Source organism: Gardnerella vaginalis (assembly GCF_040427915.1).
GTDB classification, from domain to species: Bacteria; Actinomycetota; Actinomycetes; order Actinomycetales; family Bifidobacteriaceae; genus Bifidobacterium; species Bifidobacterium vaginale_C.
Window position 1 is genome coordinate 1,384,113 of the sequence record NZ_JBETXJ010000002.1, and the last position, 57,671, is coordinate 1,441,783.

Annotated in this window: 46 protein-coding genes and 2 tRNA genes (2 of these 48 cut by a window edge); 18 read left to right on the top strand and 30 right to left on the bottom strand. The window is 37.8% G+C overall.

The window, feature by feature from the left end:
- From ABVC65_RS05620 to ABVC65_RS05645, 6 genes are all read right to left on the bottom strand, one after another.
- Positions 1-454: the 5' portion of a CDP-alcohol phosphatidyltransferase family protein gene (locus tag ABVC65_RS05620; protein ID WP_353582793.1), read on the bottom strand. The gene continues 209 nt to the left of window position 1, outside the view; the window shows 454 of its 663 coding nt (coding positions 1-454); its start codon is at positions 452-454; its stop codon lies off the left edge, out of view.
- A 106-nt stretch (positions 455-560) separates the two neighbouring features.
- Positions 561-631 (bottom strand) — tRNA-Gln (locus tag ABVC65_RS05625).
- Positions 632-707: 76 nt separating this feature from the next.
- Positions 708-1,730 carry a ribose-phosphate diphosphokinase gene (locus ABVC65_RS05630; RefSeq protein ID WP_032836384.1) on the bottom strand — a complete coding sequence of 341 codons (1,023 nt, stop codon included), beginning with the start codon at positions 1,728-1,730 and terminating at the stop codon, positions 708-710.
- Positions 1,731-1,856: 126 nt separating this feature from the next.
- Entirely contained in the window at positions 1,857-2,693 is an 837-nt protein-coding gene (gene nadD / locus ABVC65_RS05635) for a nicotinate-nucleotide adenylyltransferase (protein WP_014554566.1), read from the bottom strand.
- 49 nt (positions 2,694-2,742) lie between these two features.
- On the bottom strand, positions 2,743-3,318 hold the full coding sequence (locus ABVC65_RS05640; protein ID WP_019261283.1) for a hypothetical protein: 576 nt from the start codon (positions 3,316-3,318) through the stop codon (positions 2,743-2,745).
- 49 nt (positions 3,319-3,367) lie between these two features.
- Complete coding sequence (locus tag ABVC65_RS05645) at positions 3,368-4,717, bottom strand: glutamate-5-semialdehyde dehydrogenase (RefSeq protein ID WP_435528279.1); 1,350 nt, start codon at positions 4,715-4,717, stop codon at positions 3,368-3,370.
- 81 nt (positions 4,718-4,798) lie between these two features.
- Between ABVC65_RS05645 and thrC the strand changes: the two genes are divergently transcribed.
- Positions 4,799-6,316: a threonine synthase gene (gene thrC / locus ABVC65_RS05650; RefSeq protein WP_353582795.1), complete on the top strand. Its 1,518-nt coding sequence runs from the start codon at positions 4,799-4,801 to the stop codon at positions 6,314-6,316.
- A 10-nt stretch (positions 6,317-6,326) separates the two neighbouring features.
- On the opposite strand, the gene ABVC65_RS05655 is transcribed toward thrC, so the two are convergent.
- The 7 genes from ABVC65_RS05655 to ABVC65_RS05685 all read right to left on the bottom strand — a co-directional run bounded on the left by ABVC65_RS05655 (position 6,327) and on the right by ABVC65_RS05685 (position 13,152).
- Positions 6,327-7,052 carry a regulatory protein RecX gene (locus ABVC65_RS05655; RefSeq protein ID WP_353582796.1) on the bottom strand — a complete coding sequence of 242 codons (726 nt, stop codon included), beginning with the start codon at positions 7,050-7,052 and terminating at the stop codon, positions 6,327-6,329.
- An 86-nt stretch (positions 7,053-7,138) separates the two neighbouring features.
- Positions 7,139-8,293, bottom strand: coding sequence for a recombinase RecA (gene recA, locus ABVC65_RS05660; RefSeq protein WP_004113623.1), 1,155 nt, complete (start codon positions 8,291-8,293; stop codon positions 7,139-7,141).
- A gap of 213 nt (positions 8,294-8,506) precedes the next feature.
- The gene (locus tag ABVC65_RS05665) at positions 8,507-8,740 is read right to left on the bottom strand and encodes a DUF3046 domain-containing protein (protein ID WP_004113620.1); all 234 of its coding nucleotides are present in this window, start codon (positions 8,738-8,740) and stop codon (positions 8,507-8,509) included.
- Complete coding sequence (locus ABVC65_RS05670; protein ID WP_353582797.1) at positions 8,727-9,443, bottom strand: CinA family protein; 717 nt, start codon at positions 9,441-9,443, stop codon at positions 8,727-8,729. Before ABVC65_RS05670 ends, ABVC65_RS05665 begins: the two co-directional genes overlap by 14 nt.
- Before the next feature lie 5 nt (positions 9,444-9,448).
- The gene (gene pgsA, locus ABVC65_RS05675) at positions 9,449-10,063 is read right to left on the bottom strand and encodes a CDP-diacylglycerol--glycerol-3-phosphate 3-phosphatidyltransferase (protein ID WP_020761484.1); all 615 of its coding nucleotides are present in this window, start codon (positions 10,061-10,063) and stop codon (positions 9,449-9,451) included.
- 63 nt (positions 10,064-10,126) lie between these two features.
- Positions 10,127-12,880 (bottom strand): FtsK/SpoIIIE family DNA translocase, encoded by a 2,754-nt coding sequence (locus ABVC65_RS05680; RefSeq protein WP_353582798.1) that lies wholly within the window; start codon positions 12,878-12,880, stop codon positions 10,127-10,129.
- 196 nt (positions 12,881-13,076) lie between these two features.
- Positions 13,077-13,152, bottom strand: a tRNA-His gene (locus tag ABVC65_RS05685).
- 133 nt (positions 13,153-13,285) lie between these two features.
- Between ABVC65_RS05685 and purT the strand changes: the two genes are divergently transcribed.
- The 6 genes from purT to purD all read left to right on the top strand — a co-directional run bounded on the left by purT (position 13,286) and on the right by purD (position 23,435).
- Entirely contained in the window at positions 13,286-14,623 is a 1,338-nt protein-coding gene (purT, locus tag ABVC65_RS05690) for a formate-dependent phosphoribosylglycinamide formyltransferase (RefSeq protein ID WP_353582799.1), read from the top strand.
- Positions 14,624-14,795: 172 nt separating this feature from the next.
- Positions 14,796-15,578, top strand: coding sequence for a phosphoribosylaminoimidazolesuccinocarboxamide synthase (purC, locus tag ABVC65_RS05695; RefSeq protein WP_353582800.1), 783 nt, complete (start codon positions 14,796-14,798; stop codon positions 15,576-15,578).
- A 137-nt stretch (positions 15,579-15,715) separates the two neighbouring features.
- Positions 15,716-19,477, top strand: coding sequence for a phosphoribosylformylglycinamidine synthase (locus ABVC65_RS05700; protein ID WP_353582801.1), 3,762 nt, complete (start codon positions 15,716-15,718; stop codon positions 19,475-19,477).
- 66 nt (positions 19,478-19,543) lie between these two features.
- Entirely contained in the window at positions 19,544-21,019 is a 1,476-nt protein-coding gene (gene purF / locus ABVC65_RS05705; protein ID WP_353582802.1) for an amidophosphoribosyltransferase, read from the top strand.
- Between the two features lie 42 nt (positions 21,020-21,061).
- The gene (purM, locus tag ABVC65_RS05710) at positions 21,062-22,096 is read left to right on the top strand and encodes a phosphoribosylformylglycinamidine cyclo-ligase (RefSeq protein WP_353582803.1); all 1,035 of its coding nucleotides are present in this window, start codon (positions 21,062-21,064) and stop codon (positions 22,094-22,096) included.
- Positions 22,097-22,160: 64 nt separating this feature from the next.
- A complete protein-coding gene (purD, locus tag ABVC65_RS05715; protein ID WP_353582804.1) occupies positions 22,161-23,435 on the top strand; it encodes a phosphoribosylamine--glycine ligase in 1,275 nt (424 codons plus the stop codon).
- Positions 23,436-23,460: 25 nt separating this feature from the next.
- Here the strand turns inward: purD and ABVC65_RS05720 are convergent, their stop codons facing one another.
- Complete coding sequence (locus ABVC65_RS05720; RefSeq protein WP_353582805.1) at positions 23,461-25,494, bottom strand: LTA synthase family protein; 2,034 nt, start codon at positions 25,492-25,494, stop codon at positions 23,461-23,463.
- A 267-nt stretch (positions 25,495-25,761) separates the two neighbouring features.
- Here ABVC65_RS05720 and ABVC65_RS05725 point away from each other — a divergent pair, with 267 nt between their 5' ends.
- Entirely contained in the window at positions 25,762-27,138 is a 1,377-nt protein-coding gene (locus ABVC65_RS05725) for an alpha/beta hydrolase-fold protein (RefSeq protein WP_353582806.1), read from the top strand.
- Between the two features lie 3 nt (positions 27,139-27,141).
- Positions 27,142-29,850 carry a bifunctional lysylphosphatidylglycerol flippase/synthetase MprF gene (locus ABVC65_RS05730; protein ID WP_353582807.1) on the top strand — a complete coding sequence of 903 codons (2,709 nt, stop codon included), beginning with the start codon at positions 27,142-27,144 and terminating at the stop codon, positions 29,848-29,850.
- Positions 29,851-29,939: 89 nt separating this feature from the next.
- On the opposite strand, the gene ABVC65_RS05735 is transcribed toward ABVC65_RS05730, so the two are convergent.
- The 9 genes from ABVC65_RS05735 to lepA all read right to left on the bottom strand — a co-directional run bounded on the left by ABVC65_RS05735 (position 29,940) and on the right by lepA (position 39,886).
- Positions 29,940-30,344: a Fur family transcriptional regulator gene (locus ABVC65_RS05735; protein ID WP_004113597.1), complete on the bottom strand. Its 405-nt coding sequence runs from the start codon at positions 30,342-30,344 to the stop codon at positions 29,940-29,942.
- A gap of 92 nt (positions 30,345-30,436) precedes the next feature.
- The gene (gene purK / locus ABVC65_RS05740) at positions 30,437-31,609 is read right to left on the bottom strand and encodes a 5-(carboxyamino)imidazole ribonucleotide synthase (protein WP_103013205.1); all 1,173 of its coding nucleotides are present in this window, start codon (positions 31,607-31,609) and stop codon (positions 30,437-30,439) included.
- Positions 31,593-32,057: a 5-(carboxyamino)imidazole ribonucleotide mutase gene (purE, locus tag ABVC65_RS05745; RefSeq protein WP_217430555.1), complete on the bottom strand. Its 465-nt coding sequence runs from the start codon at positions 32,055-32,057 to the stop codon at positions 31,593-31,595. The genes purK and purE overlap by 17 nt, the downstream gene beginning before the upstream one ends.
- Positions 32,058-32,207: 150 nt before the next feature.
- On the bottom strand, positions 32,208-32,846 hold the full coding sequence (locus ABVC65_RS05750; protein ID WP_353582808.1) for an ABC transporter ATP-binding protein: 639 nt from the start codon (positions 32,844-32,846) through the stop codon (positions 32,208-32,210).
- A gap of 158 nt (positions 32,847-33,004) precedes the next feature.
- Positions 33,005-34,345 carry an ABC transporter permease gene (locus ABVC65_RS05755; RefSeq protein WP_353582809.1) on the bottom strand — a complete coding sequence of 447 codons (1,341 nt, stop codon included), beginning with the start codon at positions 34,343-34,345 and terminating at the stop codon, positions 33,005-33,007.
- An 8-nt stretch (positions 34,346-34,353) separates the two neighbouring features.
- Positions 34,354-35,724 (bottom strand): ABC transporter permease, encoded by a 1,371-nt coding sequence (locus ABVC65_RS05760; protein WP_353582810.1) that lies wholly within the window; start codon positions 35,722-35,724, stop codon positions 34,354-34,356.
- A gap of 461 nt (positions 35,725-36,185) precedes the next feature.
- Positions 36,186-36,641: a tripartite tricarboxylate transporter TctB family protein gene (locus ABVC65_RS05765; protein ID WP_353582811.1), complete on the bottom strand. Its 456-nt coding sequence runs from the start codon at positions 36,639-36,641 to the stop codon at positions 36,186-36,188.
- Positions 36,642-36,686: 45 nt separating this feature from the next.
- On the bottom strand, positions 36,687-37,952 hold the full coding sequence (gene hemW / locus ABVC65_RS05770; RefSeq protein ID WP_353582927.1) for a radical SAM family heme chaperone HemW: 1,266 nt from the start codon (positions 37,950-37,952) through the stop codon (positions 36,687-36,689).
- Positions 37,953-38,005: 53 nt separating this feature from the next.
- A complete protein-coding gene (gene lepA / locus ABVC65_RS05775; protein ID WP_004120758.1) occupies positions 38,006-39,886 on the bottom strand; it encodes a translation elongation factor 4 in 1,881 nt (626 codons plus the stop codon).
- Positions 39,887-40,136: 250 nt separating this feature from the next.
- On the opposite strand from lepA, the gene rpsT reads away from it, so the two are divergent.
- Positions 40,137-40,397 carry a 30S ribosomal protein S20 gene (gene rpsT, locus ABVC65_RS05780; RefSeq protein WP_004113577.1) on the top strand — a complete coding sequence of 87 codons (261 nt, stop codon included), beginning with the start codon at positions 40,137-40,139 and terminating at the stop codon, positions 40,395-40,397.
- Positions 40,398-40,541: 144 nt separating this feature from the next.
- Here the strand turns inward: rpsT and ABVC65_RS05785 are convergent, their stop codons facing one another.
- From ABVC65_RS05785 to ABVC65_RS05795, 3 genes are all read right to left on the bottom strand, one after another.
- Positions 40,542-41,270: a GntR family transcriptional regulator gene (locus ABVC65_RS05785; RefSeq protein ID WP_353582812.1), complete on the bottom strand. Its 729-nt coding sequence runs from the start codon at positions 41,268-41,270 to the stop codon at positions 40,542-40,544.
- A 300-nt stretch (positions 41,271-41,570) separates the two neighbouring features.
- Positions 41,571-42,956 carry a PTS ascorbate transporter subunit IIC gene (locus ABVC65_RS05790; RefSeq protein ID WP_004120773.1) on the bottom strand — a complete coding sequence of 462 codons (1,386 nt, stop codon included), beginning with the start codon at positions 42,954-42,956 and terminating at the stop codon, positions 41,571-41,573.
- A gap of 389 nt (positions 42,957-43,345) precedes the next feature.
- Entirely contained in the window at positions 43,346-44,539 is a 1,194-nt protein-coding gene (locus tag ABVC65_RS05795) for an SLC13 family permease (RefSeq protein WP_004120774.1), read from the bottom strand.
- A 277-nt stretch (positions 44,540-44,816) separates the two neighbouring features.
- On the opposite strand from ABVC65_RS05795, the gene ABVC65_RS05800 reads away from it, so the two are divergent.
- A complete protein-coding gene (locus ABVC65_RS05800) occupies positions 44,817-46,532 on the top strand; it encodes an acetolactate synthase large subunit (protein ID WP_004120775.1) in 1,716 nt (571 codons plus the stop codon).
- 161 nt (positions 46,533-46,693) lie between these two features.
- On the opposite strand, the gene ABVC65_RS05805 is transcribed toward ABVC65_RS05800, so the two are convergent.
- Positions 46,694-47,650, bottom strand: coding sequence for an ROK family protein (locus ABVC65_RS05805; RefSeq protein ID WP_353582813.1), 957 nt, complete (start codon positions 47,648-47,650; stop codon positions 46,694-46,696).
- A gap of 277 nt (positions 47,651-47,927) precedes the next feature.
- Between ABVC65_RS05805 and ABVC65_RS05810 the strand changes: the two genes are divergently transcribed.
- Together ABVC65_RS05810 and ABVC65_RS05815 are read left to right on the top strand one after the other, a co-directional pair.
- Positions 47,928-49,067: an ROK family protein gene (locus ABVC65_RS05810; RefSeq protein ID WP_353582814.1), complete on the top strand. Its 1,140-nt coding sequence runs from the start codon at positions 47,928-47,930 to the stop codon at positions 49,065-49,067.
- Positions 49,068-49,133: 66 nt separating this feature from the next.
- Positions 49,134-51,077 carry a beta-N-acetylhexosaminidase gene (locus tag ABVC65_RS05815; protein WP_353582815.1) on the top strand — a complete coding sequence of 648 codons (1,944 nt, stop codon included), beginning with the start codon at positions 49,134-49,136 and terminating at the stop codon, positions 51,075-51,077.
- A 137-nt stretch (positions 51,078-51,214) separates the two neighbouring features.
- Here ABVC65_RS05815 and ABVC65_RS05820 read toward each other — a convergent pair whose 3' ends face one another.
- Together ABVC65_RS05820 and ABVC65_RS05825 are read right to left on the bottom strand one after the other, a co-directional pair.
- Positions 51,215-52,180 carry a nucleoside hydrolase gene (locus tag ABVC65_RS05820; protein WP_353582816.1) on the bottom strand — a complete coding sequence of 322 codons (966 nt, stop codon included), beginning with the start codon at positions 52,178-52,180 and terminating at the stop codon, positions 51,215-51,217.
- 17 nt (positions 52,181-52,197) lie between these two features.
- Positions 52,198-53,376 (bottom strand): MFS transporter, encoded by a 1,179-nt coding sequence (locus ABVC65_RS05825; RefSeq protein WP_353582817.1) that lies wholly within the window; start codon positions 53,374-53,376, stop codon positions 52,198-52,200.
- 136 nt (positions 53,377-53,512) lie between these two features.
- Between ABVC65_RS05825 and ABVC65_RS05830 the strand changes: the two genes are divergently transcribed.
- The 5 genes from ABVC65_RS05830 to ABVC65_RS05850 all read left to right on the top strand — a co-directional run bounded on the left by ABVC65_RS05830 (position 53,513) and on the right by ABVC65_RS05850 (position 57,433).
- Entirely contained in the window at positions 53,513-54,214 is a 702-nt protein-coding gene (locus ABVC65_RS05830; RefSeq protein ID WP_192382148.1) for a Crp/Fnr family transcriptional regulator, read from the top strand.
- A 79-nt stretch (positions 54,215-54,293) separates the two neighbouring features.
- Positions 54,294-54,905, top strand: a complete 612-nt coding sequence (locus tag ABVC65_RS05835) for an ECF transporter S component (RefSeq protein ID WP_353582818.1) — start codon at positions 54,294-54,296, stop codon at positions 54,903-54,905.
- A 54-nt stretch (positions 54,906-54,959) separates the two neighbouring features.
- Complete coding sequence (locus ABVC65_RS05840) at positions 54,960-55,766, top strand: energy-coupling factor transporter transmembrane component T (protein WP_353582819.1); 807 nt, start codon at positions 54,960-54,962, stop codon at positions 55,764-55,766.
- Positions 55,750-56,604, top strand: a complete 855-nt coding sequence (locus ABVC65_RS05845; RefSeq protein WP_353582820.1) for an energy-coupling factor ABC transporter ATP-binding protein — start codon at positions 55,750-55,752, stop codon at positions 56,602-56,604. Before ABVC65_RS05840 ends, ABVC65_RS05845 begins: the two co-directional genes overlap by 17 nt.
- Positions 56,588-57,433, top strand: coding sequence for an energy-coupling factor ABC transporter ATP-binding protein (locus tag ABVC65_RS05850; protein ID WP_353582821.1), 846 nt, complete (start codon positions 56,588-56,590; stop codon positions 57,431-57,433). The genes ABVC65_RS05845 and ABVC65_RS05850 overlap by 17 nt, the downstream gene beginning before the upstream one ends.
- Positions 57,434-57,479: 46 nt before the next feature.
- Here ABVC65_RS05850 and ABVC65_RS05855 read toward each other — a convergent pair whose 3' ends face one another.
- Positions 57,480-57,671: the end of an alpha-mannosidase gene (locus ABVC65_RS05855; protein ID WP_353582822.1), read on the bottom strand. It continues 2,934 nt past the right edge of the window; the window shows 192 of its 3,126 coding nt (coding positions 2,935-3,126); the start codon falls outside the window, past its right edge; it ends in the stop codon at positions 57,480-57,482.

The window sequence follows — 57,671 nt, forward strand, 5'->3', positions numbered from 1 at the left end:
CTCTTGCTCTAGCATATGACGTTACAAAAGCAGCCATAATTGCTATTAGCGAACAAAGCAATCCGCAATATTTTATAAAACCATTAACATATTCTGGCAAATATAAACATATGTTGATATTTTTAGCACGATATAAGCAAATACAAACACACAAAAATAGAGACCAATCAGCGATTCTATCTAAAGTAGAATCCAAAAACGCACCAAATTTCGTTCCACCATTCTGATTAGTTAAAGCAGCGACTGAACCATCCAAAGCATCTGCAAGGACAAAAATCGTAAGCAAAATTGTACCGAATAAAAGCCAGCCAGTCATAGAAACAAAAATTGAGGTTGCTACAACAGCCAAAGCACCGAAAACAGTAATGCCATTTGCTGTACAGCCAAATTTTACAAGCAGCTTAGCAATAGGCGCAATAACACGCTTGAATCCACCTCTTAAAGATTCCAACATATCTAATAAAACGCCTTCCTAGATTAAACAAGCTACTCATACACACACTATCAACAAACTATGCTAATAAAAAACGCCGCTTAAAACTAAGCGGCGCAATTTCTAGCTCCCTCACCTGGATTCGAACCAAGACAAAGGGTTCCAAAGACCCGTGTGCTGCCATTACACCATGAGGGAACGGCGGAAAAAACCGCCAAGTCACTATTATGCCATAACAATTGACATCGTCAAGTTTGGCGTGGCGAAATAGGATTTATGCAAACAAGAACCCCTTGCCATGATGCTCTGGATAAGTGTCAAACAGCTTTGCAACAGACCCATCTTCAAACACAGCTTTAATAGCACTTGCCAAAAGTGGGGCAATTGAAAGAACAGTTAACCCATCCCAACGCTTTTCTTCTGGAATTGGAACAGTATCCGTTAACACAACTTCTCTAGCGCCGCAATTCTTTAAACGCTCAACTGCAGGACCAGAAAGCACGCCGTGAGTTGCAACAACCGTAACAGACTTTGCACCAGCGTCCTTAAGAACATTACAAGCGCCTGCGATTGTTCCAGCAGTGTCAATTAAATCATCAACCATAACACAATCACGCCCAGCAACATCACCAACAACACGATTTGCTACAGCCTGATTTGGACGAGTAATATCTCTAGTCTTATGAACAAAAGCCAATGGGCCTCCGCCTAAACGTTGCGCCCACTGTTCTGCAACTCGGATTCGACCTGCGTCTGGCGAAACAACGGTAACGTTTCCTAAATCTTCGCTGAAACGATCTCGAACGTAATCAACCAGCACTGGCATAGCAATCAAATGGTCTACAGGACCATCAAAGAATCCCTGCGATTGTGCCGCATGCAAGTCAACGCTCATGATTCGATCTGCGCCTGCTGTTTTAAGCAAATCAAACATCAAGCGGCAAGAAATAGGCTCACGACCGCGATGCTTTTTGTCTTGTCTAGAATATCCAAGCAACGGGCACACAGCGGTAATAGAACGAGCAGACGCGCGCTTTAATGCGTCGATCATAATTAACTGTTCCATAATGGACTTGTTAACAGGATCACTATGACTTTGCAACACAAACACGTCTGTTCCTCGCACAGACTGAGTGTAACGAACATACATCTCGCCATTGGCAAAATCATATGCTGTTGTTTCCAATACTTCTATACCAAGCTGATTTGCAACATCTCGAGCAAGCTTCGGATGCGCGCGACCAGTTACGAGAACAAGGTTTTTATCTGGCTTTCCTTCAAGGACGATGCTCACCATATCTCCAAACGCTAGTTCACTAACAGCCCACAAAAAACGGACTGTGATTAATACTATCTATTTGCGCAGACTATAATCATTAAGCCGTTTCATACACAACAAATCATTGCAAAAGATTCCAAATAATCACAAATCGCGTCTGTATAAACCATGCTTAACAATGTATTGAACAACTCCGTCTGGAACCAAATACCATACAGGTTCCCCGTGCTCAGCTCGCTTACGAACATCAGTAGAAGAAATTGCTAGTGCTGGGATTTCCAAAATGTCAACTGGGAAACGATGACTGTGACAATTAATCATATCGTCACAAGAATCCGCTGAATACACATGAGCCTCAATTTGAGTAAACTTTTCTGGACTAGAATACCCAGGACGAGTAACAGCCACAAATCTAGCCAAATTCCACAGTTCTCTAGCATCTTTCCATTGCATAATCTCCGCAATGGCATCCGCGCCTGTAATAAAGAAAAGTTCAGCATCTGGATGCTGAGATCGAATATCGCGAAGCGTATCAATCGTATAAGTAACACCTGGTCTATCAATATCCACTCTGGAAACTGTGAACTTAGGATTAGAAGCAGTTGCAATCACAGTCATCAAATATCGATCTTCTGCGTTAGTAACCTTCTTATCAAGTTTAAAAACAGGCTTTCCTGTAGGAACAAAAATAACTTCGTCTAGATCATAAACCCATGCAACTTCAGAAGCTGCTACCAAGTGGCCGTTGTGAATAGGGTCAAAAGTGCCGCCCATGATCCCTATTCGTTGGCGCTGATGAACATTACCTCTAGCAGATTGACGGTGTTTAGCAACACCTGCCACAACAGGCGGCGCAGCCTCAGTGCCATTAAAAGACCCTTGGAACAAGTCAGACATTCTGCGCTCTTCAGAAAAATCTTTTACTTCTGACTTAATACTATTTTGGGAATCAACTTTAGAGTTGTTTAGATTATTTTGCATTAATTCATTTCCACATTTTGTTCAAAATACACAAAATCAAGCATCATGATTATTTTGCACCATCAAGCAAATCAGCAGCATCATCTGCCTTAGCTTCATCGATAACACTAGAGGCAACGTTCGCCTTATCGGGATTAATATTGCCCATTTCCTCATTCCACTCATCTTGAACAACCCGTTTAATCTCCTCAAATGTTGGAAGAGGAAAATCAGGCTGGAAAATACTTCTAATCTTTGCAACAGATTCTGTAATCTTAATAAGAATATCTGCCATATTATCTACTTCACCGCAACGCTCAAGATTACTGAATTGAGATATATTATCTTCCATTTTTCTCAAATTCTGATTAATCTCATCTAAAGCAGCATTATCCTGAGGCTTGAAAACAGTACGATTATCCCTATCTGGCCAACCCATTAATATTGCATCAGCATATTCAAGAGAAGATCTTTGAGATGCAGACGCAATACCATCTTCAATTTGCACTAAAAACACATAGCGAACTATGGATAAACGCTCAGCGGAAATATCTAAAGCATCTAAAACATTAAAATCAGACACACCATATGATTCGCTTTTCGCGTATACATTATCTGATTTAGTTGATTCCTGTGTATTTGGCATACTCATAACCTTACTCTTAATACCTTATTATCTGTCACAATTTATAACATCAAGCTCTTATTTGACCATCTCCATAACCAATCCACTTTGTGGTTGTCATTTCTCTCAAACCCATCGGGCCCCTGGCATGTAATTTTTGAGTGGAAATGCCAAGCTCAGCTCCGAAACCAAATTCGCCGCCGTCCGTAAATCTTGTTGAAGCATTTACCATAACAACAGCTGAGTCTACAGATGACACAAAATTATTGATTGTTAAATAATCTTCAGCAATAATCGTCTCAGTATGCCCCGTTGAATACTTTGTAATATGATCCGCAGCATCCTCAACATCTTTTACAATCTTTACTCCTATTTGCAAAGACAAATATTCACGATTCCAATCATCATCATTTGCATGTTCTAACTGCAAACCATTGATATTTGAATCAAATAGAATATTGTAGGATTTTTCATCAGCATGAATCAAAACATTATGTTTAGCTAACTCTCTTGCAATTCTTGGCAGAAAATCTTTAGCAATATCTTGATTTACAAGCAATTTTTCTGCAGCATTACAAACTCCAACTCTTTGAGTTTTTGCATTTACAATAATTGGTATCGCTTTTTCAAAATCTGCTGTTTTATCCACGTAAATGTGAACATTTCCAGCTCCAGTTTCTATAACTGGAACTGTTGATTCTTTAACAACTGCAGCGATTAGATTTGCACTTCCCCTAGGAACAAGAACATCAATATGACCATGAGCATGCATCATTGACGTTGCTCCACTTCTTCCAAGATCATCAACAGATTCTATAAGATTTCCACTTACACCAAAATCTTTTAAGACTTGCTTGATTACAGAAATTGTCGCATGGTTCGTACGCTCAGCTGCACTACCGCCTCTTAAAATTACAGCATTTGAAGATTTTATGCACAAAGATGCAACGTCAACAGTCACATTTGGTCTAGCTTCGTAAATAATTCCCATTACGCCTATTGGCACTCTTACTTGAGAAAGCCTAAGACCATTTTCTAGCGTGTATCCACGAACAACTTCTCCAACAGGATCTTGTAATTGCGCTATTTTTCTAATACTTTTTGCAGATTGAAATATTCTTTCTTCATCAAATTTAAGTCTGTCTAGTTTTCCAGCATCCATACCATTTTTTTGAGCTTTTTCTAAGTCTTGCTTATTTGCTTCTTCAATAAATTCTAAATTATTTTCAATAGAATCAGCAATAGCATTTAGAAGATTATTTTTAAAATTGGTATTAGCTTTAGCAAATTCACGCTGTGCTATTCGCGAAGCATCCGCTCTAGAAAAAACAATAGAATCTATAGAGTCCCCATAATCTTTAGACATATTGCTTTGTGCATTACTATGCGTTTCATCTAACTTTGTATCAAGATTAATCATATTGAACATATTAGCAATAGCAGTACTTAGGCTCCACCTCTTCAGGTAACATGTATACCAATTAGCACGAATGGAGGAATCATGGCAGAAAACACTACGAATACAGTTATGTTTCACAGCACTAGGTCAAACTCTAAAACCTATACCTCGAAGCAAGCTATTCGTAGAGGAATAGCAGATGATGGTGGCTTGTTTGTTACGGATTGCCTTGGTGAAACTCGTTACGATATTTCTAATCTTTCTGGGAAAACTTATAAACAGATTGCTAAAGACGTTCTTCAAATTCTCCTTCCAGATTTTACGTCTAGCGAGCTTGATGATTGCGTAGAGAAGGCTTATGGAAGTCAGTGGGAAGATACTGAGATTACTCCTTTAAAGGCTCTTGGTAATAATAATGATTTTGTTCTAGAGCTTTTCCACGGTCCTACCTGTGCTTTTAAAGATGTTGCTTTGCAGATTTTGCCACAATTCATTAGTCGCACAAAAGATGTATCTGATTCTAATCAAAACGTTATGATTCTTACCGCCACTTCGGGAGATACAGGAAAAGCTGCGCTAGCTGGGTTTGCGGATGTTGAGGCCACTTCTATTGTCACTTTTTACCCAGAAGGTAAAGTAAGTAAAATTCAAGAATTGCAAATGACAACTCAAAGTGGAAATAACGTAAAAGTATGCGCTGTTAGAGGAAATTTTGACGATGCGCAAAGCGGCGTTAAACAAATATTTACTAACAATTCAATTAATGAAACGGTTGAAAACAATAATCACGCACTGCTTTCTTCTGCTAATTCGATTAATATTGGCAGACTTATTCCTCAAGTTGTTTACTACTTCTACGCTTATTCTAAGCTTGTTGAACAAGGCGTTATTGAACTTGGCAATGAAGTGGAATTTTGTGTCCCTACTGGCAATTTTGGAAATATTCTTGCTGGATATTATGCGAAAATTCTTGGTCTTCCTGTAAAACACTTAATCGTAGCGAGCAACAGCAACAATGTTTTGTTTGACTTTTTGGTCAGTGGAACATATAACAAGATTCGACCATTTAACCAAACAATTGCACCGTCTATGGATATTCTTGTTTCTTCTAATTTAGAACGCATGCTTTACTACATGTGCGATAAAGATACACGACTGTTGCAAATGCTTATGAATGATTTACAACAATGGGGCGCTTTTGAAATACCAGAAGACGTGCTTTCTAAAATTCGAGAACTTTTTGGATGCGGATGGGCAAACGAGGATCAAATTCGCAATTCCATACAAGAATGCTGGAATAAGCATAATTATGTTATTGATCCACATACTGCTTGCGGATACTTTGTTATGAATCATATTCCTCATGATTCTAATGTTCCGCGTGTTCTTTTGAGCACAGCAAGCCCGTATAAGTTCCCTAGGGTTGTTTGCGAATCTTTAGGCTTAAATGTTGAAGGATTAGATGATTTTGCTTGCATGGATTTGTTAGAAAGCAAAACTTCTACAAAAGCTCCTAAAATGCTTAGCGAACTTAAAAATAAAACAGCTAGATTCAACGATGTTATTAACATCGAAGATATGCCAGATTATGTTCTTAAGTGCGCTAACGAAATTTGCTAAAGATTTTGGTTTAAGACTTAAACAAAGCATAATATACTTCGTTTAGTGTGTTTAAATCATGACCTTTTCTAGCTCCTGCAGAAAAGAATCTACGTCTTTTTACATTATCGTCTAGGCTTTTAAGTTTTAGCGATAATTTTCTGCCTAATTCCCATGCAGCTTCTTCAAAAACACCGTCTTCTCTAGCTTCTTGCAATGTTGAACAGGCCACAGTGGAAGAAACGCCCTTTTTTTGTAGCTCAATGCGAGTCGCACGTTCTCCCAACAATCTAGATACACATGAGCGTATAACGGATCTAGCATATTGTTTATCGTCAACCAAATGTAATTCTTCCAAACGAATTATTACGGATTCAACAATATTCTCTTTATAACCCTTATTTATAAGCCTATTCTTTAAATCATCGGAAGATCTAGCTGAATAATCTAGCATTCGTAAAGCAGATTCTCTACAATCGTCGAAATCAGAGGCTTTTTTAGCATCTACTTTTTTAGCAGGCTTTCTGCCATTAAATGAATTATACTTCTTAAAAGCGTAATAAGAGTTTTCTTCACAATAATCTTCATGATTATTATCCAAGCTATCAAATGACTTATCATAAGCATCACTAACGCCAACTGTTGTTAAATCACAACCATTAACTTCAGATTCTTCTGCTTTTTCACACTCATTTTCTGCAGAATAATAAGAATCAACAGGTTTATGATTGCGAAGAAAACTCTCTACACTAATCATCTTCTATTCTTTTCACTGAATCTCAGCCAATATGATGTGAATCAGCTAAACTCAACTTTGTTTTAATAATTTTATTTAATATAGTTTTATTTGACATCACTGCCTTTTGAAGTGTTTGTTTTACTATCAGCACTTGAAGATGATACTGACTGAGAATTGTCATCTTCATCTTCTACCTCAACGAATTGATCTTCTGGCTTCATTAGCCCAAACGCTACTTTTACTTTATCGCTAATCTCTTCTGTAATAGCAGGATTATCTTTAAGGAATTGGCGAACGTTCTCCCTACCTTGCCCAAGTTGTTCACCTTCGTAAGTGAACCAAGAACCAGATTTTTTAATAACATCGCACTGTACAGCCATATCGATTACAGAACCTTCAGTTGATATCCCTTCTCCGTAAAGAACATCAAACTCTGCTGTTTTAAAAGGCGGAGCCATTTTATTCTTTACAATCTTTACCTTAGTACGATTTCCAACAGCCTCTTCACCATTTTTGATAGTAGAAACTCGTCTAATATCCATTCGAACAGATGAATAGAATTTAAGAGCTTTACCACCAGTAGTTGTTTCTGGATTACCGAAGAATACACCAATTTTTTCACGAAGCTGATTAATAAATATTGCTGTTGTTCCAGCTTGAGACAATGCACCAGTCATTTTTCTTAAAGCTTGGCTCATTAAGCGCGCTTGTAAACCAACATGGCTATCTCCCATGTCTCCATCAATTTCCGCTTTTGGAACAAGAGCTGCTACAGAATCAACTACTATAACATCTAAAGCACCAGAACGAATTAGCATGTCGGCAATCTCTAATGCTTGTTCACCATTATCTGGCTGAGAAACAATAAGAGAATCTGTGTCAACACCCAATTTACGCGCATAAACTGGATCTAAAGCATGCTCAGCATCAATAAATGCAGCAATACCACCATTCTTTTGAGCATTAGCAACAATATGCAAAGCTAATGTTGTTTTACCAGAAGATTCAGGACCATAAACTTCCACAATACGCCCACGAGGAACGCCACCAATCCCTAGAGCCATATCTAGAGCTATTGAGCCAGTAGGGATAACCTCCACGTCTTGTAGTGGCTTATCACCCAATCGCATTGCGGAACCTTTACCATATTGTTTTTCAACATTGGCAAGAGCTGTTTCCAACGCTGCTTTTCTACGAGGATCTGCCTTGTCGGCATCAATAAGACGATCCACTGCACCTTTTTTTGCTTGTTGTGCCATATCTGCTACTCCTTTCGCATGCCGATGTATTGATTGACGTTAATGCAATACATAATGACTATGCAAGCGTTTTAGAGCAATGTGGTTAAAGGTTTTACTCAATAACACAATAGGCACTTATCACGCTGCAAGAAGCCCAACAATTGACATTATACACCACAAACGAACATTTGTTCGACAAGCGTGTTGTTCTTGAAAACTAGGCGAAAATATCTATTTTGCAGGCATTGGTGGAGCATTATGATCTTTACCCCACCTCTTACTATCAGGAATATTCATGTGATCACATAAAACATTCCAGACAATTCTTGGCTCTACTCCAGCATCAATCGCCTCACGAGCACTCATACCATTAAGTTTTTGCAGCTCCTGATCTTTTGCGATACTCCTGCCAAACTCCCTGCCAAATACCTCTTCAAGAAGCTCCCAGAATTCACGCTCGCGCATCAAAAATCCAATCTTCAAAAATTATGGAATGCAGAATTTTTATTAACGCATAAACGACACCGTTTCGAACTTCTTCACGATTACCAGAAATATTTAATTGAGCAGAAATCAACAATCCTAAATCACAAGAATAAAAATCACATTTCTTCAAAGAGAAATTACTAATTTTTCCACATTTACAATCAAAAACGCGATTTTCTATTCTATTAAACTTGCAAGAAATCGCATCAGAGTCAAGCGAAGAGCAAGATTTATCGGTAATAGTTGGAACAAAAACACCAATATACGCCAATCCAGCTGGTTTACCAGCATCAGAGCCAGGTCCAGCAACACCAGTAGTTGACAATCCAATAATAGGAAAATCAGGATTGTCAACATCTTTTTGTTGCTCAAAACGCTTATAACACCAACCAGATCCACTGTATAATCTTGCTGCACCAAACGCCATTTGCTTTGCTACTCGCGCATCTACAGCACCACACGATTTTAATAAATCGCAATCCACACCAAGTATCTTAGATTTTTCACGAATATCGTAAGTAACAGCAGATCCAAGAAAAACTCTAGAAGCGCCAGGAATCTTTACAAACGAATCTGAAAGAAGACCCCCAGTCAGAGACTCAGCACATGCGATATGCAAAGAATGTTTATCGCAAAAATCAAGAATCTCACTAGCTAAAACACTGACAGAGTCACTACACATATCTATCAGTGCTTCAAAGCGTCGTTCACATAAAGAATACCAGAGTAAGTAGCAAAGCCTATCGCAATTCCAATCAAACCGTAAGAAATGGAGTAATAGCAAATCACCCAAAGTGGAATATCATTTACGCAGAAAATAGGAACAATAGGAACGAGAAGCATTGCAATACCAATTGACTGAGAAAGTGTCTTAAACTTTCCAGCAGAAGATGCTGCAATCACTTTACCGCCCTTATTTATAACATAGAATCGTAAAATAGTTATGCCAATTTCACGAATAACAAACAAAGCAGTAATCCACCAATATAGTTCTCCAAAAGCTGACGCAATAATAAGCGCGGAAAGCATAAGAAGCTTATCTGCTATAGGATCTAGTAATTTACCAAGCTCAGTTACCTGATTGTATTTTCTAGCCATCCAACCATCTAATTTATCTGTAGAAGCTGCAATTACAAACAAAACAAACACTGACCAACGTATCGCAGTAGAAGCATAACCCCAAGGACCTGCAACCAAATATAAGATTATAAATAGAATGGAAAGAATAATCCTTATGTATGTCACTACATTAGGAGCATAATCCCAACCTTCAAGTAATTTAGACTTACTGTTTTTCAACATTTATAAATACCTCCATAAAGCTACACAAATATGGTATAGCAAACGCAAAACTTAATTCAACTTTTACAAAGAATCACTTTCACCGCGAATAAATGCTAAAACTTTAGGCAAATCTTGAGGTTGCACAAGAACCTCACGTGCCTTAGATCCTTCGGATGGACCAACAACGCCACGCGACTCAAGCAAATCCATTAACCTACCAGCTTTAGAAAAGCCAACACGCAATTTTCTTTGAAGCATCGAAGTGGATCCAAACTGAGCACCTACTACAAGCTCTGCAGCCTGAAGCAGCTCATCCATATCGTCGCCAATATCGCTAGTTTTAAGCTTGCTTTGAGCTTGAGCATCCGCTTTTTGAGCCATTTGTTCAATATCTTCACGATACTTTGGCTTGCGCTGAGTGCGAACATACTCCACAGCCCTGCGGATTTCAGATTCACTCACCCACGAGCCCTGCACACGCTGAGGCTTAGCAGCACCCATTGGAAGGAACAAAGCGTCACCTTGACCAATCAAAGTTTCTGCACCAACAGTATCGAGAATAACTCTTGAATCAGTTGCAGATGAAGTAGCAAAAGCCAATCGAGAAGGAATATTTGCTTTAATCAAGCCTGTTACAACGTCAACAGACGGACGCTGAGTAGCAAGAACCAAATGCACTCCTGCAGCTCGAGCAAGCTGAGTAATACGCTGAATAGAACTTTCAACATCGTTCTTAGCAACCATCATCAAATCAGCCATCTCGTCTACAACCACAAGCAAATACGGGTATGGAGCAACTTTTCGATTAGAACCAGCCGGAGCATGAACTTTTCCTTCGCGCACAGCCTTGTTGAAATCTTTAACATGGCGGAAGCCGAAGAATTGCAAGTCGTCGTAGCGCGCATCCATCTCTTTAACAACCCACTCGAGAGCCTGTGCAGCCTTCTTAGGATCCGTAATAATCGGCGTGAGCAAATGCGGAATGCCAGAGTATGCAGAAAGCTCTACTCTCTTAGGATCTACCAAAATCATACGAACCTGTTCAGGTGTTGCTCGCATGATAATAGAAGTGAGCATCGAGTTAATAAAACTCGACTTACCAGATCCTGTAGCACCAGCAACAAGCAAATGCGGCATTTTATCAAGAGCTGCCGTTACGAAATGACCCTCAACATCCTTACCAACACCTGTAAGCATAGGGTTTGAATCTTGTCGCGCTTTATCAGACCTAAGAACATCTCCCAGATTTACAATCTCTCTATCTACATTCGGAATCTCAATACCAATTGCAGACTTGCCTGGAATTGGAGAGAGAATACGCACATCAGTGCTTGCTACAGCATACGCAATATTCTTTTGAAGATTCGTTACCTTCTCTACTTTTACTCCAGATCCTAACTCAACTTCATATTGAGTTACAGAAGGACCTCTTAAGAAACCAATAACCTTCGCATCTACCTCAAATTGTTCAAAGGTAGACGTTAAAGCTCGAATCACACGATCATTCGCTGGTGTTCTTGTTGCATGAGGCTTTCCATGAACAAGTATGTTCAAATCTGGTAGCATATAAGGTTCATCTTCATAAACATTAGAATCACTATGATTTGAATCGTATATATCTTTGCCAGCAGCGCTATCACTATTATTTTCTTGCGATGACCTATACTTATCTAATTGCTGAGCAGGCATCTTTCCCCAAGGATCAGAAGAATATTGCTCGCTGGAGCTTATAGGAGCTTTAGGGAATTCATCAATATATAATTCTGGAGATGTTTTCCAAGAATTAGAATTCGCAGAAGAACCATTTGAAGATACAAACCTAGGAGACTCACTATTATGTGATTTATCAACCGTATTTTCATAACCTTGCGATTGATTATTAAAATCACCATCATGACTATTCGTGCGATCAGCATTATTTGATTCGAAATTACTACCGCCATCTTTTGAAGATGCACAGAGAAAAGCATCATCTCCAGCATACTCATCTAAAAGCTCATTATTACTGTCTTTTTTCTTAGCGCCAAATAGTGAATTCCATAATTTAGAAATTAACGAATTATGCAAAGACCTGCGAGACTTTTCAGATTTGTCAGAATCATTATGAGTTGGCACTCCATCAGCAAATTCAAGTGTTTTATCATCATCCTTAGAATCATTATCGTATGAATCTTCATCAGAATTATCGTCTTTACTATCTTTACTATCTTTAGAAAAAGCAGAAAATATAAACTGCGTTATGTCTGTAACATGCAATTTTAAAATCATCAAAAGCGAAAAAATTGCGATAATAACAAAAATCACTAGAGCAAAAGTCCTAGATAATCCCCAAGCTAAAGGAGAACCAAGAGAAAAACCTAATAATCCACCAGATTTTTGCAAATCTTCTATGTGAAAATGTTGATTTTTACTAGCAAATAAAATATCTAAAATAGAACATATAGACCACAAAATAAGAACAAAACCACCTATAACACGTGGGTTACCTGATTTTGATCCACTATTTCTCATTAGTCTAATTGCTACAGCAAATAACCAAACTGGTAAAACAATGCTCATAACTCCAAAAACTGCAGATGCTGCGAAGTGAAAAGCAACGCCTATAAAACCACTAACTCTAAACCATTCCGATGCGCAGAAAAGAATAGCAAGAATAATCATTACAAAGCACAATCCATCTCTGCGGTATGCTTCGTCGTATTCTCCCACACCAAAAAGCGAACGTACTACTTTACCAACAAGTCGCGGAACAAAAAGCAGCGCGGATTCCCAAAAAGGTTCATCATAAGATACATTTGATGACGACTTTGATGACTTACCGCCCCTGCCTGCCATATATAAGCTCCTTAAACATAAATTTATGAAACATAACAAATTATGCAACCCACATTATTCTACCCCAACGTGTACTAATATACGGGCATAAACGTGTACTGATAAATTAAAAAATCTAATTGCAAAAAGAATGATACTCAAAGTAAAAAAATAATCTAGCATAAAAAAAAAATTCGGCTGAAACCAGCCGAAAAAGTGGGGTGGCTAACGCGGCTTGAACGCGCGACCTTCTGAACCACAATCAGATGCTCTACCAACTGAGCTATAGCCACCATTATGGCGCGAAACCCTTCGGGAATCGCACAACAGAGGAATACTATACACGATTTTTTAAATTTATGCTAGTCCATCTTCATTCGGCGCGTCGCACGACAATTCGACATTGCGTAATGTAAGAATATAGTTATGAGTTTTTCGCAAAAATCAGATTCAAATAATGAATTAAATGAAAGCGTTACGAACGAGCGAATTTTTGGTATTTTTGATTCAAAGTTACATACAACAAAAGTTCTTCTTCTTGGCTCTGGAGAACTTGGCAAAGAGATTGCTATAGAACTTATCAGGCTTGGCATAAGAGTATGCGCGGCAGATAGCTATGCGAACGCTCCAGCAATGCAAGTAGCTCAAGAAAATCGCGTTCTAGATATGAGCGACTCTAAAGAGTTACAAGACTTAATAAACGATATAAACCCAGACATAATAATTCCTGAAATTGAAGCAATATCAACTCAAATACTAAAAAATGTTGTAAAGAGTAAGAAAATTCAAGTTGTTCCAAGCTCTGACATTACTGCAATTGCTATGGACCGCGAAGCTTTGCGAAAAATTTCACACGAAAAACTAGGATTGCCAACAACACCATATCGATTTGCTTCTAACTATGAAGAATTAGAAAAAGGAGCAAAAATCGTAGGATACCCATGCGTCGTAAAACCGATTATGAGCTCATCCGGTCACGGTCAATCAATAGTAAAAAATCCTGAAAACCTACAAAATGCTTGGGTAGAAGCACAAAATGGAAGAAGATCTAAGCATAAGAGTCAGAACGCACAAAACGCTGATATATCTCGCGTAATTGTTGAAGCTTTAGCACCATTAGACTACGAGCTAACAGTACTAACTGTAAGCTCCAGCGCTGGAATAACAACATGCGAACCCATTGCACAATTTCAAAAAAATGGCGATTACAGGCAATCATGGCAACCAGCAAATATACCAGAAAACGTTCGAATCAACGCTCAAAATATTGCTAAACAAGCCGTTGAAGGTCTATCTCAAATAGCAAGAGAAAACGGAGAAACTGGGTGGGGCGTTTATGGAGTTGAACTCTTTGTTCTTAAAAACGGTGATTTACTTTTCAACGAACTATCCCCTCGTCCGCACGATACTGGTATGGTTACAATGATTTCACAGTATTACAGCGAGTTTGCTCTGCATGTTTTAGCGATTTTAGGTGTTCCTATTACTCAAAAGCATACTGCTCTTTGCTTAAAAAATAATGAAGTCGCTTTAAGCCATGCACTTGTTGTAGAAGGTAATGGAAAAATTGGATTTACGAATGTAGCAAAATCATTAAACACTGAAGATTGCGCAAGATGTGATATACGCATCTTTGGAAAGCCAGAAGTTCACGGCTCAAGACGCTTAGGTGTTATTTTGACAGTATCAAACAGTGTAAGTGATGCAAAATCTTGCGCGACACGCATTGCTAGCGAATTACACACTGTAGAACTACCGTATTAAAACATTGAAAAATCAAGGTTTTTACTGGTTTAAGACATTAAAAAATTAAAAAATAATCCAAAAAAATTGTAGGTAACAATTGTTAGTCTGAACGTGCTGACAAGGTTGGATAAACCTTCAAACAATGTTGGTTTTCGCCTACAGCCATAGATGCAACAAGAGAGGCACGTCAATGGAAAAACTTGACAAGTTGTATGAGGGCAAAGCAAAGAAATTGTATGCCACTGATAACAATAATGTGTTGTGGGTGGAATACATGAATCAGGCAACAGCTGGTAACGGCCTTAAAAAAGCTCAAATTGCTGGCAAAGGCAGCTTAAACAATCAAATAACTTCTTTACTATTCCATCTTCTTGAAGCGCGTGGCGTGAAAAGCCACTTCCTAGGGCGCATTTCTAACACTGAGCAACTTGTAAAACGTATGAAAATGTTCCCATTAGAAATAATAATGCGAAATACTGCTGCTGGTTCTTTTGCAAAACGTTATGCTGTAAAAGAAGGCACTCCTTTAAAGAAACCATTATTGGAATTCTGCGTTAAATCCGACGAACTTGGCGATCCATTTATTAATCCTGAGGGCGTTGTAGCTCTTGGATTAGCAACCGATGAAGAGCTGGCAGAAATTACTCGCCAAGCTCATGCTGTTAATAATGCATTGCTTGATGTTTTCTCTAAGATTGACGTACAGCTTGTTGACTTCAAGATTGAAGAAGGCGTTGACTCTAAGGGAAACATTCTGCTTGCTGACGAAATAACGCCAGATACTTGCAGACTTTGGGATAAGCGCAATACAAATAATTCTGAAGTAAGCCACTTAGATAAAGATTTATTCAGACGAGATTTAGGAGATATAATTCCAGCCTACGAGGAGATATTCTCAAGGCTTAAATCTCTTGCCCAAAGCGAAGGCGTAAACTTCGACGAAATAAATCCAAATAATTATGTTGAAGAATGATTTTTAATGTGGCTCGCATCTTTCGAGGTGCGAGCCACGCGCGTTCTTAAAGCAAAACTAAACAAAATTGAAAAAGAAAACTGAAAAAACAAAACAACCAAAATAGCCAAAACGTACAATTACAAGGCAGGTTTACCGTGGTATTTCGCGTTTATGTTGAAAAGCAATCTGGTTTCGATGTTAAAGCACAGCATCTTAATCACGAGCTTAAAGAAATTCTAGGAATAGATTCTTTAAAATCAACGCGCATAATAAACAGGTATGATGTTGAAGGAATATCAGAAGATCTATTCAACACTGCTATCAAAACAGTTTTTAGCGAACCACCAGTCGATAACACCTATGATTATCTGCCCATAAGCACAAGCGAACATGTTTTTGCTATGGAATTTCTTCCAGGACAATTTGATCAGCGAGCAGAATCTGCAAGTGAATGTATACAGCTTATAAGCCAAGGAGAGCGACCAAGGGTAAGAACCGCACAAATCTTGGCTTTTAAAGGTGATTTGTCTAAAAAAGATTTAGACGCAATTAAACACTACATAATTAATCCAGTTGAAGCGCGCGAAGCATCTTTAGATAAAGTCAATACTTTGCAAACAGAAACAGTTATTCCAGCAAATGTGGAAGTTATCAACGGATTCAACGATTTAGACGAACAAGGTTTAGAAAAGTTCATAGAAGATCGCGCGCTCGCAATGGACTTGGAAGACGCAAAATTCTGCCAGAACTATTTTAAAAACGAAAATCGAAATCCAACTATTACAGAAATCAAAGTAATAGACACATATTGGTCTGATCATTGCCGCCATACAACTTTTGGCACGCATCTTACAAACATAAAAATAGACGATGAGCAGGTACAAGCCGCATTTAATCGTTATCTTGAAATGCGAGAAGAACTTAAGCGCACAAATAAGCCGATTTGCCTTATGGATATGGCAACTATTGGCGCAAAGTATTTGAAGCATAATGGGATTCTTAAGAATCTAGACGAATCCGAAGAAATCAACGCTTGTACAGTAAAAATAAAAGTTGACGTAAACGGTCACGATGAAGATTGGCTGTTCCTATTTAAAAACGAAACACATAATCATCCTACAGAAATCGAGCCTTTTGGTGGTGCTGCAACATGCATTGGCGGATGCATTCGCGACCCTCTTTCGGGGCGCTCTTACGTATATCAGGCAATGAGAGTAACTGGCGCTGCAGATCCTAGAACACCAATAGCCCAAACTCTTGAAGGAAAATTGCCTCAAAGAAAAATCGTAACGTCGGCAGCTGCAGGCTACTCTTCTTACGGAAATCAAATTGGACTTGCAACAGGCGAAGTACACGAGATTTACCACCCAGGATATGTTGCAAAACGAATGGAAGTGGGTGCGGTTGTAGCCGCTACCCCAGCAGACCATGTTCGAAGAGAAACACCTGAGCCAGGAGACGTGATTATTCTTCTAGGTGGACGAACTGGAAGAGACGGAATTGGTGGAGCAACTGGTGCTTCTAAAGCTCAAGACACTGATAGCATTGAGGAATGCGGAGCAGAAGTTCAAAAAGGAAATGCTCCTATTGAACGCAAGTTACAACGACTTTTCCGCCGCAAAGATGCATGTAGACTTATTAAGCGTTGCAACGATTTTGGTGCTGGAGGCGTAAGCGTTGCTACAGGTGAAATTGCAGATGGCTTGATTATTGATTTAGATAAAGTGTCTAAAAAGTATGAAGGTCTTGATGGCACAGAGCTTGCGATTTCTGAATCTCAAGAGCGAATGGCTGTTGATGTTGCTGCAAGCGATGCCGACGAATTTTTGTCCTATGCACGTCAAGAAAATTTGGAAGCGCAAATTGTAGCCATAGTCACAGAAGAAGCACGAATGAAAATGACTTGGCGAGGAAAAACAATTGTGGATATGAGCCGTGAATTCCTAGCTTCTAATGGCGCTCCAAAAGAGCAAAATATTCACGTTGAAAGTGGCGAAAACTATACTTCAAAATGGCAAGATATAAGTGGCGAATACGCTAATAAATCTTTTGGCGAGCGCATGAAAAATCTTGTTTCCAACATAAATATTTGCTCAAACAAAGGTCTTAGTGAAATGTTCGACTCCACTATTGGAGCTGAAACAGTTCTTATGCCTTTTGGAGGCAGACGTCAGCTTACTCCTGCACAAGCAATGGTTGCAAAATTGCCAGTTTTTGGAGAAACAAACACAGCTTCTGCAATGTCTTGGGGTTTTAACCCATATATTATGGAAAAGAATCAATTTACTGGAGCTTACTTAGCTGTTGTTGAATCTTTGGCAAAGCTCATAGCCAGCGGTTTTACTATAGAAAATGCTTATTTAAGTTTGCAAGAATATTTTGGAAAGCCTCATAATGTTCCAGAACGTTGGGGAAAACCAATGGCAGCTATTCTTGGAGCTTTAAGCGCACAAATTGACTTTGGTGTAGGCGCTATTGGCGGCAAGGATTCTATGAGCGGAAGCTTTGAAAATCTTGATGTTCCACCAACACTTATTTCTTTTGCTGTTTCTACAGGAGACGCGAGAAACGTTGTTTCGCCAGAATTCAAAAAAGTCAATAGTCGAATTTTAAGAATATTACCTAAATATAAGGAAGATGGAATCACGCCTAAATCTCAAAGCTTCTTAGAGGCGATTAGGATTGTGGAAAATCTTACCTCAAATAAGCATGCGCTTTCCGTTAGCACTCCTGGATTTGGTGCTAGTGCGGAAATCTTATTTAAGATGACTTTGGGAAATCATATTGGGTTAAAGCTTAATAATGCGATTAGCAAGAATGATTTGTTTAAGCCAGCATATGGGTCGTTCTATGTGGAACTTAAAGATGATTCTGAACTTACGTATGCAAATTCAGATCTTGTAAGCGTAGATGTAGTAGGCGAAACTTGTAATGAGTTCGAGTTTTGCGTAGAAAACGAGAAACTTAATTTAGCTAGTTTGCAAGAAGATTGGGAAAATACTTTAGAAGATATATTCCCGTATCGAGGGAAGGGAGACTCAGTTCCTGCTATAAACTCTAGTGAACTGAAGTATTCTCATAACCACATGCGTTCTCATAGAAAAACTCCGATTAGTCACCCTCGCGTAATCATTCCAGTTTTCCCTGGTAACAATTGCGAATACGACACTCAAGCTGCTTTTGAAAAAGCTGGAGCAAAATGCAAAACGCTTATAATCAACAACTTAAGCGCTGATGATATTGCTCAATCTGCAAAAGATCTTGTTGATGAGATTAATAAAAGCCAAATTGTTATGATTCCAGGCGGATTCTCTGGAGGTGATGAACCAGACGGTTCAGCCAAGTTTATAGCAGCTTTCTTTAGGAATCCTGCTGTTAGTGACGCTGTTCGCGATTTGCTCAATAATCGCGATGGCTTAATGCTTGGTATTTGCAATGGTTTCCAAGCTCTTATTAAACTAGGGCTTGTCCCGTTTGGAGATATTGTTCCAATTGATTCAGAATGCCCAACTTTAACTTTTAACACTATCGGAAGGCATCAAAGCAAGATTGTTAGAACTCGTGTTTCTTCTAATCTTTCTCCATGGCTTTCAAACTGCAAAATTGGCGATGTTCATAGCGTAGCAATATCGCATGGCGAAGGTCGATTCGTAGCCCAGCCAGAAGTTATGGATGCGCTTATACAAAACGGTCAAATCGCAACACAATACGTTGATAGCAATGGAGTTCCAAGCATGAATCTTAAAGTGAATCCGAACGGTTCACTTATGGCTGTAGAAGGAATCACTAGCCCAGATGGCAGAGTGTTTGGAAAAATGGGACATTGCGAACGCAGCGGAAACGGTTTGTACGTGAATATTCCAGATTTTAGAACACAAAACATTTTTAGCGCTGGAGTCGAATATTTCACTGCATAATGTGATTTTTGTAGCAAGTTTATAGGAAAATCTTGATTAAGAATCTAAAACAACAGGGGGTGTTTGATGTCTGCAGAGCTTGAAGACATTCATGAAGAGTGTGGCGTTTTTGGCGTTTGGGGTCATTCAGATGCTGCTAGATTAACATATTTTGGATTACATGCACTGCAACACCGAGGTCAAGAAGGCGCTGGAATCGTATCAAACGATAATGGTCATCTTAAAGGTTACAGAAACTTAGGTCTTTTAACTCAGGTTTTTGCAAACGAAGATATTATGAAGAAACTTACTGGAAACAGCGCAATTGGGCACGTTCGTTATGCTACTGCTGGTTCGGGAAGTGTTGAAAACATTCAGCCTTTTCTTTTTTGCTTCCATGATGGAGATGTTGCTTTAGGACATAATGGCAATCTTACTAATTGCACAACTCTTAGAAATAAGCTTGAAGATGAGGGAGCAATCTTCCACTCAAATTCGGATACTGAAGTGTTAATGCATCTTATTAGAAGATCAAATAAAACTTCTTTTATGGATAAGCTTAAAGATGCTTTGCAAATAGTTCATGGTGGTTTTGCCTATTTGCTTCTAACTGAAAAGGAACTTATTGGTGTAACAGACCCGAATGGTTTTAGACCTCTTTCTTTAGGAAGAATGAGTAATGGAGCTTATGTACTCGCATCTGAAACTTGCGCATTAGATATTGTTAGAGCAGAGTTTATTAGAGATATTGAGCCTGGTGAAATAATTGTTATTAATGATAATGGTTACACGATTGACCGTTATGCTGAGAACGTTCAGCATGCTGTGTGTTCCATGGAGTTTATTTATTTTGCACGCCCTGATTCCGATATTTATGGAATTAATGTTCATTCTGCGCGCAAACGCATGGGAGCGCGATTAGCTAAGGAATCTCCTGTAGATGCAGATATGGTGATTGGCGTGCCTAATTCTTCTCTTTCTGCAGCAGCAGGTTATGCAGAGGCTAGTGGTATTCCTAATGAAATGGGATTGATTAAAAACCAGTATGTTGCTAGAACTTTTATTCAACCAACTCAGGAGCTTCGTGAGCAGGGAGTTCGCATGAAGCTCTCCGCTGTTAGAGGCGTAGTTAAGAATAAGCGTGTAATTGTTATTGACGATTCTATAGTGCGCGGAACAACATCTAAAAGAATTGTTCGTCTTCTTAGAGAAGCTGGTGCTAAAGAAGTTCATATGAGAATTTCTTCACCTCCACTTAAATACCCTTGCTTCTATGGTATTGATATTCAAACCACTAAAGAGCTTATTGCTGCAAAGCATTCTGTTGAGCAGATTCGACAATATATTGAAGCAGATTCTTTAGCCTTCTTATCTTTAGATGGATTAGTTGAATCAATCGGTTTAAATAAGCCAGCGCCTTATGGTGGGTTATGCGTAGCGTATTTTAACGGCGACTACCCTACTGCTTTAGACGATTATAGGGATGAGTTCCTCACATCTCTTTCTAAAGAAGATAAAGAAGTTTTAGAAAATATTAAAAAGAATAGTAAATACAATTTTTAAGTAAAACTTAACTAATATTAAACAAGCAGAAAGGATTTTCCAATGCCACACGCATATGAAGAGGCTGGCGTAAGCGTAGAAGCAGGATACGAAGTAGTACGTCGTATTAAATCGCATGTGAATCGCACGAAGCGCCCAGGCGTTGTAGGTGGCATCGGCGGATTTGGCGGCTTATTTGATTTGGCATCTCTTGGTTACAAAGAGCCAGTGCTGATTTCTGGTACGGATGGCGTTGGAACCAAGCTTGTGATTGCAAAAATGATGAATAAGCATAACACTATTGGCATTGATTGCGTTGCAATGTGCGTAAACGATATTGCAGCTCAAGGTGCCGAGCCGCTTTTCTTCCTCGATTACATTGCATGTGGGAAAAACAATCCTGAAATACTTGAGCAGGTAGTTTCAGGCGTTGCAGATGGTTGCGTGCAATCAGAAGCAGGTTTAATTGGCGGCGAAACTGCTGAAATGCCTGGAATGTATGACGAAGACGAGTACGATCTTGCAGGTTTTGCAGTAGGCGTTGCAGAATGTTCGAATATTGTTGACGGCTCTGCTATTTGCGAAGGCGACGTGCTTATCGGACTTCCTTCTTCGGGAGTTCATTCAAACGGATTCTCTCTTGTTCGCAAAGCTTTGTTTGAAGAAGCAGGTTTTAGCGTAGATACGAAGTTGGATGAGCTTGACGGTAAAACGCTTGGCGAAGTTCTTCTTGAACCTACTCGAATCTATGTAAAAGCTTTGAAGCCACTGTTTGCTGAGCATCTTATTAAGGGAGTTGCTCATATTACAGGCGGCGGATTTATTGAAAATGTTCCGCGCATGTATGCAGATGATTTGGCTGCAAAAATTGACACTACTAGCTGGAGCGTTCCACCTATTTTTGGCGTTATTGAAAAAGCTGGAAAAGTTGCTCACGCTGAAATGTTCAACGTTTTTAATATGGGCATTGGCATGGTTTTGGCAGTTGATGAAAGCAAAGCAAACGAGGCAATGCGTATACTAAACGAGCATGACGAAACCGCTTATATTATTGGCAAAATGGCTAAGCGCGAAAACGCTGCAGTTGAGTTGTTGTAAACCGCAAAAAACGCAAAACGCAAAACAGTAGACAGCAAAATCTTAAAGCAATAAAGGATTAAAAATGAAAGTTTTAGTAGTTGGTTCTGGCGCTCGCGAACACGCTATTGCACACGCGTTACTTAAAGGAGAAAGCGTTGAAGAAGTAACTGTTGCTCCTGGAAATCCTGGTATTGCAGCAGATGGAATTCAAACTGTAAACATAAGTCAATCAGATCATGACGCTCTTATTAAGTTCGTTAAAGACAATAACTACGATTTTGCGTTCATTGGTCCTGAAGTTCCGCTTATGAATGGCATTGTTGACGATTTTGAAGCGCATGGAATTGCCACTTTTGGTCCAAACAAAGCCGCAGCTCAAATTGAAGGCTCTAAAGATTTTGCAAAAAAGCTTATGGCTCGTCACAACGTTCCAACCGCCTCCTACAAAACATTTGACGCTTTGGAGCCTGCACGCGCATACGTTCTTGAGCATGGTGCTCCGATTGTTATTAAAGCGGACGGTTTGGCTGCTGGAAAAGGCGTTACTGTTGCTATGGATGAGCAAACAGCATTGGATGCTTTGGAAGATATTTTTGTCGATCATCGTTTTGGTCAAGCTGGAGCAAAAGTTGTTATTGAAGAATTTTTGCAAGGTCAAGAGTTTTCGCTTATGAGTTTCGTAAGCGGAACTGATTTTTGGGTTATGCCAATTTCTCAAGACCACAAACGCGCTCACGACGGCGACACTGGTCCAAATACTGGCGGCATGGGAGCTTATAGCCCTGTTCCACAAATTAGCGACGGAACAGTTCAGCGTGCTATTGACGAGATTGTGCGCCCAACTGTTGAAGGACTAGCTAAAGAGGGTACGCCTTTTACTGGCGTTCTTTATGCTGGCTTAATTGATACAGCTTCAGGACCTAAAGTTATTGAGTTTAATGCTCGTTTTGGAGACCCAGAAACCGAAGTTGTTCTTCCAAGACTTACTAGCGACTTTGGTGAAGCTATTTTTAACATTTTGCATGGCAAAGAACCAACATTTACTTGGATTAAAAATGGCGTAACTCTTGGAGTTGTATTAGCAAGCGAAGGCTACCCTGGCACTTTAGTTACTGGAACTCCTCTTCCTCAAATTCCTATTGACGAAAATCAAGGTCAACACGTGTATTACGCAGGAGTAAAAAGCGATGAAGAAAGCGGAAAACTTCTTACTTCTTCAGGCAGAATAGCTCTTGTGCAAGTGCATGGAGACGACGTAAAAGACGCTCAAAACAACGTCTACAGCATATTAGATAAGATTAATCTTCCTCACATGTTCTTTAGGCATGACATTGCATCAAAAGCACTAGACCTGTAGAGGATTATCCGACTATCTGATTATCTTAAAAACCAAGAAAGTTTGTGTTTTTAAGATAATGTTTCCCAGCTGTAATGTCGTACTGAATCAAGCGATAATCATGCAATAATTGCTTAATTTCTTTATTCATATTATTAGCAATCATTGGCTTACCATAATTATTCAGATAGATGGATTGTCCTTCTGGAATCCTATCCCAACCTTGAATCTTGTTGACTACAGGAGGCTCCATAGCACTAACCTTATCGTGTAATCTAGTAAGGAAAGCTATATAAGGCGAAACCTTTGAATTAGTATGGGATGCTACTTGAGATATGAAGAAGTTTGGAGACGAATAAGTATTTTTATGAATATTTTTAATCTTATTTGTCTCAATAGCTTTTCTGTTTGACCAAATAAAGTAGTCAGTTAAATGCAAATCTAGAGAATTATTTTGATCTGCACTAGCCGTACTGTATACGCCAGGAAGATGATCGCCGTAAAACACAACAGTAACAGGCTTGTCAATTGAATCAAGATTCTCTAAGAACTTTTGCGTAGCATGATCCGTGTAATTAACACCCTTAGCATATGTTTCAATTGATGATGTTTCCGATTGTCCTAAATTAGGTGAACCATCTTTTGCTTTTGCAACAAAATCATTATTCTTATACCAATTTCTATAAGGCATATGATTTTGCATTGTGACTACTTGCACAAACTGCGGCTTTTTACTAGCAGAAATTGACTCAACTGCACTATAGTAAGCTGAAGAATCCGAAACATAAGGAGATTTATCCAACATTTTTTTATGAGAAATAATATTAGGACCTTCAAGAGCATAAAACTTACTAAAACCGAACTTCTTGTAGTTTATTGATCTAGAATACATGCTTGGCTCATATGGATGAAAAGCTACAGAATTTCCTTCACTACCCCAATACCTGTTGATTGTAGGAGTCCAAGAAGAATTTGGAACAAGCTGCTGATACGGGCTTGTAAGAGATGAATTGAAGTTCACCATGCTCAATCCCGTAAGAGACATATATTCGAGATTCGCTGTTCCCCCACCATAACCAGAAGAAAGCATTAAACCACTATCTGTTTTCTCTTTCAAAGAGCTTATAAATGGCATTGGATTCTTATTCAGTTGCAATCCTGGAACCCTCATTGGGTTTGAGAAAGATTCCGAAAGTACATAAACCACAGTATTGTCTGAAATTTTACTTTTGCGAGAAACATTGATTTTCTTAGCTTCAGTATCATATTTTTTTAGAAGAGCTTTCATAGTGGATTCATTGTAATCCGCTGGTTTATCCATAACTTTTGGATTCACTTGTCTTAAGAAAGCAACTAAAGCACCGTTTCTTTGCGAATCATAAACAGAATCCCACATCGCAGGAGCATCGCCCATAAACTTAGCAAAACCGTTAGCACTAGAACCAACTGTTCCAACCCCAGAAACATACCATCCAAGACTCAAAAAACACACTAAGCATGTAACAACTCTAATTACGATAGAAATGCGAAAATCCTTAGTAAACACGATTTTTCCGCGATTTACATCTACAAAATGCATAAAAATAGCAGCAATAACAGCTACAAGTACAGCAATTATGGAGCAGACAATCACGGCTATAGCATTATCTGGCAGAAAAGATGCGATATTCCCCGTATTACTCTTTAAAAAGTTCAAGTCCGCTGGAAGAATTGTCTCGTATCTAACATTAACCTTCATATACTCGATTACGGAAATTATTACAGATAATGTAATCAGAATAAGTGTAGTAATCCAAAAACGATTTATTACCATCAACAGAATTCCGTAAATTAGAGCAACTATAAGCAGATTCAAAACGAATACAAAATTTAAGCTAATCCACATTTTTGAAATTATGTTCCATGCGCTTGCCGAAAGCGAGGAAGTCATTTCCACTCGTCCAGACCTTTGAACAGAAAGCTGCACAATCATAACCATTATTGCATCAAATACAACGAACAGAACCGCATACAACCATCGCGGAATCGCAAGCTTAAAACGTTTAAAAATAGTAAGAAAATTGCTTAATGGCAATTTCACACCCTTCTAATTACATGACTAATACATAACTCATTTACGCATCTATGTTACAAATACATTTTAATTATCGCCATCGTCATAAATAAACATAACTTGTAGTAAACAATTGTGTATATTCATACTTTTGACGTATTGTAATAAACTCTGTATCTTTTATCATTATAATTGATGACAGAATATAGAAAATTTTAAGGATTACGAATTATATTATCAACGGCTGTATTTTTTGATAGCTCTAATCTAGCGAGGTTTTAAGGAACAGTAAGAATGAAGTTTATTGCCACAATTAACCTAATGCACGGCATACTACCTATAAGCATATTCGCAATATCTGGATTATGCTTAGCTGTCCTTTTAATAACAAAATCTAAAAAAATAAAGTATTTTCCATCTCTTTTAACACAATTAGGTTCTGCATCATTATTCGCACTTATATTTGGATTTATAACTTGGCTTATTTCAGACGTTTTTCTTGTATTCGGAGTAAGCCTAGGATGGCTTGTGATTTTTTCTATTGCAGGAGGATTTGCAGCCGTAGGATTTGCTTTAGGCGCGGCTATAATATCTAAAGGATATAGAAGAGCTTTTGCAATATTTTCAATTATTTTGTTTATTTTAGCCACAATGATTCGCGTAAACATGATTTATGGCGAATACACAACTATTGGATCAGTATTCGGATTAGGTAATTATCCGAAGCTTGAAGAGCATAATAAACATAATGGGGTTATGGAAATCGCTGATTGGAATTCACTTGCAGCACAAAACAAGCTCCCAAAAATACCATCCAAAGGAATAAGTAGATCCGTTAAAATTCCCGCAACAACATCTAACTTCCGTGCCCGCACCGCAAACGTCTACTTACCACCAGCAGCTTTAACAAAATACGCTCCAAAACTGCCTGTAATGGTTCTTCTTTCTGGTCAACCAGGAAGCCCTAATAGGCTATTTGCTGCGAGCGAAATTGTAAACACCTTAGACGCTTATGCTAAGGATCATAATGGTTTAGCTCCGATTGTTGTGTCCCCAGATCAAAACGGTACTGCAACACATAATTCTCTTTGCGCGGATACAAAGGTTTATGGAAAAGCGCAAACTTATTTGACAAAAGATGTTGTTAATTGGATTCATAAAAATCTGCCAGCAAGCAACAATCCAGCACTTTGGCTAATGGGAGGGTTTTCTCAAGGAGGCACTTGCGCAACTCAGATTGTTCCAGCTTATCCTAAACTATTTGGAAACATGTATTCTGCAGGCGGAGAACTAGAGCCAACATACAAGAATCGCAATGAAACAATAAAACGCTATTTTGATGGAGATCGCAAAAAATACGAAAAGCATATTCCAGCAAACATAATGAGAAAAAATGCTCCTTTAAAACAAAATTATTACTCTATAGCTGGAGCTTGGGATCCTAAATCGCAAGTAAATCAGTCTAATATTGCTATAGCAGCTCATAAGTCTGGAATAAGCGTTATAACCATGATTTCTAAAGGATCTGGACACGATTGGCATACCGTTCAAAATGGGTTAAAAGTTGTAATCGACCATCTTTGTAAAGATTCTGGAATAACAAGCAATTATCCAGATTTAAACTCTTATAATAATATTCAAGTGGTTATCAATCAGAAGGTGAGGCGATAAATCATGCCAAACTTTTTATCAAAAAATCACGAGTCTACAGCAAAACATCATTTAAGCGTTCTTACCAACGATGTGCGCATGTGGCTATCGCAGCGCGTGCTAGCAGCGAAAATAACTCTAGTTTTCTTGGTTATTAACCTTATTCACTGGGTTTTCCGTACCGTAATGCACATCTATACTTATGGTACCAATGCAACTCTTGCACAATTCTTCTCGTATCATAAACCGAAAATAAGCTCTACTTTTTTGTTTGGGCATAGAAATATTACACAGCTTCTGATTAAACTATTCCACTCGCTATTTTTTGTAAATAGTTTCTCATCTCTAATAGTAAATGCAATACTTTCACTTGTCTTAATAGGATTAGCCGAAACACGTATCGGTAAAATGCGTTTGCTTTTTGTTTCCGTAACAAGCACTCTTATTGGAACAATACTCGGTCTTACTTTAATCGGTAATCTTTCGATGATTATTAGAAACATGCGTTGGATTACTAGAATACCAATTAGACTTTCTCCTTTTACACTTTTTGTTGGAGCTTTTATGGCTGCAGCAACATGCGAATCAATATTGTGGCGTAGACGAATGTTTGTTTTGGGATATGCAATCACGTCTGCAATGCTTCTTTATAGTGGAAATCCTGGAGATTATTGCACAATTTTTGCAGCAATTTGTGGCCATATTATTGGCAATCTGATGAACAAAAATAGCAATGCTAATACAAATACTGTGAAAAGCGCGAACTGGTGGGAAGGAACAGACTACGAGATTAGACGTCTATTTTCCATAACTCAATTTGTTATGGCTTTAGGACCAGTTCTTGCACTATCTTCTAGATCTCATGCTGGAATACTAACTACATTAGGTTTATTCATGTCTCCGCAAATGGGTACGAAACCGTGGCTAGCAAGATGTATATCAAACTATAGTTCAAGCAGTTGCCTGCTTCATTCAGGATTACAGCACGCAACAATAGGAGGTCTTTGGATTCGTATTCTTTTGCCTATTGTCACTTTAATGATTATATCTTGGGGACTTTTACGCGGAAGAAGACTTGCAGCTTATGCTGCTATAACAATCAACGCAATTACAGCCGTATATGCAACCATGTATTTTGCTATTTTGCCTTTGATTGCAACTAAGCAAACTGTATTTTTCCACAAGAATAATGCTACTTCTATAGCCTTTATGCTTACAGCTTTGCCTCCTTTATTAATCGCAATCCTACTGTTTATAAGCATAAAGCATTTTCCAAATCATAGTGATAAACTCGAGCGCAGAATTGGATTAGCCGCAATTGTTTTTGCACTATTCTCTACTGGAATAGGATATGTTTTCTTCGGGTTAATTGCACCAAATGATTTTAAGCCTGTAGCAGACTTGCATCATTTACTACGTGACCTTCCAGGACGTTGGATGCCTATGGGCTTTGGATTAAGATCCAATGCCATGCTTACACCTATAACACCTTTGTCTTCAGCAATAACTCAAGGTGTTGGAGTTCTATTCTGGCTTGTTCTTTTTGCTGTTTGCATGGTGTGGTTTAGAAACAAAATAACAATTAATGAAGAAGACCGCGAAAAAGCGAGCAAGTTAGTTCAACTTGGTGGAGACACCATGAGTTTTATGACAACATGGCATGATAACCACTATTGGTTCTCTAACACTGCACGTTCAGCAATAGCATATAGACTTAAGTATGGGGTTGCTTTAACACTAACTGGTCCTTTCGGAGATAAAACAGAATATAAACAAGATTTGAAAGCGTTCATTCAGCTTTGCGAGCAAAATTCTTGGTCGCCAGCATTCTACGCTGTTCATGATGAAGAACGAAAATCTTTGGAATCTCTTGGTTTTTCTTCTATAAAAGTTGGAAGCGATATGCTGGTCTACCCTAAAGAGTGGCAAACTAGGGGTAAAAAGTGGCAGGATATTCGCACTGCCATAAACAAGGCAAAACGTGATGGAATAACGGATGTTCTTAGCACATACAACGATGCTCCTTGGGAAGTTCAGCAACAAATTATTGAGATTTCGGAAGAATGGGCAGAACTTAAAGCCCTTCCAGAAATGAAGTTTACTCTTGGCGGTTTGGAAGAATTGCATGATCCTAGAGTAAAGATTTTGTATGCGATTGACGAGAACAATCGCGTTCTTGGAGTTACAAGCTGGATGCCGACTTATGACAATAATCGCGTAATCGGGTGGACTCTCGATTTTATGAGGCATCGCACAGATAGCCCTAATGGAATTATGGAACTGCTTATTGCAAGAATGGCAGAACGGTTAAGAGACGAAGGTCTTGAAAATCCAGAATCTGCTGTGGAGTTTATGAGTCTTTCTGCAGCTCCTCTTGCTGGAATAACAGATATTTGTGAGAATCCTACATTAAGCAATGAGGATTCTGGCAAAGATACTCAGGCAAGCCAAAAGCCTACGATTCATGGGGATTCTCAATCTTCGAATCATCATGAATCAAATGATATTATTGTTCATACGCTTGAAATGATGTCAGATATTTTGGAACCAGCCTACGGATTTAAATCGCTATACTTCTTTAAAAAGAAGTTCCAGCCGACTAATAGGCCTGTATACATATGCTATTTGGATTCTGCAAAACTAGCACAAATATCTTTGGCTGTAACAAGTTCTTATTTGCCAGAGACTAATCCTAAGCAGATTTTAGAAATGCTAAAAACGCTTAAAAAATAGCTCATAGTAATATAGAAAAAATCAGCCTAAATTCTAAATCTAGGCTGATTTTTAACTGTAATTAATTAGATTGATTAATAAGTTTGCAATCAATCTACACTCTGATTACAGTCTGGGCATAATCCAAACACTTCCAAAGTGTGATCTATAACCGTATACCCATGAGATTCGGCAATCTTGTGAATCCAACCCTCATCATCAGGAGGCTCTATATCCACGGTTTTACCACACTTTTCACACACAAGATGGTGATGATGAGTATTCTCATCGCAAATGCGAAATAGTTGCTGTCCATTAAAACGAACAGTATCAACATCGCCACTTTGTGCAAGCATATTAAGCTGACGATACACTGTTGCTAAACCAATGATTTCACCATCTTCCACAAGCAGGCGATGCAGATTCTGTGCAGAAACAAAATTACGCGAAGCTCTTAAATGTTCAAGAACAGTTTCTTTTTGCTTAGTGTTTCTGCGTACTGGCTCACCAACCATTATTTAACCTTTTACCTTTCAAACTATTAAAAAATCTAATACTAGTCCAACAAACTATAACTATTTAAATTTTAAGACTAATACTAAATCTTTTAATCAAGCTCGTCATCCCAACACCCAGTAGCATCTAATTCTGCAGCTTCTTTAACTGGATCATCACACAAAACAGTAATATGACCCATTTTGCGATTCTTACGAACCTCAGCCTTTCCATAGTCATGAACATGCCATTCTGGATGCTCTAATATAAGAGAACGAGTAGGAGCAACATGTTGACCAAGAACATTAACCATCACTGCAGGAGAAAGCAGCTTAGGCTTTTTTAAAGGCCATCCAACAATACCGCGAATATGTGCTTCAAACTGATCCATATCGCAAGCTTCAATCGTGTAATGCCCAGAATTGTGAGGGCGAGGAGCAAGCTCGTTTACTACTACACGATTATCTTTAGTAATAAATAACTCAATGCCAAGCGTGCCAGCAAGCTCAAAACCTTTAGCCAGTTTAAGCGCTAAATCGTGTGCTGTCTCTTCTACAACAGGATCCACAACTGCAGGTGCGAGAGTCATATGAAGAATGCTATTATGATGAACGTTTTTTACAAGAGGATAAGTCACAAAATCATTGCCATTGCCAGAAACAAGAATTGAAGCTTCAAAAGCAAAATCAACGAAACCTTCGAGAATTGACGGAGGGAATTTTCCTCCCCTATCGGAACGGTGGTGAATATTAGCAACATCTTCTTCAGTACGAAGAACATCCTGACCATGACCATCATAGCCACCACGACGAGTCTTAAGAATAGCAGGCAAACCAATTTCTTCGATTGCTGCGTCTAAATCGTCAAGATTATTGACTTCACGCCATTTAGCTGTTTCAATGCCATGTTTATTAATAAACTCTTTTTCACAAACACGATCTTGTGTAACACGCAATAAATCTGTGCCCTGAGGAATAGCTGTTAAATGACGGACCTTATCTAACGCATCGGCGTTAACATTTTCAAACTCGTATGTAAGAACATCACAACGTTCAGCAAGCTCGCGCAAGCCTTCAGGATCATCATAATTTGCCTCAACCTGCAAATCTGCAACCTGAAATACTGGGCAATCAAGCGTTGGATCTAAAACTCCTATGCGGAACCCCATATGTCTAGCTGCAATAGCCATCATGCGTCCCAATTGACCGCCGCCAATAATTCCAATAGTGGCTCCTGGCATCAAACGCTCTACAGCACCATTAGTGACTTCAGATAAGCTCGGCATTAGATTCCTCAACCTTCTCTTTTAATTCTTGACGGTAATCTTCAAGTTCGTCTGCAAGACGATTATCTGTTGTGCTCAACATGCTTACTGCAAGTAAACCAGCATTTGTAGCTCCCGAGTTGCCCACAGCTGTTGTAGCAACAGGAATACCACCAGGCATTTGCACTATAGAAAGCAAAGAATCCCAGCCCGAAAGAGCATGGGATTTTACAGGAACACCAACAACTGGAAGAGTTGTTTGAGCAGCAATCATACCTGGTAAGTGTGCCGCTCCACCAGCGCCAGCAATAATTACGCGAAAACCATTTTTTCTAGCACTGTGAGCAAAATCTGCCATAAGTTCTGGAGTGCGATGTGCAGAAATAACTTTTTTCATATACGGCACTCTGAATCTTTCTAGGATTTCGCAGGCATGACGCATGGTTTCCCAATCACTTGAAGACCCCATAACAACTGCCACAATAGGCTTAGAATCTGACACTTCAGCCACAACAACCTCCCCGTGTATGCACTAATACGCAACTTCTGCGCAAAGGTTACGCACAGGTTTTACTTTACGCAGAAGCACGGAAAAATTGTTGATAATTAGTCTTTTATATTATTTTTTTGTTAACTGTTTGTTTTTGAGAACATATTTTATGTCTGCAGCAGCCGCCACATCGCTCGAATGTGTTACAACAATCACGCATTTTCCGTGTTTATGAGCTGCGTCTTTTAAGATTGATATAACTTCTTGTGTTGTATTTGGATCCAAGCTACCTGTTGGCTCATCGGCAAGAATAACAGGAGCAGAAGATACAAGCGCTCGCGCAATAGCCACTCGCTGCTGCTGCCCGCCAGAAAGCTTTGTTATATTTCTAGTTGATTCGTCTTCACTAAGTCCCAGTTCTTTAAGAATCTTAGAATCAGCATTTGAATTAACAAGACGCAAGTTTTCTACAGGAGTCAAGTAGTCGATTAGATTGAAATTCTGAAAAACTAAAGACACATGATTCTTGCGATGATTAGAATATCCACCATTCTTGGAAATATCTTGTTCATCAAACAATACTGTTCCTTTTGTTGGAGTATCTAATCCCGCTAGAAGAGATAGCATAGTGGATTTTCCAGCTCCAGATGGACCCGTAATACTGTATATTTTCCCTGATTCAAAATCCGCATTAACGTTTTTAAGAACAGGAATATTAGTTGCACCATAAGAATAATCAACGTTGTTAAGTTTTAATAAAGTAGTCATAATAAAACTCCAATATTTTCTAAATTTAATATTTCATACTTAATATTTAATACTTGTAAATTTTTAATTTTCTATCAGAATCCGAATCTTATTCTTAATAAAATCCAGTTAAATCCAATCTTCTAATTGATTCATCTTAATTATCTAAGAAAATCACCTCAGCTCATTGAACTCAATACAAAACGAGGCTTTTTAAACATTATTGGCGCAAGAGCAATACATAGAGATACAAACGCTATAGCAAATCCTATAAGAATAGCAAAAAATGTTTGTTTATTTGGAATCCAAGAAATGCTTAAGTCAGAAATTGCACTATTTGAGACATTAGCCAATAGCATTGATCCTACACTTGAAGATATTGCAGACCCAATTAGAATTGATGCAACTGAGCAGAAGGCTGTTATTATAAAAACTTCTATAATCATTTGCAAAGCTATTACAGACTTGTTCATACCAATTGACATTAGAACGCCAACTTCGTGAATCCTTCCTCGTACCCAAAATACAAGAACTAAACCAAGCACTATGATTCCAACTGCTGCAAGACACATTAAAATCATTGTTACTAGTTGCTTAACTGTTTTTACAGATTGAAGAACAGAGGCAAATCTTTGCGCATTATTTTCTACAGAAAGCATGCCATCGCCATCGTTTTTAGCTATTTTATTGGCTTCTTCTAAAGCTTTTTCTAGATTATTTGAATTTTGCATAACACACTTTATAGAACTGCGATTTTTACTTCCAGACAAGTAAAGAGCGGATTCTAAATCAGTTATTACGTGATTTTCGGTAGAGTCCGACGGCAACGCACCCTTTGTTTGCATCTTTCCAGAAAAAATTCCAACAATCTTAAGATTAATGCTTTTGCCACCCTGTTTTAGTTTTAAAACAGATCCGAGTTTAAGATTATTTTGCTTAGCAAAAGACTTGTGAATTATTGCAGATTTTGAACGCTTAAAGTCGCCAGCTGCAGAAGAATCAATATGATTGCCTTCCTCAAGCTTATATAATCCTTCTTGAAAACCTTGTGATAACTGTGATTTAGTTGTTCCCGTTATTGAAACAAGCGAAAACATTCCATCATTGTCTAAACGCGGACCATTTATTGGCGCTACAATCTTAGCGTTAACAGGATTTGCTAAAACATCTTTTTCTTCTGCAATAGTTTTTATTCCACTAATCTTTTTAAATTTTGCAATAAGACTTTCGGAAATTCCTTCGTTTTTTTGCAAATCTTGAGGAATATCTTGCTGTGATTGATTAGCAGAATCACTGGAAGAATCAGACTCTGGCAAAGTCTCTCCCTGCGTTTTTGCATAAACGCTAAAACCTAAGCCAATATTAGAAGCTATTTGATTCTCAAGATTTTTTACAGAAGCAATAACTCCACTCTGGCAAATAAGCGCACTAAGAACAACCGTAATAATCAAAGCTAAAATAGCACTGCGCCTTGGTTTTCTAACTATAGCTAGCCAAGCTCTTTTTATAATTTGAGTCATTTTACCACCTACTTTTGCATGCCAAGCAAATCTCTAGGAGACTTTCGCAAAATAGGAAGATAAGACAACGCAACTGCCACAATAATAACCATCAGAACAATTAATGACGATTGAATTAAACATTCTGTGTTAACTTGAACAGCAATCTTATCTAATGTTCTCGTTGCCATGCTCGATTCTAGATTTCCTCCAGCTTGACCCATCGAACTAAGCTGCTGCGCGGCAGAATTTTTTACTGAGCCTAATGCACAATCACTAATCCAAGGAGATATTGCGATCGCAAAACCGTAACCTATTGCAATGGCTGGAATAGCAAGTATCACAAGCTCAGAAATCTGCTGCAATACAAGTGATGCCTTTCCAACACCAATTGAAGTTAGAACACCAATTTCTCTTCTACGCTCATTAATCCAAAGAATAAGCACTAATCCTAAAGCAATTACAGCAAACGCGCTTACTGCAATAACTGTTATGTTCATCATGGATTTTACGCCTTTTGCTGCTCCAATCATGCCTTGTACGAATTGATCATCTCGAGTAATCTGATAATTTTGCAAATCAATCGGCAGCTTAGACGCTTCTTCAATCACAGAATCTGCGTCCGCTCCTTTTTTAACCTTAAAACTTGCGTCCTGGTATATTTCTTTTCCAGGCTTATATTTGTAAAGTTCTCTAGTTGTTTTTAAATCTGTATACACAGTGTTTGCAGTTAATTCCGCGCGCGTTGCAACTGGGCGATTGTTAGCTCCGCCATAAATTCCAACTATGCGTGTTTTTACTTGCTCCGTAGAATGGTTAAGATTATCAGCGTCAAACGGGTTTGCTTTAAGTGTTAATGAATCGCCTAATTTTAAGCCATTTAGTTTTGCTAAATCTTCGTGAATTAAGGAAGCATGCTCATCTGATTCTTGCAAAGCTCTTCCTTTAACCATGTGGATTGACTTTGTTTTAAACGCATTTAAGCCCTTAGAAGAGTTTGTTCCCTCTAGGTTTACAGCGTTGCCAAATTGCTTTTCTCTACGAGCATCGTAATCTTGAACACCTTTGATTCTAGCTGCTTTTGCGTCAACCAAATCAGCAGTAACATTTTGACGCAAAACATAAGAATCAACGTTTTTTAGTGACGCGATTTTTTTAACATCACTTGGCTTAACAGTGCCTGCTCCCCTAGGAGTTCCAGGATTTACTTGCGGATTATTTGCTAAAACAAAACTAGATTCTGCCTGTTCTTCTACCTTTTTGCCTTCTTTTTCTGCAGCAATCGCAACTGCAGAAGATGACAGCAGAAGCGTTGAAATTAATGCTAATATTACAAACACTATTGCTGATTTCACTCTTTTTCTCAAAACGTAGCGTATTGCGCGAGAAATAAATGTCATCGACTACCTTCCTCATTGAACACTTGTCATTATGAAATTGTCTGTTACAAAATAGGTACAATAAGTACAATCTCGTAGCTTATATGATTTACCCTTATAAAAAGCTAAGAAAGAACTGTTGATTTTCTTTAAATATCTTAGAAAATTTTATGAAAATTACTGATTTAATCTAAAAAATATGCGCAATATTGTTATAATCATTTTAAATATTTTTAGTTGTCAAATGATTATAGAAGAAAATTACTCAAACAAACTATAAGTTTTACTAATTAAAACTTACTAGTCAAAAAAATTTATTCTGCATGATTTAACTAGAATTTGCATGATCATTTTGCAGGATTTGCATAGATAAAAGCGTGTAAAACAACTAGGCGAGCACATTGTATTAACAAAGTACTCGCCCTAATTATTAAAAACAGTTTTATTTATTTATAAACAAACCTAAATCGACCCAAATCTAACTAAAGCGCTGTGCCATGCTGATCGAGTCGCGGATTTTGCTTAGAGTTGCTAAAGCTAAAGAACAGCCCAAACACGCCCAAAGCAAACAACACTGCAACAGTTATAACAAGCACCATTGGTTGGCTCGGAAGCCACATAATCACCAAGAATGCGAATGCAGAAAGCAAAAGAACAGCCCAAGAGCACACACCAATAACCTTGCGAACAGTATTCCAAGTATCATCTCCAGCCTTAGCTCGCTTAATATTACGAGTTAACTGTTCCTCTCGTTCTGTAACGCTAGAAGATGGCTTCCAACCGTCAACGCCGTTTTCTTGAAGTCTTCTTGAATGTTCTTGCAAATTGTATTCGTCAATCATTCCACCGCGACCGCGACCATTCGTTTGATCGTATTGAGACGGGATTCCCCTACGATTCTGCCTGGCTTTTGCACGACGTTCTTTGCGGTTTGCCATGATTGATTCCTTTCTGCATTGAATTTTCACACAATACGAATCATTTTAACGCATAACTAAGCCATTTTGGCACGCGTCAACAATTCTTTCGATTAATAAATCGTTTAATAAACGCCCTTTTCGAGTGGCAATAATACGATTTTCATGCAACACTGCCAAATCTTCCTTACACACTTCGATTAACACTTTTTGCAAATAAGAATCGTCAAATCCGCGATTGGCTTTACGCATCTTTGTGCACAATTCATCAATACTAAGACCTTCCCTAATGCGCAACCCAAGCATTACTTCTTCAATCAACGCATCTTCACTATTTATGCACTCGTAGTTTTGCCAAGGCACATTTCCTACACTAATCGCCTGCGCCCAGCGTTTTGGATGCAAAATATCCCAAGATCTAAGATTATAAAACTTGCTTGAATCCGCCAAAACAGCACAATCATCCATGCTTTGTTTGCTAAGGTCACTCGCCGAATTGTAGTGAGAATGAGCACCTGGGCCAATTCCTGCCCAATCAATGTTCTTCCAATATCCAAGATTATGTTGAGACTCAAAACCAGGGCGCGACCAATTAGAAATCTCATACCATTCTAAGCCAGCAGAACTAAAAAGACTATCTGCCAACTCGTATTTCGCGGCTTCATCATCGTCATCTGGCGCTTGAATTGTGCCAGCAGCAATCTGGCGACCCATTTTTGTGCGCGGCTCTACCGTTAGCGCGTATGCAGAAATATGATTAACTCCTAGGCTTAAAGCCATTTCTATCGACTTTCGCCAATCGTCTAAACTCTCCCCTGGAGCTCCATAAATCAAGTCAACACTTGAACGCAAGCCACAAGCATTCGCCGCATTTACTCCACGCTCTACGTTTTCTGGCGTATGCGTTCGGTCAAGCGTTTTTAACACATGCGGCACAGCAGATTGCATTCCAAAAGATATTCGTGTAAATCCGCCTTTTGCAAGCGTCTCAATATAAGACTCATCTGCTGTATCTGGATTTGCTTCCGTAGTGACTTCCGCCCCAGGCATAATGCCCCACAATTCGCTGATTTCACGCAAAATTCGCACTAAATCTTGCGCTTTAAGAACAGTCGGAGTTCCGCCGCCAAAGAAAACAGATTGCGCTTTAGGCTCAAAAATCCCGTGATACTCCTGCCACTTTTTTACAAGACGCATCTCGCGAATCGCAACATCCGCATACCCTTCACGACTCGCACCTTCGCCCAAATCGCGAGCAGTATACGTATTAAAATCGCAATAACCGCATCGACGCAAGCAAAATGGCACGTGCACATACACTTCAAAAGGCATGAATGAACGCGAATCTTCACTAGGCTTGTTCGATTCAAAATTCAATATAATCCTCAGCCTTCAGACTTTTGCGCTGCACGAATCTTATCTTTAGTGTCTCTATCATTTGCGCCATCATCCGTAGCCAAAGCCGCAACAAAGGCTTCTTGTGGAACTTCAACATGTCCAAGCATCTTCATGCGCTTCTTACCAGCCTTCTGCTTTTCAAGAAGCTTACGCTTACGCGTAATATCGCCACCATAGCATTTAGCGAGCACGTCTTTTCTAAGCGCACTAATCGTTTCACGAGCAATAATTCTAGAACCGATTGCAGCCTGAATTGGAATCTCAAACTGTTGGCGAGGAATAAGTCCGCGAAGCTTCTTAGTCATCATAACGCCGTAAGAATAAGCCTTATCGCGATGCACGATTGCACTAAAGGCGTCAACCTTATCTCCCTGAATAAGAATATCAACCTTCACTAAATCTGCAGCTTGCTCGCCATCTTCGTGGTAGTCAAGAGAAGCATAACCCTTTGTGCGGCTTTTAAGCTGATCAAAGAAGTCAAAAACGATTTCCGCAAGAGGAATCCTGTAATGCATTTCCACGCGGTCTGCACTAATGTATTCCATTGTGCCCATTTCCCCACGATGATCTTGGCACAAGTCCATAATCGCGCCAATAAAATCTTTAGGCGCAATAATGTCGGCAGCAACCATTGGCTCAATAATGCGCTTGATTTTGCCTTCTGGAAACTCGCTAGGATTAGTCACATGATGCTCTGTGCCGTCTTCGCTTGTAACATCGTAAGTTACGTTTGGAGCAGTTGAAATAAGATCCAAGCCAAACTCGCGACTTAAGCGCTCGGAAACAATCTCCATGTGCAACAGTCCCAAGAATCCGCAACGGAAACCAAATCCCAATGCAACAGACGTTTCTGGCTCGTAAATAAGAGCAGCATCGTTAAGTTTTAACTTGTCGAGAGCATCTCGAAGCTCTGGGAATTGCGCGTTATCAATTGGGAATAAGCCTGCGTAAACCATAGGCTTAGGGTCTCTGTAGCCCTCCAAAGGCTCGGATGCAGGATTTACGGCGCTAGTAATAGTGTCGCCAACTTTAGATTGGCTCACGTCTTTTGCACCAGTAATTACGTATCCAACTTCTCCAGCTCCAAGCGCCTTAGTTGGAGTCATATCTGGGCTAATAACGCCGATTTCAATAGGATCGTGCGTCATGCCAATACCCATCATATGCAATTTTTCACGCGACTTAAGCTCGCCATCAACCATACGAATATAGGTTACGATTCCGCGATAAGAATCGTAGACGGAGTCAAAAATAAGCGCGCGAGCGGCACCATTAGGATTTCCACTAGGAGCTGGCACTTCCAACACGATTTGGTCGAGAAGATCTTTTACACCTTCGCCAGTTTTTCCAGAAACACGTAAAACTTCGTTAGGTTTGCAACCAATTAATCCAGCTATTTCTTCAGCATGCTTGTCTGGCTCCGCACTAGGCAAATCGATTTTGTTTAATACAGGAATAATCGTTAAATCGTGTTCGATTGCCATATAAAGATTGGAAAGCGTCTGCGCTTCAATACCTTGAGTGGCGTCCACAAGCAAAACCGCGCCTTCGCACGCTGCGAGCGCACGCGAAACTTCGTAAGTAAAATCGACGTGACCAGGAGTATCAATCATGCCAAGCGAGTACTCTTTGCCGTCAAAAACCCACGGCACGCGAACAGCCTGCGATTTAATAGTGATTCCGCGCTCTTGCTCAATATCCATGCGGTCCAAGAATCGGTCTCGCATCTCGCGTTCTGGCACAATTCCTGAAAGCTGCAAAATGCGATCCGCTACAGTAGACTTGCCGTGATCTATATGCGCAATAATGCAGAAATTGCGTATCAACGATTGATCCGTAAATCCTGGCTGGTTATGCGGTGTAATCAAAGCAAATATCTCCTTTTAAGACACAATGAATATATAATGTGCATCAAGCACTGTAACTCATTAATGGTAGCAACTTGACTACCCTAGTCCAAGAAGATAAGAACAGCAAGTTATGCACTTAATTACATTTAATACATACAGTAAGCATTATGGTGGTTAATATTCGTGAAAATTAGTGGTTTTATCCAAGAATCATGCTATGCTTACCCTTTGTATGTCCTTGATATAGCAAACGTCGTTTGGAGTAATAGTGGCAAACATTAAGTCGCAGAAAAAGCGCGTGCTCACCAATGAGAAGGCACACAAGCGTAACGTGGCAGTGAAGTCTGCTTTGAAGACTGCTATCCGCGCTACTCGTGAAGCCATCGCTGCTGGTGATAAGGCTGCAGCTGAAGCTGCATTCGCAGTGGCTGCTAAGAAGCTTGACAAGGCTGCAGGTCGTGGTGTGATTCATAAGAATCAGGCTGCAAACCGTAAGTCTGGTCTTGCTTTGGCAATCAACGCTCTTTAAAATAATCGCATTAGATTGCGATCTTAATTAGAGTTTGAAAAATCTCCGTTATCATTTGTGTACATTTGGTAACGGAGATTTTCTGTATACTAGAACATTTTTATATAGAAAAACAAGAATAGTTCAAGAATAAATAAAGTAATATCAAACGTTAATATGCATTTTGAATTGAATATCTCCATACTTTGGTGTATAAACAGCAGCACCAAAGGCTATTATTGAACCAAAAGAGTCCTTAACAATGGATTCAACTGCGAGAGCTGGAGTTTGATCTTCAACCTGTAAAACTTTTGCCATGGTTCCACATAGTTGCTCAACATGAACAGACAAATCATTTTCACAAAGCTTTACAGCGTAATCGCTTTCTAGAAACTCTGCTAAAGATTTCTTCGTAAAATCATGAGTCAAAACTTTTGGAAATCTTGAAGCTTCAAGATAAACTACACTGTAATTAGACAAAACGTCATCAACATACTTTAATCGTTTAACACAAATTAGATCAATTGACTCATCTAGACCAAGCTTATAAGCAGCAGATTCATCTTTAACTACATCGTTTTGGATAACTTTGATTCGTATATGTTCTTTGCTTTCAGAATAATTCTGGTAAAAGCCTTGAACCTGGTCTGATATAACTTCACGGTTAACACTGTGAATAACATCTCTTGCTCTAAAAGTTCCTTTGCCTTGTATTCTTATAAGCAGACCTTCCAAGATCAGATTGTCAACTGCATGTCTAAGAGTAATTCGACTAACGTTGTATTGCTTACACAATTCTACTTCTGGAGGAAGCTGTTCGTCTGGCTCCATTAAGTCAATGCGTTTCCTAAGATTGTCTCGCACGGCAATATATTTAGGTACACCTTCGGTCACAATCCACTCTCCAAATAGTAAATTTCCTTTAAAAGCTATTAAAAAAAAAATCTTAAAAAAATGAAGCTTTTAAGAAAATTTTTACAAATCTGCTTTCAAATACACAACAATTACATAGTATCAGTATATTATGCCAATATACGATTAGGGCGTGCCTATACTGAAAAAGGCTACAATCTTAAATTATTGATTAAAGTTGCTATTTAATCGCAAATTCAAGATTATAACCTTTTAGACTTATCGTTTCTATTTTTAATTGTGATTTAAGTTTAATTTCTACGATAACTCTTCACAATTGTATTAGTTTTCAATTGCATATTTGACTTTACTATTTTCTCTGCGAGTCAACAATATTGAAGACGCGTAGAAAAGAACATAAGATATTACAACTGCAATAATACTTACGATTTTGCCTCCTGCAATATTCGTGTAACCAAGAAAAACTCCAGTTACACCAAAATCAGCGTCTGAATAAGTGGAGTTTGCAGAACCAAGATTACCCAAAACAGGCAAAAGAAGTAACGGCAAGAATGTAATAACAATACCATTAACAAAACCGCCTATAACGCAGCCTCTTCTACCAGCTTGACCGTTGCTAAATACTCCAGTAACACCACCAGCCATAAAGTGAGCAACAATTCCTGGAATAACAACTGTTGTTCCAGCCAAAGCCATAATAACCATTCCAACGATTCCGCCCGTAAAGCTTGCCAAGAATCCAATAAGAACAGCATTTGGAGCAAATCCAAAAGTCATAGGAGCATCTAATGCTGGCTTAGCATTTTTAACAAGTTTTTCAGATATTCCTTTAAATGCTGGAACAATTTCATCCAAAACAACCTGTACGCCTGCAAGAATAATGAAAACGCCTGCAGAGAACATTGCAGCCTTAAGAATAACAAACACAATAAAGTTTTGCCCATTAGATAAATGCGATTCAATATATTGCGGACCAGCAAAAAGTGCTACAACAGCGTAGATAATTGCCATTGAAAGTGCAATGAGAACAGTCGTATCTTTTAAGAATCCAAGAGCAGCTGGGAACTTAATATCTTCCGTAGACTTAGACGGATGCTTTTTAGAAACTGTAAGTTTTGCAATCAAAGTTCCAATAAGAACTCCACTACTCGTAGGGTGTCCAAGTGCAACATCATCTTTGCCGGAAGCAGTGCGCATAAATGACTGAACCAATGCTGGAGAAATCGTAATAAGTAAGCCTTGAGCGAATGATCCGAGAATAATAACGGTTAGAGTATTAAAACCTGCGACATTGAAGATTACTGCGAGCATACTTGCCATATAGAATGCAACGTGACCAGTTAAGTAAATGAACTTAAATCTAGATGTTATTGATAAAACAATGTTAACAATCATTCCAAAGAAGAAAATTAATGCTGCTTCTGATCCATACTTCATAAGAACTGTACCGATTATAGCTTCATTATTTGGTACTACGCCTTGAACATGGAAAGCGTATTGGAACATGCTCCCAAAAGGATTTAGTGCTTCAGTGACCACTCCAGATCCGGCTGCCAATACTAAGAAACCAATCATTGTACGAATAGAGCCTTGTACTATGTCGGAAATCTTTTTGCCTTGTACTGCAAGACCAATTAGAGAAATCATTGCAACTATTACAGATGGTTGTCTAAAAACATCTAGCAGTATAGACAGAACACCGTTCATAGTCTCTCCTTATATATTTTTATTAGTATGTGAGCTGATTTTGGCATGCATAATTTACAAAATTACAAGAGAGAAAATGTAATTAATGCCAAAAGTCTTTTGCCCAAACTTAACTTAGTGCAAGAAGCCATAATAACGGATAAGCCAAGACATAAATTTGTTATAATGTTATATTCAATTTTTGATGATTTTCGTATATATTTTAAATAAAATGAAAATTATTAAGCATAATTGCGATTTAATAGAAAATAATACAACAAAATCGCAAACAATCCGAAATTTACTAGCATTTCATTGCAGAATAACATAAAAATATGTGAAAATAATCACAATAATTGCAATAAAAGACACGCCCACAATGCGAAAATCACGCGAAAACCAGAAAGACGCTACTCAATAATCCAAGCTAGACCAATCAAAACAGCCAAGAAAAGAAGATTCACAATTGTGTACATAAGCAGATAACGACCCTTATGATGAGGGTACTTATGCGTAATACTCTTGTATGAAATCAAAGATGCCATAGACGCAATAAGCGTTCCCATACCGCCAAGATTAGTACCAATAATAAGCATCTTCCACTGATCACAGAAGCCTGAAAGTAAGATAGTAGTTGGAACGTTGCTAATCACCTGACTAGATACAACAGAAACTTCCATAGGATGAGAACCAACCCACATTTGCGCGATCTCAGTAAATCCTGGAACCCTACGCATGTTCCCGATAAAAATAAAGAACATTATAAACGTAAGAGGCAAAGCCCAATCTAGAGCGCGAAATACGTGAGAATCACAAATAATAAAGGCAATAACAACTGCCAAAACCATAATCCAGTCTGGAATCCAGCCAGCTACTCCACACAAGCACAAAACGAATAAAAGACTATAAACAATAACTCGCCATTGAGTAAAGCCAACACCATAACCCATAACGCGAATCTCATCTGGCTTAGGTGATTTAGAGTGCGGAGCCAAAACACTTTGTTCAATGTCATCACCATGCAAGCCTTCAAATTGATCGACTTTTCTAGAGCTAAAGAACACAAACGCAAACGCAATCATAAGAATCGCAGCAGTAAGCGTGTACGGAGCCATAATGGAAAGAAAATCGCCCGTAGACATTTTAGTAAGCGCTTTAAGATACAAATTGTGCGCGTTGCCAATAGGAGTTAGCATACTTCCAACGTTTGCACCAATCGTCATTAAAGTCACAACAAGAATTGCATGCTTTTCTGCATTTGCCATCATCAAAACAGAAATCGCAAAAGGAACAAAAGTTACAAGAGCAACATCATTAGTTATAAGCATCGCCGAGAAAAACGTTAAAGACATAAGAACCAGAACTAATCCGCGCTCAGTCCTAACTCTTCTAAGAAGATTCGCGCCAATACTTCTAAAAACGCCTATTCGCTGGAATCCGCAAACAACCATCATTAAGCAAACAAGCTGAGAAATAGTGTTTACATGAATGTAGCCAAAATATTGTGCGTCTGGTGGAACAAAAAAGCAAGAAATAACAGCTAAAACGGCAGCCACAATAAGGATGGTTTCACATTTGACCAAATTCAGAAGCCAACGCCTCATCGTTCCTCCGTGACAAAAATACACAACTTGTTCAATTGTATAAGAAACCCAATCCAAAGGGGCAAAAATTTCCGACAAAATCGTTGAAATAACAAGGCATATTGTCTTAAAAGAGCTTTAGTTTTGCCACAAAGCGAATAGGCAAAAATCCGCCCATTTTTATGACACGCGCAAAATGGTCGCATGTCGTAGAAGACTATATTATAAATGGAAAAGAAGTCTTGAAGTTTAAGCTTAAAGGCTGAAACAACTTAAAGCAAAAGCGAGAAGCGCAATTATGGCAAACGAAGAATTGCAGAAAACAAAACAAAACAATCATAAAAGAAACACAGCAGATTTGATTGTAGAATGCCTTGTAAATGAAGGCGTTGAAGTTGTTTTTGGAATCCCAGGCGAAGAAAATATTCCGCTTTTAGAAGCAATTGAACGAAATGGAAACATACGCTTTGTGCTTACTCGCCACGAGCAAGGTGCAGGTTTTATGGCCGCAACTTATGCTCATATTACGGGAAAGCCAGGCGTGTGCTTAGCAACGCTTGGACCTGGAGCATTAAATCTTACTCTTCCAGTGGCTCAGGCAAACGCAAGCACAACCCCGCTTGTTGCAATATGCGCTCAAGGAAACGTATCTCGTCTTTATAAAGAATCTCACCAAATCATTGATTTGGTGTCATTATTCCAACCGATCACTCAGTGGTCTTCGATGATGTTAGCTCCAAGCACTGCTCCAGAAATGGTTCGTAAAGCTTTCTCAATCGCTCAAAGAAAGCGCCCAGGAGCCACCTGCCTTGTAATTCCAGAAGACATTAGCGAAATGAGCGTTCCAGAAGATGCAAAGCCACTTCCACTTCCAAGACCTCTGCACATCCTTCCCGCTCCAGATACTATTGACGAAGCTGCTAAAATCATTAGCCAGTCAAAAACGCCGATTATTCTTGCAGGAAACGGTGTTGCACGAAGCCATGCTCAAGACCAGCTACGCGCTTTTGCAGAACAGCTTAATGTTCCAGTTGCAACAACATTTGAAGGCAAAGGCGTGTTCCCAGACAATCACCCTAATGCTCTTGGCGTAGTCGGATTCATGCATAGGGATTATGAGAATTTTGCTTTCGATACAGCAGATTTGATTATTGCTGTTGGATTCTCTATACAACAGTTTGACCCTAAGAAGATTAATCCAAATATTGACAAGACGATTATTCACATAAACACATTTGTTGAAGATACAGACGCTCACTACCCTACTGCACTAAACATTATGGCAGATATTGGTCAGACTCTTAAAACTCTTACAAATGTTCTTAAGGATAGAAATATTACTTTTGATGTAACTCACCCAAAGATTCGTCAAATGATTACGGACGAGCTGCATTCGTTTGAAAACGATAACAGCATTCCTATGAAGCCACAGCGTGTTGTATACGACACTAGGCGCGCTGTTCCAGAAGGAACCAAGGTTCTTGTAGACACAGGCGCTTTAAAAATGTGGATGGCAAGGCTTTACCCTACAATGCACCCAAATACTTGCATTATAGACAACAGCCTTTCTACAATGGCTTGGACTTTGCCTGGAGCTGTTGGAGCATCGTTTATTAAAGATAATAGTGGAAAAATCAACACAAAGCCTGTTCTTGCTGTTATGGGCGACGGCAGCTTTATGATGAATGTTCAAGAGATTGAAACTGCTGTTCGCGTGGGTTCTAGAATGGTTGTTCTCGTTTGGGAAGACAACGCTTATGGATTGATTAAGTGGAAGATGGACCTACACGCTGGAGAACATGAATACGTTGATTTTACTAATCCAAATGTTCCAAAATTGGCAGAAAGCTTTGGCGCTAGAGGCCATGTTGTACAAAAGCCAGAAGACTTGTACAACATGCTTAAAGAAGCTTTGGAACAAGAAAGCGGCGTTGATGTTATAGCCTGCCCAGTGGATTATAGCGAAAACATGAAGCTTATTGAAAAGCTTGGCGACATTGATTTTGGCAACTAGGTTGATTTTGGTAACTAAAGTGCTAATCGCATAAGAAGAATCTCCGCACTTGCATTAATTCAGTTATTATCTGCCAATTTAAAGATAATTAAAGGTAGTTTTCTGAAGCATGAATGCAATGCGGAGATTTTTATAATACTTTTACGCCACGGTTTAAATATTTAATTTTCCTCCTTTGCTTTATCGTCGTAGCATCTGCCAATAAGAGCTGCTCCTAACGCACCAAAGAACACTTCTTGATCTGCAATCACTACACGATCGGATATTTTTAGTGAGGACAAAAATGACGATTTTTGTTCAAGTCTACAAATATATTCTTTTACGCTTTTTAATAAAATTGCTCCTGTTTTACTCACTCCTCCGCCAATAACAATAATCTCTGGATCAAAAGTAACTGTAATAATCTGTAGTGCACTAACTAAGGTGGAAATGAACTTATTCCATACTTTTTCAGCTTCGTTATTTTTAGTAGAAACATTGCGCAGCAAAGACGCAATAGGATACTCATTCTTTGCTGGCCAAAGTTTGGATAAACCAGTGCCAGAGATTATTGTTTCTACACATCCACGCTGTCCACATGGGCAATCCCTGCCCTGTGTATCAGCTACTATATGACCTATTTCTCCAGCCACACCAGTGGAGCCATGGAAAATAGAGCCATTAATGATAATTCCCGCAGAAACTCCAGTACCTAAATTCAAAAACACTAAACTACTAGAATCAGAACCATAATAATGATATGCACCGAATGCTGCGGCATTAACATCATTATCTATTACAGAATTCAATCCAAAACGTTTACGTATTTCAGTCTTAAAATCTATACTATGAGATCCCAAATTTACTGATTCAGATACTTGCCCAGTATTTTGATTAACTAAACCAGGCACACCAATTCCTATAGTGAATTTAGTATCATTGCCATATTTTAGGATAATTTGATTAATCACTTCAGCAATAAGTTTGCACACTTCATCAACGATCTCTACTTCACCTTGCTTGGTAGAAACTTGAGAATGCGCAATCAGTTCATTATTAGCATTGAAAGCTGCACATAATACTTTTGTTCCACCTACATCTACCCCTATGCTTATACGCGACGGTGTGCTGGGCGTCATAATAAACTCCTTAGAAAAATACTTCTGCTTTGAAGTTGAACCCTATTAAACCAATTAAGTACAATTATTGCACTAAAAGATAAAAATGCAAGACTATCTAATATATTTAATAAAAACATTGAAAAATAAAGGAATCTATAGCTCTAATATTTCATACATAAAAAATAAAATTAGAAAATATTTTACAAAAACATGTTTTAGTATATATTCCAAACTATATATCTATCTGATAGAATATCATGTATAAAACAATGGGAATTAAAAGCGGAATGATGACATGAGCATAAAAACAATATCGAAACCAATGATTAATCAATTAATGACAGTGTCTCAAAAAACCATACCTGCCGACGCAAGAATAAATAACAGAATGCTAATATTCAACTATTTATTCCCAAAACAAATACTTTCTAGAGCTATGCTCGTAAGAAAAACAAAATTATCAAAAGCATCTATTTCAACCGTTGTGTACGAAATGCTTGAAGATCACATACTAGTAGAAAGTGGTCAAGAGTCAAAAATAGAAAGAGGTAAAAAAGGTACACTACTCGAAGTAGACGCAAACTATTGGAACATTATAACTATAGATCTTTCACAGCCTTGTCTCATACAAGGAGCTGTTGTTAATCTGTGCGGAGATATATTAAAAAGATCGGAAATATCGTTATATAAAAGCACAGATGCGAACTGTGAAAAAATTATAGAAGTTTGCAACACTCTAATAAATAATTCAAATAATCACATACTCGGAATAGGAATTGCTGTACCTGGAATCGTAGATAATGAAGGAAAAGTAGTTCGATCATCGAATCTTCAGTGGGAAAATATAAACATTAAAGAAGAGTTGATTAAGAATTTTAATTGTCCAATTATCGTTGATCATGACACGAATAGCGCATTACTAGCCGAAAGATTCTTCGGCAACGGCGTGCCAAATACAATATTTATACAGTTATCGTTAGGTGTTGGCGCATCAATATTAATAAACGATGCTATTATCACTGGAATAAATAATTCTGCAGGAGAAATTGGTCATATTACAGTAGATCCACAAGGACCAGATTGTTCATGCGGCAAAAAAGGTTGTTTAGAAACATATATTTCCGCGGAAACACTGCATAGAAAAATGTTTACATCAAACAGAAAACCAGAAGATATATTAGCGGAGGCAGGTAATTATTTAGGAAAAGCTCTCACAACAACAATTAATCTTTTAGACCTAACAGACGTGGTAATTTATGGACCATCCGACATTGTAAATAAGGTATTTATAAGCTCTACAGAAAAAGCAATACAAGAATATGGTCCATACAGTCCAAAACATCCTTGCACAGTAAGAAGATGCACTTGCAACAATGACATAACTCTTATAGGAGAATGTATATCAGTAATTCAAAATAGAATCATGAATCTCTAAAATATAAAAAGCAAAGAAGCAATCAACAAAAAATTAATGTAAAAACTAGCAGCAAAGAAGCACAAAATGAAAATCGACAATTCAAATATCGAAATAATACCTTCACCACAAAATATATCAATATACGCAAAAGATACTATTACGCTTCCACAATCAAGTCATATTAGTTTCATAAATATTAAACCAGACTTAAGAATAACTACAGCAGCAAAACAGCTATGTGAAGATTTGAAAAACAATCACAATTGCAACTGGAGCATTAGCTACGGAGAAGGATATAAAAGCGCCATATCGGCAGCTATTAACAAAAATCTACGCATTCAAGAATATAAAATTTCATCTAAAATCTCGACCAATCAAACACTTGTAAATATAGAAGCTGGGAGCATAGCGAGTATATGCTTTGCAATACAAACTATAAGACAACTAATTATGCAATATGGTCTAATACTGCCATCATTACAAATTCAAGACTTTCCAGAAATACCTGTAAGAGCATATTCTTATGATGTTTCAAGAGGAAGAGTGCCAAAACTTTCATGGTTAAAAACTTTAGTAGACCAGTTAAGCCTATACAAATATAATCAACTTCAACTATACGTAGAACATGTTATCGATTTAGATGACACAATTGAATCCTGGATTGGACATTCACCATTAACTTGTAATGAGATTATCGATCTAGATGAATACTGCTATGCAAGAGGAATAGAACTAGTTCCAACACTTGCAACTTTTGGACACATGTATGAAATACTAAGAAGCAATTCGTATAAACACCTTGGCGAATTCCCAGAACAAGCAGAAAGACCCTTCAGTTTTGTTGAAAGAATGATGCATCATACTCTAAATCCTACTAATCCTAACACTATACCGTTTATATCTAAAAGGATTAAAGATTATGCATCACTATTTAAATCTAATAAGTTTAATATTGGTGCCGATGAGACCTTTGACCTTGGGTGCGGTGAAAGTAAAAATGTTGCTGAAAAAATAGGAGTGGCAAATCTTTATTCATCCTATATTAAAAAGCTATGTGAAAAATTACACGAATTGGGTTTGCAGCCAATAATGTATGCTGATATTGCAATAAAACACCCAGAGTTATTAGCTGATATTCCAAAAAATGTTATTTTTGCAAATTGGGATTACTCAGCAAACGTGAACGAATACAATACAAAACTAATAAACAGTCAGAATCGCGATCAATACGTATGCCCTGGCACACAATCTTGGAATAGGCTTATACCAGATTTTGACTCTGCTATAAGTAACATATCCAAAACATGTGAATATGGGCACAAAAATCATGTATTAGGATTTTTGCTAACTGATTGGGGAGATTATGGACATATAAACGATCCCATACTCTCACTTCCGTATGTAATAATATCATCGGAATATGCTTGGAAATCTAATAATATTACAAAAAAAGATTTAATAAACAAGGTAAGTAATGTATTTACTAACGGAACAAACTCAAACTTACTTAACATTATTAAACAAGCATCTCATGCACAAGCATTCAGCTGGTCTGACGCTGTGCAATTCAAAGAACTTGAATACAACAACGAAAATATAGCAAACGAAGATGTACTATTTTCATTAGGATATCCAAAAAACACTTCCCTAGAACAAGCAAGAAGACGATTCTTAAATGAAAGAGAAGCACAAATATTAAATGCTAAAGAATATAATCGCACTCTATCAGAATGCTCAAAGAGCATCTACGATATAAATGCTTGCAGCGAAAATATAAACTGTGAAAATATAAACAAAGATTTTGTAAGCACTAGCATTTTAAACATTCAAGGTCAACAACTGCTCAACCAATTAGGGTTGTACATACTAAACCAGAGATTTACTATAGCTGAAGCAAAATCTTTTAAAACAAATTTGAACGAATGGTTCACACAATATCAAAATCGTTGGGAATCAATAGGTAAAACGGCGGACTTGTACAGGATACGAGAAGTATTGGATTGGTATATAAAAAGACTAGGGCTGTGAGAAAAAGTATATTTACTGGACATATACGCATTAAATATAAATACGACCGAGAAAGTTTATGAATAATCATAAACAAACCCGGTCGTATTTAAATGTTATTGCAAGCTAGAAAAGCATGTCGGTAAAGACAAATTTTGCTAATCTACAACATGCAAAGTACGATAAATGTAATTTTTATATTTTTCTGGATTAAGCTTACTGCATATTGCAATATTCGGAGTTTTACCAGAGAAGAAATTAGCATCAACAAGAACTGAGCCATAACTTGGTCCAGGAGTTGCATCAACTTGGCAATAATATTTTGTGCATTCGCTTATACATTCAGGATATAACGCAGCTGCAACAGCAGATGGATCAGCCATATCGAGATAAGCATCCCCAAAACGGCTAATATTCATTTCCATTAATTCCCTATTACAATCAATGGCAAACTTACCAAGTTCTCCACTTTCGCGAATATTAGCAATTTCTTGTGGATTCAGCATACATTCTCCCAAGCATGCGTCCCATCCAACAAACATAATATTTTTAAGACCAGAATCAACTAATATCTTTGCAGCTTCTGCATCTTGCCAAATATTGAATTCTGCTACAGGAGAAACATTTCCACGACCTAGACCAGCAGATCCCATAACTACTATACGACCAACTTTTTTCATCGCTTCATAATCAACCTTAATAGCTAGAGCAATGTTAGTTAATGGCCCTAATGCAATAATGTCTATTTCACCATCTTCACTGTTTCTCAAAGTTTCAATCATTTTCAAAACAGCATTACCATTACTTTCTTTCAAGCGATGAGGCACTAGACCAATATCACCCATTCCATCTCTACCATGGGTTTCATGAGCATAAACCAAATCGCGTAACAACATGCTACTGCTTCCTTTATATACAGGTGGCTCATATGAACCAGCATGCTCGATAGTAGTAAGCGTATTAATAGTCGCTTGTTCCATGCATACGTTTCCTGATACAGTGGAAAACATTAATATCTTATATCTAGGATCATTTAAAGCCATGGCAATTGCCATAGCATCATCTGAACCACAATCTGTATCTATTATTATTTTCTTTTTAGAATAAATTTCTTTATTTTCCATAAACTTTCAACATCCTATCAATTAATAGAATCTGTATTTTCAGATGTAACTATCTTTAACAGTGCAGCTGAAGCAATACATATTGCCAGCATTATAAGCCCAAATGTATATGAGAACCCTACTCCAAACTGCGAAATAACAGCACCAACAACGATAGGAGTTAGCATATCAGCTACGCCACTTGCCGTAGCAACAATAGAACATGCTATGCTTACGCGCTTATACATAATTCTAGAGGCAATTGCAACGATAACACTAAATAAAACGCCTAAGAAAAGACCAGCAACGAAAAGCCCAATATAGTAACTCAAGGCAGTGTTAACAAGCATTGCGGCAAGAATAGCAATAAAGGAACCGATGCAATTCATGAGTAGCACTAAGGTACCTTTTACATATCTCAGAATCCAGGTGAAAAGGAAACCTCCAAGAACACAACCTAAGTTAAATAGTGTAAACATAAATGCAGCATTTGATTCGCTTATTCCTTTTGTTATTGCAAAACTTGTTGTATACATGCCTATAGCAGTTGACACTCCGCTGAATGCGGCAACTGAAATAACAATTCCAGCATAGGCAAGAATCTTACTCTTAGCATATAGTGGCCTAATATGTTCTTCCTCTTTCTCTGTATTTTTAATCTCAGACGTATCTTTGACTATAAAAGACACAGCACAGATAATAAATGAAAGAATACCTAACACATAATATGACCATGCATAAGATAATTTACCACTCAAGAACAGACCTAATACAAATGGCGAAACTGTAGTTCCTACACCAAATAGTCCTTGTCCAAAAGTCAATGAACTTTCATAATTCTTTTTGAATATGCTACTTAACAATGTTGGGCATGCAGCATCCTGCGTGCCAAATGCAATGCCTCCTGCAAACGCAAGTATTAAACCAGAAACAAAACTAGGAATTGTAGGAATACCAAACATAAATATGCCAGTAATAAAAGTACCAATTCCTAAAACTTTTACTGATCCAATTCTCTCTACAAGAACACCTGTTATGTTAACGGTGAGAATTCTACCAAGAGCATATGCTGATCCAAGTAAACCGACAAGTTCAATCTTCTGTCCATAGGTTTGTACTAACTGTGGCAATGTACTGCCAATCATTACACATGTCGAACCTGCCAAGAAATACATAGCAAATGAAAGAAAAGCTTTTAGCGCATCATTACGCTTCATGATTTCACACTTTCCTAGTTCTTTTAATTAACATTTATAAACCATTAGAGGCTTGCCTAAAAAATATCATGATTTTATAATGCTTAAAATGACACTTGTCATGACTGATTTTGTTCTTAAGGAGTAAAAGTAAATCATGAACAACAAATGTATAGCAACGGCGCTTGCATTTATACTAGATGCAACGGATAGCATGAGTACGATTGTAAAAATAGAGAAAGCAAAACAACTCATTCCTCACCAATTCATACGAACATATCACACTAATGATGTTCTCATAAATATGAATAGTGCAGCAAAATATGTATATATCTTTTTAGATGGTAAAGCTACAGTTAGAGGAAGTTTAAATCGTAACGATGGAGTTATTTCAAATATTGAACCAATAGAAATACTGGGACTTTTTGAACTCGTTACCAACGAACCGCATTATACTGCTTTCGTTATGGCAGAAGAAAAAAGTTTGGTATTTAGAATTCCATCTTCGCTATTTCGCGAAATTGTTCAAGAAAATGGCAAAATTTGCTATTGCGTATTATCGATATTCGCAAAAACAGCGGGAAGAACAATGCAAGAAGCAGCAACGAAAAGACTACTTGAATCAATTGACATTATCGGATATTATTTATATACTCAGGCAAGCAAACATAGACCGTATATATGCCCATATACTCGCGAAGATTTAGCAAAAATACTAAATATTAATTTACGAACTTTATACAGATATTTAGAATCCATGAAAAAAGAGAATCTTATAACAAGCATAAGAGGAAAATTGGTTATAACGGACCAACATTTTGCTTTGCTGCATAAAAGATACTCTTCTATGACTATTTAATTATCAAATGACAAATGTCATTTGATAATTAAATAGTCAAAAAGATAATATTTGTAGTAATCAAATAGGAAGTGATTGCATGAAACAGATAATTAAATCGTTCAAGGAAGAATTTACTACTGTTGCAGTTGTCACCATACCATTATGTGTTGCTGTTAATTATATTTCTGGAACTATAGCAGGTCTACTAAAACTACCTATTTTCCTTGATACTATAGGTACTTTATTTGCATGCATGATTTTTGGGCCACTTGTAGGAATAACAACTGGAATGCTATCCTCAATAATTTCATCAATCACTATGCCAACCATGCTTCCATTTATAGTGGTCAATATTGCTCTGGCCTTATGCGCTGGTATTCTAGCAAAACATAAAATGTTTTCAAATTATATGAAAATTTTTATTTCTTCAATAATCATGGCAACAGTATCCATTATTATTTCAGCACCGATTGTAGTCCTAATATTTAGCGGGTTCACTGGCGGAGGATCATCTATTATAGCGGCTTTAATAACTGCATCTGGAATGAATATCTGGATTTCTGTATTCTCTACTGAAGGATTCTTTACATGGGTTGATAGAGTATTAACGATTATTATATGCTTAAGCGTTATAAAATGTTTGCCCAATAAATTACTGCTTCTATTCCCATTAGGTTTACTTTATTTAAAAAATTCAGATTCTGAATAGTAAAAATTAAATCGAGTTTACTATATAAAGACAGAGATAAAAGTAATTATGTACATGCATTATATCAATACCATTAATCAAGTAAAAAATACCAAGATACTTGCGACGCTGTATCCGACAACAAAATTTATATTGACCATATATTTAATATTAGTAGACATTATATTAAATACTTTTTCATTCACATTATACAATTTACGACTTTTATTGTTTCCCTATTTTGTTGCTCTACTTGTTCTGATGATTCTATGCGGAGTAAAAAAGAATGGATATAAGCTTGTATCAAGTATAGCTATGTTCTCATTATTTGTTGCGATATTTCAAGTCGCTTTCTGTAGACAAGGAAATGCAATATTAAGTCTTAATTTTTTGCAGATTACAGATACAGCATTGTCTAATGCTATAACGCTCGGAATGAATACCTTAAATATATCAACTATAGTCATATGTTTTTTCCAAATAACTGATATAGAAGATATTACAATATCCTTAAACAAACTTGGGATGAGCAATAAAACATGTTTCATAATACTTTCTACTTTCCAAACGATTGATTATTTACAAGTGCAAATTAAAGCAATCATAACCTCGCAAAAAAGTCGTGGAATAAACTTTAATGGAAATTTAATACGTAGAATTGGCACATTTACTTCGATTTTACTTCCAGCATTTATTACTTCATTAATAAACATCGAGCAACGCATAATGATGCTTGATTCGCGAAATTTTTTTAGTTCAGAAAAAAAGACATATATTAAACAGGTTAATCATAATGGTCACGAAAAATTAGTACTAACAATAGGAACGATTACACTAGTTTTTCTTATTCTAGGAAGAGTAATTTATGGTTATATCATATAATATTTGCAATTTTTCATATACTTATCCACTTACTTCAAAACCAGCTTTAAGCAACATAACAATACAGCTAGAATTAGGAAAAATATATGGAGTAATTGGAGCTAACGCTTCAGGTAAATCAAGTCTATGCTTATCTCTTAAAGGATATATTCCTCATTTCTATAAGGGGAAATATTCTGGAAAAATACTATTAAACAACACGATTGATTTAGTAAAATCTAATGATTGTGACAGTGTAGGATTTGTATTTAGCGATCCTTTTTCACAGTTAAGTCATATCAAAAAAACTGTATTTGAAGAAATTGCATTTAGCTTAGAAAATCGCAGTATCCCTGTTCAACAAATAGAGAGTCTGGTTACACAAGTTATGCAATTACTTAACATAGAACAACTTGCGCTTCAAAACCCACTAAACCTATCCGGCGGGCAGGTTCAACGCGTTGCAATCGCGTGCGTTATAGTTAATAATCCAGAAATACTAATTCTTGACGAACCTACTTCACAACTTGATCCAGAAGAAACTAAAAATATTTATAATTTTCTACAAAAATACAGAGACGAAGGACATACCGTAATAATTAGTGAACAAGATACAAATTTGTTAGCAGAATATGCAGATAATATTATTGTTCTTCAAAATGGTTTTATCACTCATTATGGAAATAAATATGATGTTTTTTATGATGAAACTTTCCCTTCTGACTGTATTGATATTCCAGAAGTTGTCAAAATTGTGAAAAAGTTACGTAATTTTGATATCAAAATAACCCCTGACATAACAGATATAGGCGAATTAATAGTTTTATTAAAGGAGAAATGCGATGAGCATCGCAATTAAATTGGACGATGTAAGTTTTCAATATCATTCAAATGAAAAAATAAAAAATAAAAACAATGATAAACAAGAGAAATCCTGCAGAATACTAAAACACGTAAACGTAGAATTCGAAAGTGGTGAATTATGCGCAATAATAGGTAGCAATGGAGCAGGTAAAAGCACTCTCGCCAAAATAATAGACAATTTATTACAGCCAACTTCTGGTGACATAACTATTGAAGGAAAACAATATAAGACATTAAAGCAACACGACATTACATCACTCGTTGGTTATATTTTTCAAAACCCAAATGATCAAATTTTTAACAGCACTGTGCATAAAGAAATTACATATGGGATAAAGAATATAAACAATGATCTTTACCGTCGCGTTCTGAATCTTACTGGTTTAAACGATAAAGAAAATACAAACCCGTTTAATTTGTCATTCTCTGAAAGAAAATTTATTAACATTGCATCTGCACTACTAAGAGAACCACATATTATTATTATGGATGAAGTGACTGGTGGATTGGATAAACTACAAAAAATGCGACTTGTAAAAATACTTAATTATTTACATATGATAAATGTAACAGTATTATTTATCACCCATGACATGGAATTTGCATACGAAAATTGTCAAAATGCTCTCATACTTGATAACGGAAATGTGCTATACAAAGGGAGTATCGAATCTGCATTCCAGAATGTAGAAATAGTAAGACGCGCGCATATTGACCAACCAATCATAGTACAGATAATGAATGCGCTCGGAATCAACTATATATATAAAGATAATCCTATAAGTGCTTTAGCTAAATATATCGCGAATCGCAATAATCATTAAGATATGTGCGATCAAAAAGCATCAAAATATAAACAAAATATCAACATTAAGATGCAATGCGAATACGCAATGAACATAATTGGAAAGGACGTAATTCTATATTTAACGCGTCATTATTCTTGTGCAAAGCTATAGGAATACCGTGCAACACTGGCATTTCCATAAGATCTACCTCTTCAATTGAAGCCGCACACAAAATTTTATTGAGTTTTATTTGCCCACTTGCATATCCACCACA

Coding starts and splice junctions, on each gene's coding strand:
- ABVC65_RS05805 (WP_353582813.1), bottom strand. CDS start 47,650: ATGACGCCCAGCACACCGTCGCGTATAAGCATAGGGGTAGATGTAGGT.
- ABVC65_RS05630 (WP_032836384.1), bottom strand. CDS start 1,730: ATGGTGAGCATCGTCCTTGAAGGAAAGCCAGATAAAAACCTTGTTCTC.
- ABVC65_RS05725 (WP_353582806.1), top strand. CDS start 25,762: ATGAAGTTTATTGCCACAATTAACCTAATGCACGGCATACTACCTATA.
- ABVC65_RS05640 (WP_019261283.1), bottom strand. CDS start 3,318: ATGCCAAATACACAGGAATCAACTAAATCAGATAATGTATACGCGAAA.
- purK (WP_103013205.1), bottom strand. CDS start 31,609: ATGCCGAGCTTATCTGAAGTCACTAATGGTGCTGTAGAGCGTTTGATG.
- ABVC65_RS05820 (WP_353582816.1), bottom strand. CDS start 52,180: ATGGAAAATAAAGAAATTTATTCTAAAAAGAAAATAATAATAGATACA.
- ABVC65_RS05825 (WP_353582817.1), bottom strand. CDS start 53,376: ATGAAGCGTAATGATGCGCTAAAAGCTTTTCTTTCATTTGCTATGTAT.
- ABVC65_RS05800 (WP_004120775.1), top strand. CDS start 44,817: ATGGCAAACGAAGAATTGCAGAAAACAAAACAAAACAATCATAAAAGA.
- ABVC65_RS05755 (WP_353582809.1), bottom strand. CDS start 34,345: ATGACTCAAATTATAAAAAGAGCTTGGCTAGCTATAGTTAGAAAACCA.
- nadD (WP_014554566.1), bottom strand. CDS start 2,693: ATGCAAAATAATCTAAACAACTCTAAAGTTGATTCCCAAAATAGTATT.
- ABVC65_RS05760 (WP_353582810.1), bottom strand. CDS start 35,724: ATGACATTTATTTCTCGCGCAATACGCTACGTTTTGAGAAAAAGAGTG.
- ABVC65_RS05835 (WP_353582818.1), top strand. CDS start 54,294: ATGAAACAGATAATTAAATCGTTCAAGGAAGAATTTACTACTGTTGCA.
- ABVC65_RS05845 (WP_353582820.1), top strand. CDS start 55,750: ATGGTTATATCATATAATATTTGCAATTTTTCATATACTTATCCACTT.
- ABVC65_RS05735 (WP_004113597.1), bottom strand. CDS start 30,344: ATGGTTGGTGAGCCAGTACGCAGAAACACTAAGCAAAAAGAAACTGTT.
- ABVC65_RS05645 (WP_435528279.1), bottom strand. CDS start 4,717: ATGATTAATCTTGATACAAAGTTAGATGAAACGCATAGTAATGCACAA.
- ABVC65_RS05665 (WP_004113620.1), bottom strand. CDS start 8,740: ATGCGCGAGCGTGAATTCTGGGAGCTTCTTGAAGAGGTATTTGGCAGG.
- purM (WP_353582803.1), top strand. CDS start 21,062: ATGCCACACGCATATGAAGAGGCTGGCGTAAGCGTAGAAGCAGGATAC.
- purC (WP_353582800.1), top strand. CDS start 14,796: ATGGAAAAACTTGACAAGTTGTATGAGGGCAAAGCAAAGAAATTGTAT.
- ABVC65_RS05670 (WP_353582797.1), bottom strand. CDS start 9,443: ATGTGTAGTGACTCTGTCAGTGTTTTAGCTAGTGAGATTCTTGATTTT.
- recA (WP_004113623.1), bottom strand. CDS start 8,293: ATGGCACAACAAGCAAAAAAAGGTGCAGTGGATCGTCTTATTGATGCC.
- ABVC65_RS05730 (WP_353582807.1), top strand. CDS start 27,142: ATGCCAAACTTTTTATCAAAAAATCACGAGTCTACAGCAAAACATCAT.
- ABVC65_RS05765 (WP_353582811.1), bottom strand. CDS start 36,641: ATGGCAAACCGCAAAGAACGTCGTGCAAAAGCCAGGCAGAATCGTAGG.
- thrC (WP_353582795.1), top strand. CDS start 4,799: ATGGCAGAAAACACTACGAATACAGTTATGTTTCACAGCACTAGGTCA.
- purD (WP_353582804.1), top strand. CDS start 22,161: ATGAAAGTTTTAGTAGTTGGTTCTGGCGCTCGCGAACACGCTATTGCA.
- hemW (WP_353582927.1), bottom strand. CDS start 37,952: ATGCCTTTTGAAGTGTATGTGCACGTGCCATTTTGCTTGCGTCGATGC.
- ABVC65_RS05680 (WP_353582798.1), bottom strand. CDS start 12,880: ATGGCAGGCAGGGGCGGTAAGTCATCAAAGTCGTCATCAAATGTATCT.
- ABVC65_RS05750 (WP_353582808.1), bottom strand. CDS start 32,846: ATGACTACTTTATTAAAACTTAACAACGTTGATTATTCTTATGGTGCA.
- purF (WP_353582802.1), top strand. CDS start 19,544: ATGTCTGCAGAGCTTGAAGACATTCATGAAGAGTGTGGCGTTTTTGGC.
- pgsA (WP_020761484.1), bottom strand. CDS start 10,063: ATGTTGAAAAACAGTAAGTCTAAATTACTTGAAGGTTGGGATTATGCT.
- ABVC65_RS05840 (WP_353582819.1), top strand. CDS start 54,960: ATGCATTATATCAATACCATTAATCAAGTAAAAAATACCAAGATACTT.
- ABVC65_RS05815 (WP_353582815.1), top strand. CDS start 49,134: ATGAAAATCGACAATTCAAATATCGAAATAATACCTTCACCACAAAAT.
- ABVC65_RS05655 (WP_353582796.1), bottom strand. CDS start 7,052: ATGATTAGTGTAGAGAGTTTTCTTCGCAATCATAAACCTGTTGATTCT.
- purT (WP_353582799.1), top strand. CDS start 13,286: ATGAGTTTTTCGCAAAAATCAGATTCAAATAATGAATTAAATGAAAGC.
- ABVC65_RS05790 (WP_004120773.1), bottom strand. CDS start 42,956: ATGAACGGTGTTCTGTCTATACTGCTAGATGTTTTTAGACAACCATCT.
- ABVC65_RS05810 (WP_353582814.1), top strand. CDS start 47,928: ATGAGCATAAAAACAATATCGAAACCAATGATTAATCAATTAATGACA.
- purE (WP_217430555.1), bottom strand. CDS start 32,057: ATGGGGTCTTCAAGTGATTGGGAAACCATGCGTCATGCCTGCGAAATC.
- ABVC65_RS05830 (WP_192382148.1), top strand. CDS start 53,513: ATGAACAACAAATGTATAGCAACGGCGCTTGCATTTATACTAGATGCA.
- ABVC65_RS05795 (WP_004120774.1), bottom strand. CDS start 44,539: ATGAGGCGTTGGCTTCTGAATTTGGTCAAATGTGAAACCATCCTTATT.
- ABVC65_RS05850 (WP_353582821.1), top strand. CDS start 56,588: ATGAGCATCGCAATTAAATTGGACGATGTAAGTTTTCAATATCATTCA.